Genomic DNA, 57,671 nt, shown 5'->3' with positions numbered 1-57,671 from the left:
AATAGTAAGAAAATGAATTTTAGATATAAACATTCCCTTTTAATCGGTTTAGCCATCGTTGCCCTGAGTGCTTGCGTAACTAAAAAATACGAGCGCCCTCAGTTAAAAAGCGAGGGTTTGTACCGGGATAATAACACAACGGATACAACTACAATGGCCGACCTGCAATGGCGAACATTGTTTTCGGATACGACCTTACAGTCGCTGATCCAACAAGGCATAAATGAAAATTTAGACTTGAAACAGGCCATTGAGCGGATCAAAATTGCCGAGGCTACCCTGATACAAAGTCGTGGGGCATTACTACCAAGCTTACAGGCCGATGTTAATGTAACTGATAATAAACAATCGCAAGCCTCTTTGAACTTTCCTCCCGGGATAAATATTAACTTGGAAACCCAAACCTATAAGGCACAGCTGAGCACCAGTTGGGAAGCCGATATCTGGGGAAAATTAACAAGTGCAAAACGTGGCGCATATGCAACTCTGCTACAAACCGATGCAGCAAAAAGAGCAGTCCAAACACAGTTAATTGCTACTATTGCCAATAACTATTATACTTTATTGGCACTTGATAAACAATTGGCTATTACGGAACAAACCATTAAGGTGAGAGCTAAGGATGTAGAAACCATGAAAGAACTGAAACAAGGCGCAGTGGTAAATGGTGCGGCGGTTGTGCAAAGTGAAGCCAATCTGTATGCTGCACAGGTAACTTTGCCTGATTTAAAAAGAAGCATTAAAGAGGCTGAAAATGCATTAAGCGTACTGGTAGGAAAAGCACCGGATGCGATTAACCGAACCACCTTAGATCAGCAGACTCCTTATGCCAATTTACAGACTGGTGTTTCAGCACAGTTATTAAAAAACCGTCCGGATGTAATCGCTGCAGAATTTGGTTTTAGATCAGCGTTTGAAAACACCAACGTTGCTAAGGCCTACTTTTACCCTGCTTTAACCATTACTGCAGCCGGTGGATTATCCAGTTTACAATTACAGGATTTTTTCAGCAAATCTATCTTTTATAATTTAGTGGGTGGTTTAACACAGCCAATTTTTGCCAGGGGAGCAAACAAAGCCCGCCTAAAAACCGCTGAAGCCAATCAACAGATTGCTTTTTACAACTTTCAACAAACACTGTTAACAGGTGGCCAGGAAGTTTCAAATGCCTTGTATGCTTACCAGACTGCTGCTGAGAAAGAAGAAACAAGAACAAAACAAATTGCCTCTTTAACAAAAGCAGTAGATTTTACCAAAGAGTTACTACGCTACAGCTCAGCGACAAATTATACTGATGTGTTAACTTCAGAGCAAAGTTTATTAACAGCTCAATTAAATGGGATTAACGATCGATTACAAAAACTGCAATCAGTGGTAAATCTGTACCGTGCATTGGGCGGTGGCTGGAAATAAAATAATCATTGAAAAGTACATTAAAGGCGTTCTGATTTACAGGATGCCTTTTTTTTGTGGTTAAATAAAGAGAAAATTTTCATTCTGAGTGATTATTTATTGTATAAAAATCACTAAGAATGACAGGTAAATTTTAAGTAGATAATGTCCATCGAGAAATCGTCATTCCCAAGTTGATTGGGAACCAAGAAGTGCTCATGAATGCCATTGAATAAAAAAACACTATGAATAATCTTAAAACGCTCGCATTAAGATTCCCGCATGGGCGGGAATGACGACCTTCCAAGTAAATTCCGTCAATGGTAGCTCAGCGAAGGATCTTAAAAAAATAAGATATCTCCTTTGCGGGATAAGAAAATTAAACGACTGCATTACAGTCCATTTTCAATGCAGCTTAAAATTCAGTATATTTTTATCCCCAAAATGGTTCGGTTTTTTTGATGTAAACGCAAAATATTGTAAGTTTAAATTTTTTTAAGCGCTTAGCTTAGAAAAATTTTTAAACCAATCAATGTTACGTGTAGATAGCGCTAAAGCCTGTAAAGTGGTGTACTCATTGTGCAAACATGAGTATTTGGGCTATTTAATTGAACCACATGTAGTTCAGCTAAATCCACAGGGAGATTTTTCCTTTACTTATCAACGAATTTTCACACATACCGCGGAAGAATTTAATGCCTGTTTAAGTGACATTGATTATAAGCTGATCAGGATTCTGGATGATATTGAGCAGGATTCGCTGATTAAAAAATATTATAAAAAATTAATCAGGCCTACTGAGTTCTTTACCAAAATTTTCGACGATAAGTTTTATGAAAACGTCCGTCCTAAAATTGAAAAGAAACTTGCCGAGGTTTTAGAAATCTTAAAGGTAAAAAATGAACTTTACATAATGGACAAAGATGGCTGGCCTGTAGAGCGTAAAATTGAACTTGCCAGCGAGCCTGCATCTATCCTTTTCCATTTCCGGAGGAACGAAACGGAAACCCGTTATTTTCCGACCATCAAATATCAGAACCTGCGCATTGAATTCATGTTTAAAGAAGCGCAGATTATCAGCAATAAACCTGCCTGGTTATTGCTAAACGATCTGTTATACTTTTTCGACCAGGATATTGAGGGCAAAAAATTACAGCCCTTTTTAAACAAACGCTTTATTGCGATACCCAAAACAACCGAAGCTACATATTTCGAAAAATTTGTTGCACCCCTGATCGAAAAACACCACGTATATGCGGAAGGTTTCGAAATCAGGACCGAACAATTTGAAGCTATACCAGTGATTAAGGTATTATATGTTGATGGTGGTCTATCTCAGATACAGCTATACTTCAAATATGGGGAATATACTTTCCCGGTAGAAAATGCACATAAAGTTACGGTACGTTTAGAGAAAACGGCTGATAACTATATTTTCCACCGCATTAAACGTTCTGCAGACTTGGAGAAAAAGCAGTTTAACCTACTTCTCTCATTAGGGCTAAAGAAAACAAGTTCTTTATTCAGTAATCTGGAAGTAGCTTCTGCTGAAGAAAACCCGAGTTATGCCGCAATAAACTGGGTAAATGAGCATATTGAAATCTTAGAGGCATCGGGTTTTGAAATTGAACAGGCTACCGGGCAGAAAAAATTTGTACTTGGTGCCAGTAAAATCGACCTGGAGGTTAAAGAGGGGAATGACTGGTTCGATATCCATGCCGTGGTTTGGTTCGGTAAATACCAGATCCCTTTCCTATCGTTAAAACAGCATATCTTACATAAAAAACGTGAGTTTTTACTGCCTGATGGAGAGGTAGCCATTATTCCTGATAAATGGTTTACACAATACGGCAGTTTGTTCAGTCTTGCAGAAGCCGGACAAACGCTTAAATTAAAGAAACACCATATTGGTTTAATCAACGACCTGGCAGAAGATAGTTTGGCAAATGTGACCCTCGAACGCAAGCTCCAAAGGTTATCAGACTTTGAAGATATTGCCGACACACAGATGCCGGTAAATTTTAAAGGTAGTTTGCGCGATTACCAGAAAGCCGGCTATAACTGGTTCAGCTTTTTACGCGAATACAACTTTGGTGGATGTTTGGCCGATGACATGGGATTGGGTAAAACCATCCAAACACTGGCCATGCTGCAAAAAGTGAAAGAAGAGGATCAATTGCTTGAAACGCAGACTTCCTCCCTCATTATCATGCCCACTTCCTTGATTTATAACTGGTTAACAGAGGCTAAAAAATTTACACCAAAGCTCAAAATACTGGCGCATACAGGCACCAATCGCAATAAAGATGTAGCCAATTTTGCAAATTACGACATTATCATTACTACCTATGGTGTAACCAGGGTAGATATCGACGAATTGAAAAATTTCTATTTCAATTATATTATTCTGGATGAAAGTCAGAATATCAAAAACCCGGCATCAAAATCGTTCAAGGCGGTTAGAAGCTTAAAATCGAAACACAAACTGATTCTGAGTGGTACTCCGGTAGAAAATTCGGTTAGTGATTTATGGTCTCAATTAACTTTTCTAAACCCTGGTTTATTGGGTACGCAGGCATTTTTTTACGAAGAATATGTGCAGGCAATAGAAAAGAAAAAAGACGAAGAAAAAGCGCGTAAGCTGCAATCTATTATCAAACCTTTTGTGCTGCGCAGAACAAAAGAACAGGTAGCGGCAGAATTACCACCTAAAACAGAACAGGTAATTTACTGCGACATGAGCGAAGACCAGGCCGCCTATTACGAAAAAACCAAATCGGCCTACCGTAACGATTTATTGCAAAGTATGGATGATGGAACCTTCGCGCAGAAACAGGTTCAGCTTTTACAGGGATTAACGGCTTTGCGCCAGTTAGCCAACCACCCTGTAATGATTGATGGTGAGTACATTTCCGATTCGGGCAAATTTGAAAATGTAATCCATACTTTGGATAATGTACTTAAAGGGGGGCATAAGGTTTTGGTTTTTTCACAATTCGTAAAACACCTGGATATTTTCAAAAAACATTTTGAAGCTGAGCATATCCCTTTTGCTTATTTAGATGGCTCAACCCGTAACCGTGGGGAGATCGTTTCTGAATTTCAGCAAAATTCGGACCTGAAGGTTTTCTTAATCTCCATTAAAGCTGGTGGTGTTGGCCTAAACCTAACCCAGGCTGATTATGTTTTCATCCTCGATCCATGGTGGAATCCGGCGGTAGAACAGCAGGCTATTGACAGAACGCACCGTATTGGCCAGGATAAAAAGGTTTTCATTTATAAATTTATTGCAAAAGACACGGTTGAAGAGAAAATCCTGGCTTTGCAGAACCGCAAAAAATCATTAGCCAATTCATTGATTACCACAGAAGAAAGTTTCTTTAAATCGCTGAGTAAAGAGGACATCAGGGATATTTTAAACTAATATAAAGTATTTACAGTCATTAGTGCATTGGTTAATATAGCCTATACGAGCAGTTTGAATTTTGGAAGTAAATTAGCCGCATGCGTCAGCCTTAACTGTAGCGAATCGGAAAGCTATGAAGTAAACCGAACCTTAAGAGAGCTCACTGAAGGTCATTTATTTCAGGGCCTTAATCACCAATAAGATGTTAAAACGAGTTCAGCAGGAAGATCCTAAAGGGTGATCCTACATTTAAAATTCTTTTCAAACTCATTCCCTCCTTACTTGTTATACAGTAGAACATAAATTCTACCATTATGACAAATCAAGATTTTAATACCGCAGTAAACAATGTAAAAGAGGCATGGAAATATCCGGAGTTATTTGAAAATGTTTCAAAATCAGAACGTTGGTTATCAGGCGCTGCAGGCACATATCTGCTTTTCAAGGGTATTACCAGCATTTTCTCACATCCTGTAATTGGCTTAACTGGCGCAGCTATTGGTGCCGGGCTACTTTACCGTGGTATTACAGGCTATTGCCCCATGCGCGATCTGGCAGAGCAACGCAAAGAAGATATCGCCCCTGATGAAGTAGTAATTACGGAAACCTATGTTGTTGACGATTTAGGGTAAAATTTTAAATACTAAATTTCTATTTCTTAATAAACTGGTTAACTTTAAAAAGTTAAACCACAATCATGAACAAATACACACTATTATTTATCCCGGCACTTTTTGCAGGGCAAGTTATGGCACAAGATAAGAAACCAGATCCTGCCAATGATCCGAAAACAACGGAGGTTTGGGAACCTGTTCCGAAAATTGTAACGCCGGGTAAATTGCCTCAGGATGCACCATCTGATGCTATTATTCTTTTTAATGGTAGAAATTTAGATGCATGGCACTCTGTTAAAGACCCATCTAAGCCAGCAGCATGGACAATTGATGATGGATTTTTTACTGTTAAAAAAGGGGCAGGAAATATCGAGACAAATAAAAAATTTACAGATTACCAACTGCATCTGGAATGGAAAATCCCTGAAAACATTTCTGGAGAAGGTCAGGCACGTGGAAATAGCGGCGTATTTTTAGCTTCAACCGGTGGTGGCGATGATGGTTACGAAATCCAGATTCTGGATGTTTACAATAATAAAACTTATGTGAACGGACAAACAGGAAGTGTTTATAAACAGGCAATTCCTTTAGCTAATGCCAACAAAAAACCTGGCGAATGGCAATATTATGATATCATCTGGAATGCGCCACGTTTTAACGAAGACGGAACCGTATTAAAACCGGCAAGTGTAACCTTGTTTTTAAATGGTGTACTTTTACAGAACGGATTTGTATTAAAAGGGGCAACCAGGTATATCGGTACTCCTGAGTATAAAAAACATGGTCCGGCTTCGATAAAATTACAAGATCACGGTGATCCGAGCCCTGCCATTAGCTACAGAAATATTTGGGTAAGGGAATTATAATTTCAACAGACCGAAATATGGTCCTCGTTTATAACCACGATCAACGAGAATTGCGATTGTATCACTTAAAGGAACTATAGTCACATTAAAAATGTGAATCTCATACATCCCCGTTGCAAACGGGGACGATACAAAGTAAGAGAATTATAATTTCAACAAAACAACGATAAAAAACCTGCAGGCCAAAAGTTTGCAGGTTTTGTTGTATAGATAATTTGGCTGACAACTATACATTGATACCCTTAACGTTAGCTGTTATAACTTTAAGAACTTTGAAGCATTTCCATGTACAACTCCCTGCTAATCATTTCAGCGCCTAAACTCATTAAATGATCATTTGGCAACTGGCAATCGATCAAATCGATATTCATTTTACTTAAAAAGATTAATGCTGCTTTTGAAGCATTACTTACATGGCTAAACATACTTTCGCCACAAAAAACACGGTTAATCTTTAAACCATACAAGCCTCCTACCAAATTCTCATCCTGCCAAACCTCTACGCTGTGTGCATATCCATGGTTGTGGAGCCTGATATAAGCATTTTGCATTTCATTGGTAATCCATGTGCCATCCTGCCCTTTTCTAGGCGATGTGGCGCAGTTTTGAATCACCTGTGCAAAAGCCTGGTTAAAAGTAATTTTAAAAACCGCCTGGTTTAAAATTTTTCTCATGCTTTTACTGATCTTGATTTTATCGGGGTAAATCACACAGCGTTCGTGCGGCGAATACCAGAGAATCGGTTCACCTTCACTAAACCATGGAAATATACCATTTGAGTAGGCAATCAGTAACCTTTCCATACTTAAGTCGCCCCCAATGGCCAATAAACCATCGTCCTCTGCCAAAGCCGGATCAGGGAAACCTGGGTGATCATTTAGTAACTGAAAAAGCATGGTCAAAAATAAGAAAGAAAACAAAGATTAAACCCTTGGGTTTTAAACAAGTCATATTGTAAAACGGTCCTTTATGAACACGAAAGATAATTTTTTAAAAGTAAAACATCTTTACAACCGGGCAGGCTTTGGCATTTCTTATGCTGACTTACAAACATTAAGCAGAAAAAAACTAGATAAAGTAGTAAACAATTTGCTTAAGGATTCCCAAAAAGACGATCCGATTCAATTAGTAAATGATTTTGAATCAAGACGCCAACTTTTGGTACAAGCCGGTTTATATTCGAAAAAAGATCTTTCAGAAGACGAAAAGAAAATGCGTCAGCAGATTATCCGTGAACAGAATGAAGTGAGCCGCGACCTGAATATTGCTTTCATTACCAAAATGATCAATACTGATGCTCCACTGAGGGAAAAGATGACGCTGTTTTGGCATGGACATTTTGCCTGCCGCAGCAACAATCCGTTTTTTGCGCAACAATTAAACAATATTCAACGGACAAATGCCTTAGGCAGCTTTAAAACCTTATTGGTTGAGGTATCTAAGTCACCTGCCATGCTGCAATACCTAAATAACCAACAAAATAAAAAGGGTAAGCCAAATGAGAATTTCGCCCGGGAGCTGATGGAGCTTTTTACCTTAGGAAGGGGGAATTATTCAGAACAGGACATTAAAGAATCTGCCCGTTCCTTTACCGGCTGGATGTACGATAAAGACGGTTCGTTTATTTTCAGGAAGAACCAGCACGATAATGGCACAAAAACGTTTTTCGGCAAAATCGGGAATTTTGAGGGCGAAAACATTATCGATATAATTCTCGAGAAACCAGAAACCTCAAAATTTATTGCCTGGAAAGTATATAAATTCTTCGTTAATGATCATCCAAATGAGGCACACGTTAACGAACTCGCCACACATTTTTACAACTCGAAATACGATATCGCGTCGATGATGAAAAAAATGTTTACTTCCGATTGGTTTTATAGTCCGGAAAATGTAGGCACAAAGATTAAATCGCCAGCCGAATTTTTAGTGGGTTTAAGCCGTGAGTTTTATGTTACGTATAACAAACCTCAGGTTTTAATACAGCTGCAAAGCAGTTTGGGCCAATATTTATTTAATCCACCCAATGTTGCGGGCTGGCCTGGCGGACAAAGCTGGATTGATAGTTCATCGTTAATGTTAAGGATGCGGATTCCTTCGCTAGTGCTAAATGATGGGGAAATTGATTTTAGTGGAAAAGCCGATCCTGAAGATGAAGCTGTAATTGCTTTGAGCCGCACGGCAACCACTAACGCAAATGCCAATGCAAAACCAAAATCATACGTCAATGCAAATGCAGATTGGCCTAAATTTTTAAGCACTTTACCAAAAGGATTAACGCCGTTAGAGCTTACCGAGTTTTTATTGCAACCCAAATTAAACTCCAAAATCACCACCATGGTGAGTGATAATAAAGGGTTGCGAAGTACAGCAGTAGAAATTACCAGCATGCCAGAGTACCAGCTGTGCTAGACTAAATGTTGGCTGATGGTTTGATGGCTGATAGCCGTTTCACTAAAAAGCCAGATCATCAAACAGAACAAGTGAACAAAAACACTAACGAGATGAACAGAAGAAATTTTTTAAGAAATACAGGGTTTGTTGCAGCAGGTTCGCTATTTGTTCCTGCTTTTATGAAACCGCTTGAGGCCATGGCATTTGATGAATTAAGCCTCTATAAAAATCTGGTTGTTGTACAGCTTTCTGGCGGAAATGACGGCCTTAATACAGTTATTCCTTTTGGAAATGATATTTACTATCAAAAGCGAAATAGTATTGCCATTAAACCCGAATCAATAATTAAACTGAATGATATGCAGGGGCTAAATCCCAACATGGCTGCCCTGCAAGAAATTTACGATCAGGGCTGGATGACGATAATCAATGACGTTGGCTATCCGAATCCCGACCGTTCGCACTTTAGATCGATGGATATCTGGCAAACCGGCAGTGATAGCAATCAATTTTTATCAACCGGCTGGATTGGCCGCTATTTAGATAGCAATTGCCAAACCTGCAAATTGCCTTATACCGCGATAGAAGTTGACGACTCACTTTCTTTGGCCATGAAAGGTCAGACTAAAAAAGGGATTGCGTTAAAAGATCCTGCAGCTTTGTTCCGCAATACCAATGATCCTTTTTTTAAGGCCATGTTGCAGAACGACAAGGAACATTTGGATGAAGATAACTTAGGTTATTTATATAAAACCATGATCGAAACCTCTTCTTCAGCCAGTTATATACAAAATACTTCCAAAGTTTATCAGTCTAAATTTACCTACCCTAATTCAGGCTTTGCCAATCAATTGAAAACGGTTTCAAAATTTATCTCTTCAGGATTAAAAACAAGGGTGTATTATGTGTCGTTAAGCGGTTTTGATACACATGTGAACCAGATTGGTCAGCAAGGCAATCTGCTTAAACAATATAGCGAGGGTATAGCTGCTTTCTTAAAAGATCTAAAATCGAACAATAAACTTGAGGATACCCTGGTAATTACATTCTCTGAATTTGGTCGTAGGGTAGAGCAAAATGCCAGTAACGGTACCGATCATGGAACCGCAAATAATATGTTCGTTTTTGGCGGCAGATTGAAGAAACAGGGGATTTTCAATGCAGCACCCAACCTGAGTGATTTAGACACCGGAGATTTAAAATACCAGTTGGATTTCAGACAGGTTTACGGTACTATTTTAGATAAATGGCTGGATGTAAATAATGCTGACATCCTGAATAAGAAATTTAATACCCTGGATTTTATATAAGGTATACAAAGAAGCCAGGTTTAATAGCAGGAGTGTTATAAACTTGACTTCTTTATGATTTACTTCCTTTTTAATACATATACCGGCCGGTTGCTATCCTCATCAATCTGCTCCGTATAAACACTAAACAGCTCATAACCATAGGCTTTCATTTTATTCACCGCATCTAAAGCTGAATTAAATTCGAGTTTTTTACCATCATCATCCCTGATGTACAGTTCACTTACATCGCCCGCTTTTTGTCCATATTCCAGCGCAATCCATTGTTTATCAGCTAAAAAAATTTTTATGGCGCGTATTTGGATATAATCTACATGGATGTCGGTCAATTTCATGCCGTTTACATTTTGGGCTTTGGCAGTACAAAGCCAGAAGCACGCGATCATTGCCGCTGCAAGAGTAATTTTTTTCATATGATGTTTCTTTTGTGTGTAATGCTAAATTACAAAGAATCCAATTAGAATACTTGCACGATCTGTAACAAAATACCCAATATTAAATCTTAACGTAAAAAGCATCATGAACTTTTTAGGCAATATTATCTGGGTTATTTTTGGTGGAATCTTTATTTTCTTCGAATATATTATTGGAGGATTAATCCTTTGCCTAACTATTGTGGGGATTCCTTTCGGTATTCAATGTTTTAAATTTGCCATTGTTGGCTTAGCGCCTTTTGGCGTTAAAATAACCGACACCTCATCAAATACCGGCTGCTTATCTACCATTATGAATTTAATCTGGATTTTCTGTGGTGGCTTCTGGATCGCCCTAACGCATTTGTTTTTCGGTGTCCTGCTTTGCATCACCATTGTGGGCATTCCGTTCGGTCGTCAGCATTTTAAACTAATGAATCTGGCCTTTACGCCTTTCGGAAAATCGATTTCCTGATATTATCATATATAAATCCGTCATACGACCGGAGCGGAGAAACCTGTAATATAAAGTTCTTCCATAGATTTCTCCATTCCGCTTCGCTTCAGTCGAAAGGACGGCAACTGTTCCTAAGATATTTTCAGCATGGTAATAAGTTAAGCTATACAAATTTAAGAAAAGACCAGATCATCTACACAATCAATCCTATTAATTTAGAATGCGCTATCGCTTCCGCACTATCATTAAATAAACAGGCTTCCACTCCTTTGTCTTTTGCTTTTTTGAGCAATTCTATGGTTTCCGCCTCTTTTTCAGGCCGGATATTTCGAATATAAACTGCTTCAATGTTTTGCGGGTATTTTTCTACTATCGAACTATAAATTTTCGGGTCCTGCTGCGAGTTATCGCCAAAGAACACAAACTTTTGATTAGGAAAGGTATCCAGAATCCTCATCACCCGTAATAATTTGCCTTCATGGCCGGTTTTGCCTGTTCTAATTAAATCTTTCCATCTTTTAATTGTATTTAAAAGAAAAGCACCATCAGGCAGTTTATTAAACCTGAAAGTTTCCACCAGATAATCGTAAAGGTTCCATTCGCTGCTGCTGACATAAAAAAAAGGGTTGGGTTGATTTGGCTCCGTATGTGAAAGGGCGAGTTGCTGATAGTGACTGGCTGTATCGGAAAAGGTTTTACGGGTATGCGGATTCTTGATAAACAACTCTCTCAGCCTTCTGCCAACAGTTGCCGAGTGAGAAACCATCACGGTATCATCCACATCGGAAATAAAAGCGTATTGAGTAATGTGTGGTACATATACCCTGCCCTCTCCGGTATTCAAAACAGATCCATCCTGGTCAACAGCCTCCACTTTAACATCGTGCCAGCCTGCCGGAACATCATGCCGGGCATCCCATTCAAACTTAAAAAAACCATCTCTTTCGGTTTTATGGTAAACCGTCTGATCCAAAAATTGCAACCGCACCTCAACGAAAGCATAAGGTTTCAGGATAAAGAGTTTTAAAAGATGGATAATGTTCACAAACAAATTGTTACTGTAAACCTGCCGTGTTTTTGCCTTGCGTTTAAAAACATGACCATAAACAACCAGATTGTGTGCATGGCCATAACCGTGATATACTTTAACACTAACAGATTTATTCATCTATGTTAAAACAGAGTTTATTTAAAGTTGTTTGTTGATTAAACCATTAGGTAACACATGAAATTATTATTCGTCATCAATCCAGGCTCAGGCAGCCATGATACTAATTTAAAGAAAGTAATTTCTACCCATTTCGATTCAAAAAACACGGAAATTGATCTTTTTGAATTGCCGGAAGACTGCTCTTTAGAAAAGATTAAAGAGAAGATTAAAAGTGCAAAAGCAGATCGTGTGGTAGCCGTTGGTGGCGATGGAACCTTAAAATTGGTTGCAGAATGTTTATTGCACACCGAAACACCGATCGGCATAGTTCCTGCGGGTTCGGCTAATGGGATGGCAAAAGAATTGGGTATACCTACTGATGTTGAACAGGCTTTAGACATTCTGGATGAAGGCCATCTGCAAAAAATCCACGTGGTTAAACTTAACGACGAGGTCTGCATTCATTTATCTGATTTGGGCTTTAATGCCTATCTGGTGAAGAAATTTGATACCCTGCCACAACGTGGTATGTTGGGCTATGCAAAAGCTACATGGCATGCCTTGTGGAACCATAAACGAATGGATGTACAGTTGAAACTTAAAGATAAAACCATTACTTCTAAAGCAGCTATGGTTGCCATTGCCAATGCCACCATGTACGGAACAGGGTTAAAGATTAATCCTGACGGAAAATTAGATGATGATCTTTTTGAAGTAGTTTTAGTTAAAGATTACTCCTACCTGGAAATTATAAAGATATGGATCACTAAATTACCCTTCAACCCGAAAAAAATAGAGGTGTTTCAAACTGCTGAAGTAAAAATTTCCTCGAAACATAAAGCGCATTTCCAGGTAGATGGAGAATACATTGGAAAGTTAAATACAGTCGAAGCAAAAATCCTTCCTGCCGCCATAACCGTGGTTTTACCTGAGGCATTAAAAAACTGATCGATGAAGTTTGATCGTAAAATATAACCTGAAAAATTCGGCGATAAAACAGATCCGGAATAAAATATCAAACCACCTCTCGCCCAGACTTAACATTTCAGGTAAAAAAGTGATAAAACCGATTGAAAATACCCAAACCACCAAACGGAAAGGAAATTGAATATAATAGGCTATAAATCCAAATTTCTTAAATAGGGTTAAACCGATTGCAGAAATAAATAATGATACAAACAAAGGCAAAAGTAAAATTACTTTGGCCTGCGAAAGGATCTGATCGGGAATTTCATTTAAATGCGTTCAAATCTGCCAAAATTGTCTGGCTAACAAAACGATACTGATGAGATCCAACAAAGCAAAAAATCGGCCGATGTTCTTCATTACTTACAATACTTTGCTAAATAATCATCTGCTATTTTGCTTCCCATGTATTTAACAAAAAGGAAATCTTCACAGGCGCCTTGTTTATCGCCCTGTTTTATCTTTTTTAAGGCCATTTGAACGCGGTCTTCGAGGTATTCATCATCTATACCCAGCTGATTTTTGATTGCTATAATCTGAACTTCTTGTCCGGGTTTGGCCTGATCAATGTTTTTATAGAAATTGATCACCGAATTAGTGAGTGCCTCTTCAGCCTGATAATTGCGAATGGCTTCTTGAACCGCTTCATTTGATTTCCCTTCGCAATTGTAGCCTTGCAGTTTAAAATTCACCGGAGCCACGATCGAAACGGTTGTATCATAACCCGCCGGAACCTGCCACTTACCGCTGCTCATTCTAATTAAGCGTAGCGCTTCTTGGTCTAAGTCAGATAATATGCCTTTGCTCACTTTCGAAAAATAAACCTTTCCCTGTGCATTAAGCTTAAAACTGATGTTCACTGTGCCCTGGATACAATTATCTTTAGAGAACTGTGGATAGATGGTATTTTGCGTTAAGAAGTTTGTAAAACCATTTTTACCGGATTTAAACTGAACCTGGGCTATGGCCAGAGAGCAAGAGAAAAACAAGCAGATGGTGAACAGTTTTTTCATTGTACTAATTTACTAAAAAAAGCTGAAAGCATTTTACCACAGAGAGACACCGAGTTTTTCACAGAGAAAATGAGCGTTTTAATTTAATGGTAAGGTCGTCATTCCCACGCCGGCGGGTAATCTTAAAGCGCATTCAAGTAGCGATCGTTGTGAGATTGCTTAGCGGCTGAAAAAGCCTTCTTATAATGACGGTCCCCCAGCACGTCATCGCAAACAATTCTCTCTGTGTGGTCTCCGTGCCTTCCCCTCTATTTTCTCTGTGGTTAAAACTAAGAAAAAGTTGCTCTCAAAATAAACTCCGGATCAGGGCAATTGGTTAGGTATTTTTTGTGCTCACTAAACTTACATACACCCGGATAGTCGCCTTCTAATCCGTGCATATCTTCGATAAGCTGAAAATGAAGGTGTGGCGGCCAGCAACCGTTTTCATCCTTATTACCGAATTCGGCAAATCTTGCACCTGCTTTTATTGGCATTCCTTCGCTTAGATTACTTAAAGAAGCTAAATTCAGGTGACCGTAAAGTGCATTAAATTTATACCCTGCAATATTATAAGTCAGAATGATGGTTGCACCGTAATCGCCAAAGTTGTTATTATTGGCAAAGCTATGAACGGTTGCATCGTAAAAATTGTAAACTGGTGTTCCTGCCATCCCCCAGATATCTACCCCTAAATGCAATCTGCGGGGTTCTTCTTCCGTATCAAAATGTGCGCTTCGCGAATAAATGGTACGATGCTCGTTGTATCCGCCAATTCCGTATCGCGCATCATTTTTAAGCAGCTTTTCATTTACCCAATCGGAAAACCTATTGGTATCTTTCAAAACCTCATCTGTTAATTCCGTATTGGATGCGGTAAAATCCAGAGGCAAAAGCCGATCGTTTTTTACATCGAAATCAACAACTTTTTGGATTAATGCAGCATTTGATTGAATAACCTGACCGAAAGTTCGCATCTGTAATTATTTAAAGATATACACGAAATTATAAATGTAATGCGATAATGCACCACCAATTACAAATAGATGCCAAAGTTCGTGGCTGTGCACCCACCTGGATAATTGCTTATCTTTTGCATAATAATAAGTGCCGCTTATATAAAAGATACCGCCCAAAAGCAACCAGAAAATCGCCCCTAAGGGCAAAGTCCCCAACATTTTCTGAAGCAAAGGAACGATTAAGCAGCCCATTAAGATATAGATGGATAACGATATGGCTGTACTTTTTAAACGGTTAAAAATTTTGAGCAGACAGCCTGCAATGGCAATAATCCATACAACAGCAAACAAGCTCCAACTTAGCCAGCCATCAAAAACCATTAAGGCTGTAGGACTGTAAGAGCCGGCAATCATAAGGTAAATGCAGCAATGGTCAAACTTTTGCCAGAAACGTATCCCGTAATCGGTAGCCGGATAACCATGATACATGGCACTAACACCAAAAAGAATAAAAGTTCCGATGCTGTAAATCCACGCAGCGGTATATTCAATTGGTGTATTGCATTTTTGGAGCAATAAGTACCCGGCCGGGATTGCTACCAAAGCCGGTATAAAGTGCGTGAAGAAATTAACGGGTTCCCTTAGTTTCCTCACAAAAATTATTCGCTGTCCTCGTCTTTTTGCCTCGGCTCTTTTGCAATCTTATCAAAAAGATGATCCATGCGTTCTACATACTCGTTGGTATCATCCACAAAGAAAGTAAGTTCTGGCACCACTCTTACCTGGTGGCGGATTCTGCTTCCCAGTTTATACCTGATTTCTCCGGCATGCGAATTCACCGTATTGATTGAAAGTGTAGTATTATTGGTATTTAAAAAGCTGAGGTAAACTTTAGCCACTGCCAAATCAGGCGAAACCCTTACGCGGGTAATGGTTACCAATGTATTAGGTAAAAATGCAGCACCTTCACGCTGAAAAACCTGTGCCAACTCCTCTTGTAATACTCCTGCAAATTTCTGCTGACGTTTACTTTCCATAATGTATCTATCTATCGTAATTGCAATCGAAACCTCGTAGGTTTTAAAAACCTGCGAGGTTTATTTTCCGCACCGCAATAACGGAGTTAATCTAATAAAGCAAATTGCTATCATACGGATACCTTGCTACATGTGCAGCCCTGATTTTATCGTACAATAACGTTTTAAATTCTTCTATATTCTCTTTCTGAGTGGCTGAAATAAACAGGACTGGTACTTTGCCATGACTCATCCAGCTGTTTTTAAATTCTTCCAGTGTTAATTTACCGTCGTCATCGTCTCCTTCTACTTCCGGCGAAACATAAGCATCAATTTTATTAAACACCAGGATCATATCCTTATCGATTGCACCAATATCTTTTAAGGTTTCATTAACGGTATTGATCTGATCTTCGAAATTTGGATGCGAAACGTCTACCACATGGATCAGCAAATCTGCTTCTCTAACTTCATCCAAAGTAGATTTAAAGCACTCTACCAAATGGTGAGGTAATTTGCGGATAAACCCAACGGTATCAGAAAGCAGGAATGGTAAATTTTCGATCACTACTTTGCGTACAGTGGTATCCAAAGTAGCAAACAGTTTATTTTCTGCGAATACTTCCGATTTCGACAACATATTCATGATGGTTGATTTACCCACGTTGGTATAACCTACCAAAGCTACCCGAATCAGCTGACCACGGTTTTTACGCTGTGTTTCATTCTGCCTGTCGATATTTCTTAAACGCTCTTTTAACAAAGAGATTTTATTTAAAATGATCCGCCTATCACTTTCAATCTGGGTTTCCCCCGGACCGCGCATCCCGATACCACCTTTCTGGCGTTCTAAGTGCGTCCACATCCCTGTTAAACGTGGTAAAACATACTGTAACTGGGCCAGTTCTACCTGAGTCTTGGCCTGAGCAGTTTGAGCCCTGTTGGCAAAAATATCAAGAATTAAATTACTCCGGTCTAATACCTTAACACCCAGTTCACGGTCTATATTCCGCAGTTGCGATGGGGATAATTCATCATCAAATACTACAGTATCAATTTCTTCTGATTTTACATACGCTTTTATCTCTTCCAGTTTTCCGGTTCCCACAAAGGTAGCACGATCAGGCTTAAGCATTTTTTGCGTAAAAACTTTCTCCACCTTCCCACCGGCTGTATCTACCAAAAAGGCCAGCTCGTCTAAATATTCTTTTGTTTGGGCTTCCTTCTCGCCAGGCGTAACCACACCGACTAAAATTGCCCTTTCCTGCACTACGGCAGTATCATAAAATTTTTGTTTTCCCATGTAATTGATACAAAGATACAAAATTTGCGAACGTGTATTTTTTTTGTTCAAACCCCGTAGGTTTTTAAAACCTGCGGGATTTATAAAAGGCTAAATCTGCGTCACAAATTCTTTGATAGAAGCTCCGGGATTATCGGTTTTCATAAAATTTTCGCCAATCAAAAATCCGTTAAACCCTGCGGCTTTCAATTCTTTTATGGTCTGCGGATCACTAATGGCGCTTTCCGAAATCTTTAAAAATTCATCCGGGATTTTATTTACTAAATCGAACGAAGTCTGGATATCGACTGTAAAATCAGCCAGGTTCCGGTTGTTTACTCCAATAGCATCTAAATGAGGCGAAATACTTCTTTCCAGCTCTTCGAGATTATGCACTTCTAAAAGCACATTTAAACCAAGATTATGCGCAAACTTTCCGAAATCATTGATCTGTTGCGGTGTTAATATCGAAGCAATTAACAGAATAATATCAGCACCCCAGGCTTTAGCTTCAAGGATCTGGTATTCGTCGATCATGAAGTCCTTTCTTAAAATCGGAATATTGTTTGCAGCACGTGCAGCCAGAAGATCATCGGTTTTACCACCAAAAAAATCTACATCTGTTAATACCGATAGTGCAGACGCCCCCGCAGCATTATATGCCTGCGTTACTTCTGCAACATCAGCCACGCCATTGATTAAACCTTTTGAAGGAGACCGGCGCTTAAATTCGGCAATAATACCCGTCCGATCTTCAGCTAATAAAAAGTCTTTAAAAGAATAAGGTTTCCGCTTAAAATGGGGCGAATTTTCTAATTCCGTTATGGAAACCAAGGCTTTCGCATCAGCAATTTCTTCTTTTTTTCGTATTACGATTTTATCTAGTATGTTCATCTATCAATCTGTTAAGGGGCATCATCAAATATGTAATTTTCATCCTGGGCTTATTGAAGAAGCTTTATTAACTTCTTCCGCGGCGTTTCAATAGGCTCAACGTGACAAAATTTTAAAAAAGGTTGATATACCTCATCTAAAATTTTATCATTTCAATCAATTGAGACCCTGATGCTAATTCAGCATGAAGACCGGATGAAAAAAGTGCTAGGACGAAGCGGTTAACCAATTCTCCATCATTTGTTTGCCATGTTCTGTAAGCACACTTTCAGGGTGAAACTGTACACCGCGCACATCCAGCGTTTCATGTCTTAACGCCATAATTTCATTCTTATGATCTCTGGCTGTAATTTTTAAACAGGAAGGAAAATTCTCCTGACTCACTACCCAGCTATGGTAACGTCCAACGTTAATGGTTTGCGGACATTCCCAGAACAAAGGCTCATCACCATCTACAACCGTAACCGGCGTAGCAATACCGTGCATTGGCCTGCCTAAGTTGTACAATGTGCCGCCAAATGCTTCTGCAATGGCTTGTTGCCCTAAACATACCCCAAAAATACTTTTTGTCGGCGCGTAAGTTCTGATTACATCCAGCAATAAACCCGCTTCTTCCGGAATGCCCGGACCTGGCGAAAGCAATATTTTATCATATTTCTCTACATCAGCCAAATCGAATTTATCATTTCTCCAAACTTCAGCTTCGTAACCAACTTCGTTAATTAAATGTACCAGGTTGTAGGTAAAACTGTCATAATTATCGATCACAAGAACCACCCCCTTGCCCCCTGAAGGGAGATTACTATTTATATTTTTTTCCATTGTATTCCTTACTATTGGATTTTACTCCAGACTAAAAACTCCAAACTAAATCTGCTCTGCCATTTGCACCGCTTTACGCAATGCGGCAATCTTATTGTTTACTTCCTGCATTTCGGTTTCAGGTACCGAATCGGCTACAATACCCGCTCCCGCACGGTAATGCAGTTCGTTGTTTTTGCTCATAAAAGTCCTGATCATGATGGCATGGTTAAAATCCTCATTAAAACCCATAAAGCCAATGGCTCCTGCATAAAAGTTCCTACCCAGCTTTTCATTTTCATCAATCAGCTGCATGGCTTTATACTTTGGTGCCCCGCTTAAAGTCCCTGCCGGATAAGTGTCGGCAACTACCTTAAAAGCGCTTACATTTTCCTGCAAATGACCGCTCACTTTACTCACCAGGTGGATGAGATGCGAATAGTACTGCACTTCTTTAAAAGATTTCACTTCAACGCGGTTACAATGCCTGCTTAGGTCGTTCCTGGCCAGATCAACCAGCATTACATGCTCGGCACTTTCTTTAGGGTCTTGTTCCAATTTTCTGGTCTGCTCTGCATCTTCAATGTCGTTTCCACTCCTTTTAAATGTTCCTGCGATTGGAAAAATATTCGCCGAATTGTTTTTAATCGTAATCTGTGCCTCTGGTGAGGAACCAAACAATTTAAAATTACCGTAATCGAAATAAAACAGATAAGGTGATGGATTGATCGAACGCAGACAACGGTATACATTAAATTCATCTCCGGTAAAAGCCTGTTTAAATGCTCTTGAAGGTACAATCTGAAAAACATCACCGCGATAAATATGCTTTTGCAGTTTTTCAACCAGATCCATAAAACCCTGATCAGTTAGATTTGAACTTTCCTCACCACGAAGCTGGAACTTGTATTCAGGATAATTTTTATTCTGGATCAGGTATTCCATTTTTTCCAATCCACCCTCTTCTTCTCCATCGAAAGTATTTTTGAAAAGCGTAATTTCATTCTTAAAGTGATCAATGGCAATGATGTAACGATACAAGTGGTATTGCATTTCCGGAATGTCTTCTCCTTCGGGTGTTTCGGAAGTGAACCTGATATCTTCAAAATGCTGCACGGCATTCCAGGTAAAATAGCCAAACAGGCCGCTTGAGATGAATTTAATTTCGGGCAGTTCAGTTTCCTTAAATTTATCCTTAAAATCAGCAATTTCATCGATCAGATTTTTGCTCTCGGTAATCTCAACCGTACCATCAGGAAAATAGGTTTCCAGCCTAGAACCTTTTAAAATGATCCCCGCAACCGGATCGGCGCAAACAAAACTCATGGAGTTTTCACGACTGTGGTAATCTGAACTCTCCAGTAAAATGCTGTTTGGATAAACATCGCGCAAGCGCAGGTAAATGCTTACCGGCGTGGTGGTATCGGCAAGTAGTTTTTTGTAGGTCGTATTTATTTTATACATGATTTTACTATGTTGCTATTGCTTCGTGCATCGCAATAACGTTTAAATTATTTTTAACAATAAAAAGCCCGGCGTGTGGTTCTACGCCGGGCTTTAATGGTTCTTTAATAAGGTTTAGGTTGATAAACTATATTTCTTTCATACGCAGCCAGCGCAATCCGTTTTCGAATTACTTTGCCAAAGCCAGGTATGTATATTGTTGATCATGAGCCACAAAAATATAAAGAATTTTGAAAAAGCAAAATATTTATGAAAATAAGTTTAGTCTAGAGTCAGAAGCCCGAAGTCGTGAGTCTCAATCCACTTGCCATCCTGAGCGTAGCGAAGGATCTTTTACCGTAAGATCTCTTTTCTAACCGCAAAGAGCGCGAAGGTAAAAGCAAAGCAGGCCAAATTTATTGTTGAACATATAAGGGATGTAAGGAAATATAAGATAGCAAGTTTCGTGCTGCGTAATCTGACAAAAACTCTATTTTTTGTCATACTGGGGGATAATTTATTGGATAAAAATCAATGTGAATGACGTATACATTTATTTTATTCGCCCAAAGGAAAAGTCTTGCCTTGGCTCGCCGCCGCCGAAGGGCTCTTTCTTTTTGATGTCAAAAAGAAACAAAAAACACCGGCTGAAAATTTTTCTTTCGAAGCCAGTGGGATGGCTTTGTCAGTGGGGCACGAAAAATTATTAGGCCGGATTTAAGCAGAACGGAGATATGGTGCTACGGCCTAGCTATACGGAAACACATAAACTCCACAAGCTGCTCATTAACAAATAATTGCGAAATAACATCAATGGAAGCACAGCGAAGGATTTTTATACTGAAAGACCCTTTGATGCAGTGTTTCTTCGGGTTTAAGTATTTACTGCAATCATCAATGATCATTAAGAAAGCACGCAGATCGAATAAAATTTACGCAGTTTATTTTCAACCATGCCTCCACTCAGTGAACTCCGTGCCTTCCCTCAGTGTACTTTGTGGTAAAAAAATAGTACGCTATAACCAAAAAATCTCGCTCTGTTAAAACGGGATTTTATAATAATAAAGGGATATTCGATTAAGAAACTCCAAAAAAAGATCTTCCCGGAACTGCCTTAACCATTAATAAAATAGCTACTACAATTAGAACTAATGCCAATCCAAAGAAAATAGCAATGGTTCGGTGCTTAGCTACGGCATCAGTTACTTTTTTCGACCTCGCATTACCTACTGTAATTAAAATGATTGCTATAAGCATCATTGAGGTGTGCTCAGCTTTAAAATAGCGGCCAATGGCATCGCTCATTGGCAATTTGGTTAGCGGACTCACAAAGAATAGTACCAAACCTATCAAAAATTGTATATGTGCACTAATTAGTGCAAATACATTCAGTTTGCGGTTACCCTCTGTGTATGTTTTATTTCCAAACCAGCCCGATAATGCATTTACTACCGCGATAACCAATAAAATCAATACGATGTAGCGCCATCCGGAGTGCGCAGATTTTAAGATATTGTACATTTTTCTAAAATATGTTTAATCAAAAGTAGGTATTAATTGTAAAAAATAGGATATTCTGTTAAATGAACGCTTATTTATATTAGTTTTAAACAATTAAAACCCAAACTTACTATGAAGAAAATTTTACTTGCCCTTGGGCTGGTATTTTCTGCTACCTGCCTGTTTGCACAGCAAACCTCCTTCCCTGTTAATGGCTCCTATGATACCAGACCCGGAATGTTTGCCTTCACCAATGCAACGATAGTGGTAAATGCCAACCAAACCTTAACAAATGCAACCCTTTTAATTAAAGGCCCAACCATTCAGGCTGTTGGAGCCGGCTTAGCCGTACCGAAAGGTTATGTTGTGATCGATTTAAAGGGAAAATTCATTTACCCATCAATGGTTGACGCCTTTAGCAACTATGGCCTTACTGAAGTTTCTGCGCAACAACGCGGTTTTGGTGGTCAGCGCCAATCTATCTTTGTATCGACAAAAAAAGGGGCTTATGGCTGGAATGAAGCGATCCGACCTGAAACTTATGTAAAAAGCATTTTTTCGACCGATAGTAAAAAGGCTGACGAATTGCGTAAAGTTGGTTTTGGAAGTGTAAATGTAATTAACCGAGATGGCATTGCACGCGGTATTTCTGCAGCGGTAACTTTAAATGAGGGTGCCGATAACAGTGTATTTTTAAAAGACCAAACCGCAGCAAACTATTCATTCAACAAAGGAAGTTCATCAAATGATTACCCTACATCGTTAATGGGCGCTATTGCCTTATTGCGCCAAACCTATTATGATGCAGTATGGTACAGCAAACAAAAAGATGAATACAACATCTCTTTGGAGGAATTTCGTAAGCAACAAAATATCCCACAGATTTTTGAAGTAGATGGATGGCAGAACATCCTGCGTGCAGATAAAATAGGTAAAGAATTTGGCCAGAAATACATCATTAAATCTACTGGCGATGAATACCAGCGCATTAATGAAATTAAAGCTACCGGCGCAAGTTTAATTATCCCTCTAACTTTCCCTAAAGCTTACGATGTGGAAGATCCGGCAGAAGCCAGAAATGTAACTTTATCACAAATGAAAGGCTGGGAACTGGCGCCAACCAATCCTGCGGCTCTGGAGAAAGCGGGAATTAAATTTGCTTTAACATCATTTGGCTTGGAAAACAGCCGCGATTTCTGGGCGAATCTCCGCACCGCGATAGAAAATGGCCTTACTGAAAAACAAGCTTTACAATCAATCACAGAAATACCTGCCTCGCTTTTAGGAATAAGCGATAAAGTAGGTTCTTTAGAAAAAGGAAAAGTAGCCAACTTTTTGATTTCATCCGATAACTTGTTCAAAAACGGAAATATTATTTTCGAAAACTGGGTACAGGGCAAACGTTTTATCGTAAATAAGATGGATGTGAGCGATTTGCGCGGCACTTATAATTTAAATGTTGATGGTGTTGGTGCTTTAACCTTAAAAATTACTGGCGCAGGTGGTGGCTCTGCCGGAGCAATTGAAAGGGTTGGTGTAGATAGCATCAAAACGACCGCTACTTTCACCAGGAATGGCGATTGGGTAACCGTCAATTTCAACTTAAAGAAAAATCCTAAAGGCGATATCCGTTTAAGCGGTTACATCACTTCAGCCAACCCGGTTACGATTAAAGGCGAATCGGCATTGGCAGATGGCACTACAGGTAAATTTACCGCAACTTATAAAGAAGCAGCGAAAGAAACACCTAAAAAAGAGGATCCTAAGGCTACTTTGGCCATGGGACCTGTAATTTATCCTTTCTCTGCTTTTGGAAATACTGAATTGCCTAAACAGGAAACCGTACTGATTAAAAACGGTACCGTCTGGACGAACGAAAAAGACGGCATCCTTCAAAATGCGGATGTACTCTTAGAAAATGGAAAGATTAAAGCTGTGGGCAAAAACCTTTCTGCAAGCGGTGCTAAAGTAATTGATGCTACCGGTAAACACGTTACCGCAGGTATTATTGACGAGCATTCACATATTGCAGGCTCCGGGGGGATAAATGAAGGTGCACAATCAGTTTCTGCAGAGGTACGTGTTGCCGACATCATCAACTCTGAAGATGTAAACATTTACCGCCAGTTGGCCGGAGGGGTAACTACTTCTCAAATCCTGCACGGATCAGCCAATCCCATCGGTGGCCAATCGCAATTAATTAAATTACGTTGGGGTAAATCGCCTGAGGAACTGAAATTCGCAGGTGCAGATGGTTTTATCAAATTTGCCCTGGGCGAAAATGTGAAACAAAGTAATTTTGGCACAGGTGCCCGTTTCCCGGTTACGCGCATGGGTGTTGAGCAAACCTTTGTTGATGAATTTATCCGCGCAAAAGAATATGCCAAAGCACGCTCGGTAAAAGGTAACAACGTACGCCGCGATTTGGAACTGGATGCTATTGTAGAAATTTTAAACAACAAGCGGTTTATTACCTGCCACTCTTATGTACAGAGCGAAATTAACATGCTCATTCATGTGGCAGACAGTTTAGGATTTAAGATCAATACTTTTACACATATTTTAGAAGGTTACAAAGTGGCCGATAAAATGAAGGCGCATGGCATTGCCGGCTCAACTTTCTCTGACTGGTGGGCTTATAAAAATGAAGTGGCCGAAGCTATTCCATACAACGGGAAAATTATGCATAATGTGGGCGTTACCACAGCTTTTAACTCTGATGATGCTGAAATGGCCCGTCACTTAAACCAGGAAGCCGGTAAATCAGTATTATATGGGAATGTGCCTGAAGAAGAAGCCTTTAAGTTTGTAACCCTAAACCCGGCAAAAATGCTGCACATCGATGATCAGGTGGGCAGCTTAAAAGCGGGCAAAGATGCTGATGTGGTCATCTGGACGGCCAATCCGCTTTCTATTTATGCCAGGGCAGAAAAAACTTTTGTAGATGGTATTGCTTACTGGGATATTGACAAAGATGCACAGGTAATTAAAGCCATGCAGACTGAAAAAGCCCGATTGATCCAGAAAATGTTAGAAAGTAAAAGCAAAGGCAGCCGTACACAACGCCCATTGGGTGATGCACCTCGCCTGTACAATTGCGAAACTTTAGAAAACTATTCAGCAGAACTAACAGAAAAAGAACATGTACACTAACATGAAAACATATTTAATAAGCCTGGCTCTATCGGCAACAAGCCTGATGTGTTTTGCGCAGGCCAACATATCGCCAGCCAAAAAACAAAGTAAAACCATTGCCATTACCGGTGCAACCGTACATGTGGGTAATGGAACAGTGATCGAAAATGGTACCATCCTTTTTGGGAACGGAAAAATTATTTCGGTAACTGCCAATGGACAAGTACCGCAGGACGGTGTAATACGTATTGAAGCCACAGGAAAACATATTTATCCAGGTTTTATTGCTGCCACGACCAATTTAGGGTTAACAGAAATTGAAGCGGTAAAAGCAACGTTGGATTTTCAGGAGATTGGTGATTTTAATTCGCACATCCGCTCTATTGTCGCTTATAATACCGATTCGAAAGTTCCGGCAACTTTACGCAGCAATGGCATTTTAATGGCACAGCCAACACCACAGGGTGGAACGGTTTCAGGCAGCTCATCAGTGGTTCAGCTTGATGCCTGGAACTGGGAAGATGCAGCGCTTAAAACTGACGACGCCATGCACATGACCTGGCCCGTTACACCGCGTTTTAGAGGCGGTTTTGGTGGTTTCGGCCGTCCGCAACAGTCGCCAGAAATTTTAGCAGAAAGAACACAGGCTGCCATTGCGCAGTTAACGTCGTTTTTTTCAGAAGCAAAAGCATACTCCGAAATGGGCAAACCAGAAGTCATTAATACCCGTTTCGAGGCGATGAAAAAAGTATTTGCCGGGAACGAGAAATTATTTATCACTGCCGAAAGTCAGAAAGACATCGTTGCAGCAGTTAATTTCGCCAAAAAGTTCGGCATTAGCCCGGTGATTACGGGTGCAGATGAAGCTTACCTGATTATTGATTTCTTAAAAGATAACAACATTACGCTGGTGGTTAAACAACCACATGCCTTGCCGAACAACAATGATGATGATGTAAACATGCCTTACAAAAATGCGGCAATACTGGCCAATGCGGGCTTAAATGTCGTATTGAGTATTGATGGTTACTGGCAACAGCGTAACCTGCCTTTTATGGCGGGTACCGTTACGGCCTGGGGTTTAGACAAAGAAAAAGCTTTATCAACCATTACCTTAAATGCAGCTAAAGCCATGGGTATTGATAAAACCACCGGCAGTATCGAAACTGGCAAAGACGCTACATTCTTTATCTCCGCTGGCGATGCATTGGATATGCGTACCAACAAAGTTGAACAGGCATTTATTCAGGGCAGGGATATTAACCTCGATAATCTGCACAAACAATTGGATAAGAAGTTCAGTGAAAAATATAATGCTGAAAAGAAATAGATTTGGAGGTTAACTGGTCAATTGTTTCAAGTGGTTAATTGACTCTTAAAGCTTAGAACGAGAACGGCTGATATTCATTTATCGGCCGTTTTTGTTGGAACATTTCGATACTACCCTACCCATAGAAAACTCCATTCTCGGCAATAAATTACTTTCCATAAAGAAACACCATTAACATTAGCTTAACAATAAGCCAAAAAACTCCATAATCCTAAACCATTTCATAACCTAGAATCCAAACCGGCTTAATACTACAGCAACACCTTTGCATCATAAATCAGAAGATTAATTATGATGAAAAATTTACTTATTGCAGTGATGCTGTTTTTATGTTACGCCAGTAATTCGGCTATGGCACAAACTACCCAAGCATCAATTTCCGGAATTGTAACGGATAATCAAAAGAAGCCCATTCCAGGTGTTTCTGTTCAAATTAGAAACAACTCTACTGGTTTTACCACCAGAACATCAACAAATGCTCAGGGAGAATACACATTTAAAGAGCTTCCTTTAGGTGGCCCATACACCATTAAAGCAACATACATTGGCTTTGCAGAACAAAACAGAACAGGTTATGTGCTTAATCAGGGCGATGCCGTAATTGTAGCGGTTAATATGCAGGAAGATGCGCAAACGCTTGATGGCATCACCGTTAATGGATCGGCATTAAGAAACAAAGTGCAACAATTTGGTGCTTCAACAGAAATTTCATCCAAAACAATGAACTTGTTGCCGGTAAACGGCCGTAACTTTTCAAGCTTAACAGATTTGTCACCTTTATCAGGACCAGGTGGAATTTCAGGTCAGTTAGGCTCATCAACCAACTTCACCATTGATGGTATGACGGCGAAAAACCCAACTTCAGCAGGTAGTACAACCAGCCGTAGTGGTGCGCCTTACTCTATCTCCATTGAAAGTGTACGTGAGTTTAAAGTAGTAACAAATCAATACGATGTCAGTTTAGGCCGTTCGGGTGGTGGTACCATCAGTGCCGTAACTAAATCTGGTACCAATGAAATTACAGGTAGTGCTTTTGCTTATAACCGTGCTGATTTCCTTGCGAGTAAGTATGACATCAGAGGAAACAGAAGAACCAATGATTTTTCAACTTATCAATATGGTTTTAGCCTGGGTGGCCCGATCATTAAAGATAAATTACATTATTTTGCATCCTGGGATCATCAAAGAGACTCTCGCCCATTGATTATTGCTGATATCAATTCTGATGCAGATGTAGCGCGTTTCAACATTACAAACGCCACATTAAATAATTTTTTAGCTGTTGCAAGGTCAAAATATGGCGTAGCCAATACACCACAATTTGGTTCTTTCCCTAAAAAGAGGGGGACTGATGCAGGTTTCCTTCGTTTAGACTGGCAGATTGATGATAAAAATTTATTAACCGTTAGAGATAACTATACTAACGACAGAAATCCGTTGGGATTAGCTGACAATACGGCCATCAACTTTTACGAAAGTTATGGTAACGATAAAAACGTGGATAATAGTTTACTGGCTACTTTACGCTCCACAATTAGCAGTAAGGTTACCAATGAATTAAAATTGCAGCATTTGTACACCTACCAGGCCAGTACACAAAATGATGAATTAGGTTTTGCTATACCAAGAGCGATAGTTTCTAACTTAGAATCTACATTGCCAACCGGAAGTAAATTGACTACTGCAGTTCAAATTGGTGGGCATCGTTTTGGCCAGGAAGGTTTTACCAATAACGTTTTCCAATTGGTAGATAATTTATATTATAATACCGACAAAATTAAATATACATTTGGTGTAGATATCATGTATACCCATGCAAAATCATTGTATGGAAGTGAAGTAAATGGTCGTTTTACGTTTAACAGATCAGGCACTGGAGCAACCGATCCAACCGCTCTTCAAAACTTCGATAATTTAAAACCAATCAGTTATTACAGGGAAGTACCTTTAGTTGCCGATCCAAGTGTGGTTGGTAAATTATGGAATACCGCGATTTACGGCCAAATGCAAACTAAATTGGGTAAAGGGTTGGATTTTACAGGTGGTTTACGCCTAGATTATAGCAAATATCCAACATCACCATTAAACCAACAGCTGTTTGATGCTATAGGCGTTAGAACAGACCATGAATTGAAGCAATTGTTAATTCAACCACGTATCCAGTTCAACTGGGATATTAATGAAAACCATAGCGACTACTTGCGTCTGGGAGCCGGAATTTTTGGATCAGATGTAAACAACTATGTTACCATTAACAACTTAACTTTTGATGGTAAACACCTGGCAACAGTTGATGTTACCGGTTCAGGCGTACCAACTCCAGACTTTATCGGTTACAGAAACGGAACTGCTACGGCACCAACGCTGCCTGGATTACAAATCCCTACCATAAATACCTATGCTGATGATGCCAAAGTACCCGTAGTTTATAAAGCAAACTTATCCTACAACAAATTGATTAATGACAGAATAAGAATAGGTATTACCGGTTATGCAACGTTGGCACGTCACAACTATATGTATGTAGATAGAAATATGGTTGCCAATCCTTTCTTTACCTTATCAAATGAAGGAAACAGAGGTGTATTTGTACCTGCAAATACAATTAATACGGGGAATGGAAATACAGACTGGAAAACAGGCCGTTTAACTAATATGTTCGGTAGAGTGTTAGAATTGAACAGTCAAGGTAAGGTAAATCAGTTTGCAATAGTCGTAGATGGTACCTGGAGATACTTCAAAGACGGAGAAATTTCGGCCAGTTTTACCTGGAATGATACCAAAGACAACACCTCGTATAATGGTAACGTAGCCAACTCAGCAACTTTATCTTTGCCTGTAGTGGATGATCCACGCGATTTAAGCAGAATGACTTATTCAAATGGTCAATTTAGAAACAAAGTAGTCGTTTTCGGAACATTACCATCATTTAAAGGTATTAAAGCTGGTATTCGTTATTCGGGCATTGGTGGTACCAGATATAGCTTACTATCTGGCGGAAATACCAATGGCGATTTCGTGGCCACCAATGATTTAGCCTACATCTTCAACAGATCAAACACCAATGTACCAGCCGCACTTAGAACAGCTTTACAAACCTTATTGGATAATGGTGCCGCAAGCCAGAGCTTGAAAGATTATATCACCAAGTACGAAGGCACATTTGCGGAGCGTAATGGTGGTATCAATGGTTTCTATGGTACAATTGATTTAAGGTTGGCGTATCAGATTAAATTTGGCCGCGGTCAAAAACAAAGTATTGAAATTTCTGGCGATTTGTTTAACGTAGCCAATTTGTTTAAGAAAACCTGGGGTACTACAGAAACACTAGGTACGCAGGCTTTATACGCTGTTACAGGTTTTGATGCTGCAACTTCTAATTATAATTACCGCTTAAACAATACTGGTATAGTAACACCAACCGGAAACCCTTGGCAGGCTCAAATCGGTTTACGTTATGGATTTTAATAATCATTAGCTAACTTTCTTAGCTTAAAGTCATAAAAAAGGGGAATGGATTTTTATCCGTTCCCTTTTTTTATGTTTGTACTTAAAACAACAAAACTTTAATGGGATTATTATTAGACTACCTGAAACACCACAAGTGGATTGTGGTTCTGGCGTTATTGCTTGCAGGTTTCAATATTGGCTTTTCACTTTTAGATCCATATATCACCGGTCGTATTTTAGACCGCTTTATCAATAAAAAAGATACACTCACCTACGCTCAATACCTTTGGGGTTCGCTGGGTTTAATTGGCCTTGCTATTGGTGCAGCCATGGTTTCCCGTATTGCTAAAAATTTTCAGGATTACTTCACCAGTGTGATTGTGCAAAAAGTTGGGGCAAAAATGTATGCTGATGGTTTGCAGCATTCACTTAAATTACCTTATCAGGTTTTTGAAGATCAGCGCAGCGGCGAAACTTTGGGTATCTTACAAAAAGTACGCTTAGATTCTGAGAAATTTATTACCTCCTTTATCAGTATCCTTTTTGTAAGTTTAATCGGAATGATCTTCGTTATCGTGTATTCGGTTTCGGTAAGCTACAAAGTTACGCTGGTTTATTTTTCAGCCATTCCCATCATCAGCTTTGTAAGCTGGTTTTTAAGCCGTAAAATCAAAACCATACAACGCTCTATAGTTGGCGAAACAACTGCGCTGGCAGGCTCTACAACAGAATCGTTAAGAAATATCGAACTGGTTAAAAGTTTAGGTCTGGCTGATCAGGAAATTGAAAGACTAAACAAAACCACCTATAAAATTCTTGGTTTGGAGCTTAAAAAAGTGAAATATGTACGGAGTATGAGTTTTGTTCAGGGTACTACCGTAAACCTGGTGCGTAGTACAATGGTGCTGGTGCTGCTCTTACTTATTTTCGACAATACCATTTCGGCCGGACAATACTTTTCATTCCTTTTTTACTCCTTCTTCCTGTTTGGTCCGCTCCAGGAGCTTGGCAACGTGATTTTAACCTGGCGTGAGGCTGAGGTTTCGTTAGGCAACTTTAAAAAGATCTTGAGCACACCAATTGATAAAAAACCTGAAAACCCGACTTCGATCGAAAAAATTAAAGATCTAACCTTTAGTAATGTTGGCTTCAAACACCTGACGGCCAATAGAAATGCTTTAGAAAATATTTCCTTTAAAACCCATCACGGCCAAACCATTGCATTTGTTGGCCCTTCTGGTTCCGGAAAAAGTACACTGGTGAAACTATTGGTGGGTTTATATCCGGCAAAAGAGGGTGAGATTTTATATAATGGGATTCCAAGTAGTGATATCGATCTTGATGCCTTACGTGAGAAAATTGGTTTCGTAACGCAAGACACGCAGTTATTCTCGGGTACGATTAGAGAAAACCTCTTATTTGTAAATCCTACGGCAACAGATGAGGAATGTTATAAAGTATTAAACCAGGCAGCCTGCCAAACCTTACTGGCCCGTGCCGACAAAGGTTTAGATTCGTTAATTGGCGAAGGTGGTGTAAAGGTCTCAGGAGGTGAAAAACAGCGTTTATCTATAGCCAGGGCCTTATTACGCCAGCCGGATATCCTCGTTTTTGATGAAGCCACATCGTCATTAGATTCGATTACCGAGGAAGAAATTACCAGAACCATCCGTTCGGTTTCTAATTTAACCGATCACATTACCATTTTAATTGCGCACCGTTTATCAACCATCAAACATGCTGATAAAATTTACGTGTTAGAAAAGGGGCATATTATTGAGCAGGGCAATCACGAAGAATTAATCGCACAAAATGGCTTGTACCAGGCCATGTGGCGCCAACAAATTGGCGAGCGGATTGTTGAAGCTTAAGTAAATAAAATATTTCAGATGTTATTAGCAGAAATCAATAGCAACCAGGTAGCGCTGTTCGTGATTATACCTGCCGTTTTATGGCTGGCCCTAATCCTGATTGCCCTTTATCATATCTCCAGAAACAGCTCAATGGGCTTTAGCGTAAAGGTATTATGGTTCATCATTATCTTGCTGGCGCCTTTTCTGGGTTCTATTATTTACCTTATGTGGGGTAAGAATAAGAAGTTTTAAATGATTTAAATAAAGACAGGGACTTTGTATCCACAGACTTCAGTTTTTAAATAGTATATTTAATTTGTCAACTTTAATAGCCGAAACGCTAAAAAGTTGACAAATCTCACTACCATCCAACGTTGATTTGGCGTCAGGCCTGTCAACCTTTAATAGTAGCAAAAACCCAATTGCATTAAACCTGACTGTACGGAAATACTTTTTGTTGCAGTAAATCAAAATGCCGTACCACCACTAACAAAAAGATTGGAGGAAAGGCAGGACTACCGAAAATTTTTGCACACTATTGCTTTCCTGTCTATAAGGAAAACTACGTGTATTAACCGGTCTTAGCCGTTTGCTCATTGATATCCTGTAAACTGAGTTTGGTTAACGATCTTGTTTTTAGCCAGGTAATGCCAGCAATGGCGATTGTCATGCTTCCTCCAAATACAACCGCAGGAACCAGGTTCATCAGTTTAGCCGTTAAACCCGACTCAAACTCTCCAATCTCATTTGACGAACCAATAAACATACTGTTTACAGCCGAAACCCTGCCCCGCATCTCATCTGGAGTAAGTAACTGCATAATGGTTTGCCTGATGATAACACTTACACTATCAAACGATCCCTCAAGAAAAAGGAAGAATAAGGTGAGGTAGAAGTTTTTAGATAAACCATAGCAAATAATGCTAAGGCCAAAACCAGTTACTGCAATTAACAAATTACGCCAGGGTTTGCCCATTGGCGAAAAGCGGGTCATGGCCAGCATGGTAATTACAGCCCCTGAAGATGCCGCACCGCGCATCATGCCCAATCCGAAAGATCCCAAATGAAAAACATCTTTAGCAAACATGGGCAATAAGGCTACAGCACCACCAAAAAACACCGAAAACAGATCTAAGCTCATGGCCCAAACCATCATTTTCGTTTTAAAAACAAATTGGATTCCTTCTTTTAAACTATGAAATATATTCTGCGTAGGCACATAAGTGGCTGGATGCTTTTTGAAGGTAAATATGCAGATCAACGATATCGTAACCAGGGCCACAATGACACTATAGGCTGCTGTAATTCCCCATAACCAGTTTATCAAACCACCAAGCAATGGACCAATAATGGTAGCCAGTTGCCAGCTGCTGCTGTTCCACGTACTGGAGTTCGGGTACAGTTCTTTTGGTACAATTTTGGCCATTAAAGAAAATGTTGCCGGACCAAAAAAGCCTCTGGCCAAGCCAATGCAGAAAACCAAGCCATACATGATCATCACGATAAGGTCTTCCCGGAGGTGAAGATATTTACTGGTAATAATCAGCATTAAGACGGAGGCTAGCCAAACACCTGAAAATATCTTGATTAACAACCCACGTTTTTCACTTTTATCGGCAATGTAGCCACCATATAGTGCAATACCAATAGCTGGTATAGCTTCGCATAATCCAACCAGACCGAGTTTTAGCGGATCATGTGTTAAATCGTAAATATGATAACCGATAACCACAGCCTGCATTTGGTAAGCAAGCGTAAAAAAGAACCGCATGCCCAGGAATGATCTAAATTCTTTATATCGTAGCGCTGCGAATGGGTCTGATTTTACAATAACGGGGTTAGGGCCTGAATCTGCCATGGAAAAAAATTATTTGCAAAACTAAGCTTTGAAAAATCAATACACGAATAGAAAAATGCTCAACTTTAATTATTTAAATCAAAAATTAAGATAAATGATTAACAACCCAAAGCTTTAAGCAAAAAAAAACCCGATAGATAATTATCCATCGGGTTATATAACATTGCGAGTTTAATAGCCAGGATTTTGTTCGAGTAAATTATTTTTATTCACTTCATCTCGGCTAAATGGCCTGAAGTATAGCTTATTGTCCCAGCTTCTGTTTTCCTGCGCATTTTCCTCAACCGGAGTATAAGTATAATCGTATACGGTTGGATCATAATGATAAGGCGATGTCATACTTTTACCAGACTTAAACTTACCGGTTACTTTAATATAAGTAACTTTTCTTCCTAAAGTTTCACTGGCAATTAACCACCTGCGGGCATCATGATAACGTTGTTCTTCATAAGCCATTTCTATGCGGCGTTCATGGCGGTAAACTTCCCTAAGTCCAGCTTGATCTATAGCCGTTACCGCAGGCATACCTGCCCTGAAACGGATTTTGTTTAACCAGGTTGTAGCATTACTGAGTTCTCCTAATTCAATGCTTGCTTCAATATAATTAAATACCGCTTCGGTATACCTGAAGAAAGGCCATGGCACATTCTGCGACATAGAAGCATCTACAATGGTTGGATCCGGATCGATAAATTTATGGTAATAATAACCTGTCCAGCTTCCATTCCAGTTTTCGATAGAACTAGCTCTTGTATCCAATCCTCTAAAATCGAATCTGTTTCCTTTATCATCTAACAAATCATAAATACCGGTTTGAATCTGGCTTGCCGGATCTACATTTCCCGAAGCCTTATCGCGTGGTTTCCAACCTGCACCATCGTATAAAATAGTAGCATAAAAACGAGGATCTCTATTCTGGTAAGGATTAGCTTTTTGTGCGGCATTGGCCCAGCTAAACTTACTGCCATCATTCATCTCATAATCGTCAACCAATAAACCTATTGGCGTGTTACCTGCCCAGTTATGATACCCATTAGGACCATTTTGCTGTGCATGTTTATTATTATTCTGGATAATAAAATAACGGGCAAAAATGAGTTCTGATGCGGCACTTGCATCTATACCAGGAGCTTTACTCCCTCCCCCCATGGCAATGCTTTTGTAATTTAACTGACCATCTGTAGCGGGTGCAGAAAGATTTAATTTATAACCTGTACCCAAATCCATAACCGCTTTGGCTGCAGTTTGCGCCAATCTGTAGCGATCAGCCTGGTTACCGCTGGCATAGCTTAAAAAATCTAACTTTTGAGCAGCAATATTGGTAACTTTAGCAGTAAGCTTTGCCCTATCGTGTAAGTCACTAGCCGCATAAATTAATACTCTTGACTTTAATGCCAGTGCAGCAAGTGCTGTAGTACGTCCTTTATCAAGTGTTTTTCCGGTTAACAACCTATTGGCTTCATCGCAATCTTTAACGATAAAATTTACACACTCTTCATATGTGTTACGCTTGATTTTAAAATCATCAGTTAATGCATATGTTTTGGTTATGATAGGCACAGCCCCATAGTAACGCAGTAATTGCTGATAGAAATATGCACGTAAAAAATATGCTTCACCTAATAATTGATCTTTTAACAATTGGCTGCTAAGGCCATTATCTCCGCCCACAATCCGCTCAATAGTGGTATTACAGGCTCTGATGCGGTTGTACATTTGTTTATACGCCCAGGTATCGTCTACCCAACCTAGTGTAGACGGATTGATAGTTGCATTATTGATTAAATCTATACCACGGGTAGGATGTGTAAACAAGGCTTCATCTGAAACAGAAGCAAGCATCTGCTCCGAAAAACCACCACTTCCTAAGCCATTGTAAATATCATTAACAAAAGCCTGTGCAAGTACTGGATCTTTCCACACGAGTTCAGAAGATATCTTATCAGGGGGATTAACATTCATGAAATCCTTCTTACAAGAAACTGCAAGGAAGGTAATCGAAACTAATATATAGAGCTTTATATTTTTATTTAATGCTTTCATATTCTTGATTATAATTGATAAATAGCTATACGTTAAAAGGCGGCTTTAACACCAAAATTGATTACCCTGGCCTGTGGATAATACTGACCGCTTGAATTGGTTGACTCCGGATCCCAAACTTTGATTTTATCAAGAGTAGCCAGATTCAATCCATTCGTATACACTCTTACGCTGTTTAAGCCTACTTTTTCAACCCAGCTATTCGGCAAGGTATAACCCAACTCCACGTTTTTAAGCCTAACATAATTATTGCTCCGCAACCAATAGGTATTGTTCAATGCGTTGTTACCATCGGTATAGTAAGTAGCTCCTCTGTTTGACAAACGCGGGTTTACCGAACTTGGATTCTCAATGCTCCAACGGTTTTTGTAAGACCATTCTAAGAAATTACCAATATCGCCAGATTCTGTAATCCCTACGATCTGCATCCCGCCGGTTGCACCCTGAATCAGCACTGACAAGTCAAATCCTTTGTATTGTAAGTTTAAATTAAAGCCCCCGGTAAAGGTTGGCGTACCATTCTTATCCAGACGTATTTTATCATCTGCGTTGATTTTTCCATCACCGTTGATATCTTTAAACTTCATATCTCCAGGACGTAAATTGCTGGTTAATGCACTATAGTTAATTGTATTGGCATTAATTTCTGCCTGATCCTTAAAAACCCCGTCATAATCATACACCAACCATGAATTAGTTACCCTACCAGTTGAACGTTGCCATTCCGGAGCGCCGGGGGTTTCATCCCAGAAAATGATCTTGTTTTTTGCATAACCGCCGTTTACGCTTACGCCAAAGTTTAAATCCCCGAAAGTATCGTTGTAACTCAATTTAAACTCGAAACCTTTATTATTTACTTTTCCCAGATTAACCGGAGGTAAGCGATCTACTATACCCGAACTTTCAGGCACTGAACTACTTCTGCTAATTAAGATGTTCGTTCTCTTGTTATAAAAGTAATCCAACTCAAGTGATAGTCTGTTCTTTAGAAAAGATGCATCTAAACCAATGTTGGTATTATTGGCTACTTCCCATCCAAAATCTAAATTTGGCACATTACCCTCTACAAGTGTTTTAGTAACCAGGTCATTAAGCGTATATGTTCCAAAATTCATTAAACTCAGGTATTGATATTCTTGCAAAGTATTTCCAAAATAAGCCTCAGCTCCCATCTGGCCATATGATGCCCTTAATTTTAAATTATCAACGAACCTGACATTTTCCTTGAAAAAAGATTCTTCTGATAAACGCCAGCCTACTGATACACCTGGGAAGAAACCAAAACGCCTGGCTGTTGGAAAGATGTATGAACCATCTACCCGCCATAAAAATTCCGCTAGGTACTTTTCTTTATAGTTATAACCAGCCCTTCCGAAATAACTTAATCGCGCTCTGTTGAATAAATTATTTGGGTCACCAGGATTATTCCCTAAAGATTGTTCTTTCTCATCTCCCGCGAGCAACTGTTCAATAGCCGATGAAAGAAAATATCTCCTAAATGCTGTAAATCCATCATTTGTTACCTTTTCACGGGTTACACCAGCCATTAAGCCAATATTATGATCACCGATTTTCTTGTCGTAATTGATCATGCCGGTTAAGTTGATGGCCAATTGACCGCCAGCTGTTTCTCTTAGTCTTGGATCAGTATATTGCGATCTCACTGTACCAGTCAACACCGGCGTTACGCCATCAGCTTCAAAAGTTTTTTTGTCCCAATCATAAAGTGTCCATGGCAATTGCCAGTTTTTCTGTCTGCCAGAATATTTATCTATTGCCGCAGTTCCCGTTACTTTTAGTCCTTCAACACCAGGAATTTTAATTTCGACTTTACCAGTAGTTTGAAAATAATCTCTGATATCCTTATTGTAACCCGTTAAATCGGTAGTAGATACCACCGGGTTATAACCATATTCGATATCTCTTCCAGGTTTACCATTTGGCCATATCGCAATCTCATTCGGGCGCCCTCTCATTAAAAACCTGAAAATATCGCCTGCACCCACGGTTGGGAAATTACGGTCTTCTTCTCTGGCTGTTACCCCTAAAGTTGTGGTAATGTATTTACTCAACTTTGCTTCAAGATTAAAACGCATATCATATTGTTTGTATCCCGTTGCAGAGTTTTTATAATAGCCATCCTGATCAAGATAACCCAGAGAAACGAGGTATTTTACATTTTCACTACCGCCATTGATCTGAACATTATGCCTTTGCTGAGGCGACCAGTTTTGAAAAGTGGTTTTAAACCAATCGGTATTAGGATATCTTAAAGGATCTGATCCATCAGCAAATTTCCTGATCTCATCTGCTTTATAAGCAGCATTAATTGTTTTTCCTCCAGTAGAAGTATATGAACCCGTAGATTTAAAACTGTTCCATGCGGCCGCCCATTCGTTAGGGTCAATGTCAGAACCGAAGATGTTAAGCTCATTCAGAATTTCGGCATATTGTACTGAATTGGTCATTTTTGGTATCCTGGTAGGCTGTTGCAAGCCATAACTAAAATCGTAAGAAAACTGGGGCTTTCCAGATTTACCCAGCTTGGTTGTAATTAAAATTACGCCATTGGCCGCTTGCGAGCCATAAATAGCAGCAGATGCGTCTTTCAACACTGATACGCTTTCAATATCATTTGGATTTAAGCGCTCAATACCGCCCGCACGGTTGGGTATCCCATCAATTACGATCAATGCATTATTGTTCCCAAGTGAGTTTGTGCCACGAATCCTGATGGTCGACCCGTCGTAACCTGGCTCACCACTGCCTTGCAATGCGGTAACACCAGGCAATCGCCCAGCTAATGAGTTGGTTAAATTTACCGATGAAGATTTAGCAAGTTCTGTACCTTTAACCGAAGCAACGGCACCAGATACAACAGCCTTCTTTTGTGTACCATAACCTACTACAACTACTTCAGAAAGATTTTGGTTATTCTCTGATAACTTTACATTAATATTGGTTTGGCCCTTTACCTGAACTTCCTGATCTGCATAACCGATATAGGTAAATACCAAGGTTGCATTTTCAGGAACTTTGATACTGAAATTCCCAGCGCCATCGGTTACCGTGGTTGCTGTGCCGCCTTTCAACTTCACGCTTACACCTGGAACCGGCCCGTTTGCATCTGTAACTTTTCCCTTCACAATAATATCGTCGAGGGGGATTTTGTAAAAATCAAAAGGTTCCTTTTCATGCAATGATGCTTTGGCAGACATGCTGGCAAGTGGAGAAAAAACAAGACAACCACCGCAAACAAGAAACATGCTACCTCTGGCAAAAGTCCTCAATAGATTTTTTTTCATAGTTTTTCAATTAATTTTGGTTAGATATTGATTGTAATACAATTTAATATTCATGAGTAATCATGAACTGTTCACTTTTGCATTATTAAATCTTCATTATAGTGAGATCCATCTACATTAATCTCCAAATGAAAAAAATATTGACTTAAGTAAAGCTGATCAAATAATCACATAAATCGTGTATAAATCCCATTATCTGACATGAACGAATTACTTTATAAAACTACTGGATAATACACTATAATCATTCAGGGTTGACGACTAAACAGTTCATAATTGGTTACACACGCAAGGTAATGATATTAGCAATTAAAAAAAGGGGGTAAAATAATAATTATAAGGGGCTTACTCGTAAAAAAAATATTACATAAATTTGTCAGGTAAAACAAATAATACAATATTAGATATTATTGCAAAGAAGTAAGAATACTAAGTCAATGATTAAGCTAACTTATTTTATCAAAAGAAATCCCTCTTTCCAGTTTTTGCAGATGTACCTTTAAAGTCGCATGTTGAGGCATCCCTAACTTTGGATCTTCTGAAAAAAGTTCGATTACTGTATTGCGTGCTTCAGATAAAATCACCTGGTCTTTTGCCAGATCGGCAAGCTTTAAGTCCAGCACACCACTTTGCTGCGTTCCCGTAATATCACCGGGGCCACGAAGCTGCAGATCGATTTCAGATATTTCAAATCCATTATTGGTTCTAACCATCGTTTCTAAACGGATTTTACCTTCCTTACTAAGTTTATTACCACTCATTAAGATACAGAAGGACTGTTCTGCACCACGGCCTACCCTACCGCGTAATTGGTGGAGTTGAGATAGACCAAACCGTTCGGCGTTTTCAATTACCATTACTGAAGCATTAGGCACATTAACACCTACTTCAATTACGGTAGTTGCTACCATAATCTGACTTTTACCATCAATAAACTGCTGCATCTCAAATTGTTTATCTGCATTTGGCATTTGTCCATGCACAATACTCATCTGGTAAGCAGGGCGGGGAAACTGGTAACTTAACTGCTCAATTCCAGCTTCGAGATTTAAAAGATCTAATTTTTCGCTTTCTTTAATCAAAGGGTAAACAATATAAACCTGCCTGCCTTTGGCTATTTCTTGCTTCATAAAACCAAACATCCTTAGCCGTTGGCTTTCAAAAAGGTGTTTTGTTTCAATGGGTTTTCTTCCGGCCGGTAATTCATCGATAATTGAAACGTCAAGATCACCGTACAAGGTCATTGCCAGCGTGCGTGGAATCGGAGTAGCAGTCATAACCAGGATATGCGGAGGGACAATATTTTTGCGCCAAAGCCTGGCACGTTGTTCTACACCAAAACGGTGCTGTTCATCAATCACAACCAGGCCTAAATTTTTAAACTGGACCTTGTCTTCAATTAATGCATGTGTTCCGATCAGGATATCGATCTCTCCATTCTCCAACCGCTCATGCAAAATGGTACGCTCTTTCTTTTTGGTATTCCCGGTAAGAATAGCAACACGTACCAAATCATCGGTTACCAGCTCAGTAATAGAAGCGTAATGCTGACGAGCTAAAATCTCTGTAGGCGCCATCATACAAGCTTGATAGCCATTATCATTAGCCAAAAGCATACTCATTAATGCAACCGCAGTTTTTCCACTTCCTACATCTCCCTGTACAAGCCGGTTCATCTGAACACCACGCTGTGTATCAATCCTGATTTCTTTAATTACACGTTTTTGAGCATTGGTTAACTCAAAGGGTAAAAATTCCTTATAAAAGCGGTTTACCTTATCACCAACTTTATCGAAAGTGGCGCCTTTAAATTTTAACTGGCGTAAATGTTTATTGTGTAAGAGCTGTAACTGGATAAAGAACAGCTCCTCAAACTTAAGACGTCTTTCCGCGGCATTTAAATCCTTTTGATTTTTGGGGAAATGAATATTTAGCAAGGCCAATCTTTTATCGGGGAGCTGGTACTTATCTATAATATATTGCGGTAAATTTTCCGGAACCTGCGGGATAATCTGATCAAGCAGGCCTGCAATTAAACGCTGTAAACCTTTTGAATCAAGATTAAATTTTTTAAGCTTTTCTGTTGAATTATAAACCGGTTGTAGGGTCAAATTACCCCTTCCTACCTGTTTACGTTGATATAACTCCATCTCCGGGTGTGAGATACTGAAAGTCCCATTAAAAAAGTTTGGTTTCCCAAATGCTACATATGCGGCACCAACTGCGATGTTTTCATCAACCCATTTTAAACTTTGAAACCAAACCAGTTCCATCATCCCGGTTTCATCTTTAAAAACCGCGACAATGCGTTTTGCTCTTTTATCGCCGATCACCTTTTTGCTAATTACCCGGCCAATGATCTGGATATACTGCGAATCTGGATTGATCTGATTGATCTTGAAATATTTAGTACGGTCGATATACCTGAATGGATAATGTGCAAGCATATCCTGATAGGTGAACAGGCCAAGATCTTTTTTCAAAACATCAGCACGGCTTGGCCCAACGCCTTTCAAAAACTCAACAGGTGTATCTAATACCGAATTAAACAAAATATTTTACCGTTTCTTGTAAACAACAATTTTTAGCAATTGTGCGTTAAAAATAACGATCGATAGCAGCAAAAGCAAATAAGCAGAAAATGGTTTACATCCATTTTCTTTTGAAATTGAAAAACGCGGCTGCAAAAACAACATTTAAATTGATGTAGATTAAAATAAGGAGGCAACATTAATTTAAATTTATTACACGTGTTAACGATTTTAGAAATTCAGATGATTTCGCAATCTTTCTCTACTGAATAAACTAATGGCCAAATTAATATGGAAGCGAATATTCTGTGATAGATTTGTGGTAGGAAGTCCTTTATGGCAAAGGTATAGACATTGTTCCCCAGATGATTTAAAGAACAATGCCTGATATCAAATATATACTTTTTTTACTGTCAACTAGCCTACAACGGCAATTACCGAGATTTCCACATTCACATTTTTAGGTAATACTGAAACCTGAACTGTTTCGCGGGCAGGAAAATCAGCAGTAAAGTATTGGCCATAAACCTCATTAACCTGAGCAAAAGTACCCATATCACTTAAAAAAATAGTAGATTTTACCACATGATCAAAAGTTAAGCCTGCCTCAAGCAACACCGCCTTAAGATTGCGCATTACCTGATGTGTTTCTTCTTCAATATTGCCAATATTCAATTCACCACTTTCAGGATTAATGGCAACCTGACCTGATACGAATAAAAAGTTCCCGGCTTGTACAGCTTGGCTATATGGTCCAATTGGAGCTGGAGCATTAGTTGTTTTAATAATTTGTTTCATAAACTTAGAGTTATTTGGCAAGCCACTGAATAAGCTTGTAGATGATACCTGCAAGAAAAATCAAGATGGCCAATGCATTGATAAAATGCATAATCCTCAAATTAATATTATTTGGCCGGTTTGGATCTTTTTTTCTAAATAAGTACATGTACAAACTTAGCTAAAAAGCTTAATACACGAAACTAAAAGGCATAAAAAAAGTCCCGATTTAAATCGGGACTTTCTTAAATTTTTATATTGAAATACTAGTTTCTAGCAGTTTCAACACGACGGTTCTGGATACGACCTTCTTCAGTATCGTTAGAAGCAATTGGGTTAGCTTCACCATAACCTTTAGTAGCAACTTGACTAGCGTTAACGCCAGAGTTTACTAAGTATGTTTTAACAGAATTAGCTCTGTCTTTAGATAATTTCATGTTATATGCAGCAGTACCTTCGCTTGAAGCGTAACCGTTTACAGTTACTTTACCACCGTTTTCACGTAACACTGAAGATAATTTATCTAAAGTAGGGTAAGATTCAGTTTTTAAAACTGAAGAGTTGAAATCGAAACCGATTCTTTCGAAACCAGTTACGTTAGAAGATACTGTATCTGTAGTTGCTTTTGGAAGAGGACAACCTGAACCATCAACAGCAGTACCGGCAGGAGTTCCTGGGCATTTATCGAACTGATCAGCAACACCGTCACCATCAGTATCTTTTTTCAAATCTTCAACAGATTTCTCAACAGCAGAAACACGGTTTTTCAATGCTTCAACTTCTTGACGTAAAGTTGGATCTTTTAACTCATCGTACATAGTAGCTAATGGGTTAGTCCACTCTAAACTTGGTTTAGCAGAAGAACCTAAAGAGAATTCTAAACCAGCATAACCGTAAGAGAATTTATCTTTAGTAGTACCTTTAGCATAAACTCCGTCTAAGTTATCAGCATCAACAAAGTTCATGGTATAACCTAAGTTAAAGTTAACACGCTCAGAAACTTTGAATTTAACACCAGCACCAACTGGAATATAGAAACCTTTTACATAATCTTTAGCATCATGTCTGTCATCAGCAGGACCTACAGCATTACCTTTCCAGTCAATTACCTGACCAGTACCAGTAGTGATTTTTGGTGCATAAGCTAACATACCGGCACCAGCTGTTACGAAGAAACCTACAGCATTTTCACGACGTAAGAAATCAATTGAACCTACGTTTACAACACCGCGTAAATCTACAGCATATTGTAATTGAGTTTCGAAATCTCTAACAGCTGGATTAGTGATACCTTCGTTGTTACCTGAAAGTTTACCACGTGTTCCGTTTAATTCTAAACCGAAAGAGTGACCTAATTGCTTACGGATGTTTAAACCGTAACCTAAATTAGCATCCCATTTGTTAAAATCATTAGTACCACCGATAGCAACAACTGGCATTAAAACACCACCGTGTACACCGATAGACCAAGTTCTGTACTGGCCTCTACCACCAAATACTTTGACAGCAGAAGAGGTTGCAGGAGCGTCCTGAGCGACAGCAAGAGAAGCAACTCCTGTTAATGCCACTAAAGAAAGCGCAACACTTTTCTTTAAAGTAGAATAGTTCATAATCTTTTTTCTTTTTTAAGGGTTAAACAATTTAATTGATTAATTTTTCAGTAATGGCAAAATTAATCAAAATTTTAAATTTTCAAACTTTTATACAAACTCCGTTCCAAACTTCAACAGTCATTAATCATTTTATTACATTTGGCCTTTGCCCACATAAAATACTTTCTCATGAAATACCCTACTATCGATCAATCATTATTTATCTTAAATCGAAAAAATTTCTGCAACACATTAAAAAACAATTCAATAGCGATATTTAACTCAAGTGATGAGTTTCCTAGAAGTGGTGATCAGAATTTCGTTTTTAAGCAAAATCCTGATTTATTTTATTTATCAGGGATTGATCAGGAACAAACAATTTTACTGTTATATCCCGATTGTCCTAATCCTTTGTACAGGGAAGTCCTGTTTTTAAGACAGACAAACGACTACATCAAAGTTTGGGAAGGATATAAGTATACCAAAGAACAGGCAAAAGCTGCCTCAGGTATCCAGTCTGTATATTGGCTGGAAGATTTTGACAACATCTTACACAGCATTATTAATTATGCGGACAATATTTATTTAAATACCAATGAGAACGACAGGTATGCCCACGAAGTTCCTTATCGGGATATCCGTTTTATCGAAAAGATGAGGTCAAAATACCCATTGCATCATTATGAACGCTCGGCACCGATGATGCGAAATTTACGTGCAGTTAAATCTGATGTTGAGATTGAGCTGATTAAAAAGGCGTCGGCAATAACCCGTGATGCATTTATCAGGGTATTAAAGTTTACAAAACCTGGTGTTAAAGAATATGAAATTGAAGCGGAGATCATACACGAATTTATCCGTCAGGGTGGAACAGGACACGCCTACACACCCATAATTGCTTCCGGCCATAATGCCAACATCCTGCATTACAATGACAATAATCAGGTTTGTAAAGACGGGGACGTAATACTTTTCGATTTTGGAGCAGAATATGCCAATTATAATGCAGATATGAGCAGGGCCATCCCTGTTAACGGCAGGTTTAAAAAAAGACAAAAGGATGTATATAATGCGGTATTGCATGTAATGAAAGAGTCGATCAAATTAATTGGCGAAGGAACAATATGGAATTCTTACCACGAACAGGTTGGTGAAATCATGACAGAACAATTGGTTAACCTTGGCTTAATCTCGTTGGAAGATGTAAAAAACCAAAACGCCAGCTATCCTGCCTATAAAAAATATTTTATGCATGGTAATTCACATCACCTGGGTATCGATGTGCATGACTTTGCGGGAAGATACACCCCTTTTACCAATGGCAATATCCTTACGGTTGAACCGGGCATTTATATACCAGAAGAGGGTTTAGGCATTCGTTTAGAAAATAATGTTCTCATCACTGCAAACGGAAATATAGATTTAATGGCTGATATACCATTGGAAGCAGAAGAGATTGAAGATATTATGAACAGTTAGTCAGTTGCGGTTGGCAGTTAACAATTGGCATATTACGTTTACGATTAATCATTATTACCAAACTCATCAGCAAAACGATAAATATTAAAATCACCTTGTTTTAAGGCTACCTGAACCTTTTCAAGTAGCCTTTTCTTATCAATATACCGCATTTTTTGATGTTGTATAAGCTTCCATGCTTTTTCCGCAAACAAAAAAGATTTTCGGCTTTCATCGAAAACTTCAGCATTGATGATCCATTTGCACAATTCTTCTATACCTATCTCTTTATCAGCAATGGTTTTTAGGATTGGAATAGCCTTTATGCCCTGATGAACGATTTTTTTCAGGTTATTGGCAAAAGTATCCGCGCCATCCCGATCAGCTTTATTGATTACGAAACAACCGGCAATTTCCATCAAACCCGATTTGATATGCTGAACTTCATCTCCTGATTCGGGTACCAATACAACGATAGTTTTATCTGCCAATCCGGCAATTTCTACTTCCGATTGCCCCACCCCAACAGTTTCAACAATAATCAGATCAAAATCAGCCGCTTTTAAAACATCAACCATTTCTATGGTTTTTACCGAAATACCGCCCAAAGCGCCACGCGTGGCCAACGAACGGATAAAAACATTTGGATTGTTAAACTGACCAGCCATCCGGATTCGATCGCCCAATAGAGAACCAAAATTAAAGGGTGACGTCGGATCTACCGCCAATATGGCAATGCGTTTCCCTTCAGCAACAAAATGGTTCGTTAATGCATTTACCAGCGTACTTTTTCCTGCGCCTGGCGGCCCCGTAATACCTAAAACAAGAACATCTGTTTTACTATCTAAACTTCTTAAAATCGAATCGGCCGGTTCAATATCGTTTTCAACAAGCGTGAGGGCTCTTGCCAAAACCTTATAGTTTCCCGCCTTTACTTCGCTTAAAATGGATAGATGCGTATTCATCAATAAAACTATCTTTGTACAAATAAACAAAAATTATTAGCTACGAGGCGCCCCAATAATGAAAGTTACCGGTTTTACGTTTTTAAGAAATGCTATCGCTAATGATTATCCCGCAAAAGAAGCGATACTTTCAGTGCTGCCATTGTGTGATGATTTTATTGTAGCGTTAGGAAATTCTACAGACGAGACTTCTGAAATGGTGAGAAGCATTGACCCTAAAATCAGAACAATCGATACCGTTTGGGATGAAAGTATACGTGAAGGCGGGCGTGTCTTTGCCGATGAAACCAATAAGGCTTTAGCTGAAATCAGTGCAGATACCGATTGGATGATTTATATCCAGGGCGATGAAGCTATACATGAAGATTACCTTCCATTGATCAAAAAAGAAATGGAAGCTGAACTGACCAACAGCCAGGTTGAGGCCTTACTTTTAAAATATAAACACTTCTATGCTTCTTATGATTATCTGGCCCAATCCAGACGTTGGTACAGAAGAGAAGTTAGGATCATTAAAAACCTGCCTGGAGTACATTCATACCGGGACGCCCAGGGTTTTAGAATCAATAACAGAAAACTTAAGGTTAAACTGATCGATGCATACATTTACCATTACGGCTGGGTGAAACCGCCAAAAGGACTTCAAGGCAAAGTCCGGAATTTTAATCAGTTTTACCAAACAGATGAGTGGATTGAAGAAAACTATCCGGTGCAGGAAACTTACGATATGCACAATGCCGATCGTTTGGTTCATTTCAAAGGCAGCCATCCAAAAGTAATGCAGGCCAGAATCGCTGCCGCAAACTGGAAATTCGACAAAGATCTAACGAAGGAAAAGCCTAAAATGAATTTCCGCAGAAGAATTTTACAGAAAATTGAGGATATGACCGGATTGCGCTTATTCGAATACCGTAACTATAAAATCGTGAAATAAGCATCAAATTAATCTGCTTATATTTGCATCATCAAATTAATTATTAATGAAAAAGCCCAATGTTTTAGTAACCTTTGATTCGATGAAAGATGCCAATTGTGGTTATTTTTCATTTGGAAAAGGATTGGGCGATGCATTGATCAAAGAAAACAACGGTAAATTTAAGCTCAAGTTCTATCTTTTTAAACACACTCAATATCTCTTTAATGGCCTGGTTGACATTGTTTATCTATCCAGGTTAGACCGGTTGTTCTTTAAGAAAAAAAATGACTTCGATGTTGTTCATCTCTCCGATCAAACCTGCAGATTAAGACCTGGCAAGGTTAATGCAAAAAAGATAATGACGGTACATGACATGAACAAAGTTCATTTGAAGTTTAGCAAACCACACAGAATCAAGGTATATTTAAAAAAACTGGGTAAACTTATCTCACAGTGCGATAAAGTGGTATGTATTTCGCAGTTTGTTGCAAATGATGTTATTCATTACTTTCCTGAAGCGAAAGAAAAAGTTAGTGTGATTTATAATGGTGCAGATAAATTGATTCCGGATGAAAAACATCGCCCGGATTTTATACCTCCGAAACCTTTTTTATTTACCATCGGATTATTATCGGTACAGAAGGGATTCCATTTGCTGCCGGCTTTATTAAAAGGGAACAACTATCATCTTGTCATTTCAGGCAAAGAAACTCCACACAAACAAACGATTTTAGCAGAAGCAGAAAAATATGATTGTTTAGAGCGGGTGCATATTACGGGACCAATTTCAGATGAAGATAAAACGTGGTATTACCAAAATTGTGATGCTTTTTTATTTCCTTCCATTGCTGAAGGCTTCGGCTTACCTATAATTGAGGCCATGAATTTTGGGAAACCTGTATTTCTATCCAAATTTACTTCACTTCCTGAAGTTGGCGGCGATGTTGCCTATTATTTTGACAATTTCGAACCAGAACACATGCAGGAAGTATTCAGAAGCGGAATGATGGATTTCAATCAAAATAACCGGGCTCAGGAAGCTGTAGCCCAGGCTGAAAAATTTTCATGGCAAATAGCAGCCAATCAATATTTGCATTTGTACCAGGAATGCATGCTAAACAGCGATTCGAATTAATTTCCTTAAAGTCCCCGATTGCTATCCATTCTTACTCAAAGAACTGTAATTTTATTCGCCAATTATCATCATCATAATGATGTACACTAAAAACCGTACATTTGCCTGAATTTTATTGTTTTTTTAAGGTTTGGTTTCTGGCCTAAATTCCGTTTTACACATTATTTAATGAAAACTTATTTTCGTTTATTATCATTTGCAAAACCCATAGAAAAGTTCGCTATACCATATGTGATTGCAACTCTGCTTTCGATTCTATTTGGGACTTTTAACTTAGCATTGTTATCTCCCCTATTCGAGACACTATTAAATGCAAATAAGGAAGCTTGCCAAACACCAAGTTTAACAGATAAAGCGGCCTCCTCATTTAGTTTACTGGGAAAGTTAAGAGACTTTGTTAACTATTCAATTAAGGTGAATACTATAGAAAGCACATTGATGTACATTTGCATCATCATCGTTATCTCTGTTTTGCTTTCCAATCTGTTCAGATATTTTTCTCAGCGCTTCATGGAAGATTTGAGAGTGCATACCTTGCTCAACTTCAGGAAGCGCGTTTTTAACAATGTGATGAACCTTCATATTGGGTATTTTAACAATGAAAGAAAGGGTGACATTATTTCGAAAGTAGCCTCTGACGTCCAAGTTGTACAATTTACAGTTACCAATACGCTTCAGGTTGTTTTTAAAGAACCCGTAACGTTAATTGTATATGTTATTCTTTTGTTTAATATATCAGCAAAGCTTACCTTATTCTCTTTATTGGTAATTCCGGTTTCAGGCTTTATCATCAGTAAAATTGTAAAAAGGTTAAAGCAACAGGCAAAGGAATCGCATGAATCATTTGCTAAAATGATTGGCTTTTTAGATGAAGCCCTGAGCGGAATTAAAATTATTAAAGCCTTTAACGCAACCGAACGAATTAAAAATAAATTTAACCAGGAAAATATATACTATTCCAACTTAACACGCAAAATGGTTAGGCGCCAACAACTGGGCTCACCAGTTTCTGAATTTCTAGGTGTTTTAATGATTTCCGTTATCGTTTGGTATGGGGGATCATTGATTTTGCATAATGATAAAAATGCACTGGCCGCATCAGATTTTATTGCTTACATTGCTATTTTTTCTCAGGTAATGCGCCCTGCAAAAGCATTAACAGATTCATTCAGCGGAATACATTCAGGAATTGCAGCCGGTGAAAGGGTTTTAGAGCTAATTGATACTAAACCATTATTGTTAGATCGATCGAGTGCAAGAGCACTTGATGGGTTTAATCATACAATCAGTATTCAAAATATATCCTTTAACTATGGAGAAAAACAAATATTAAACTCAATAAGCTTCGATATAGAAAAAGGCAAAACAGTAGCCTTGGTTGGCCCTTCAGGTGGAGGAAAAAGTACCTTGATGGATTTACTGCCACGTTTTCATGATCCAAAATCAGGAAGTATCAAAATTGACGGCCACGATTACAAAGACCTTACCGTAGAAAGCATCCGCTCACAAATGGGAATCGTGAACCAGGAATCGTTTTTGTTTAACGATAGCATTTTTAATAATATCGCTTTTGCCAAACCTGATGCTACAGAAGAAGAAGTAATTGCAGCTGCAAAAATTGCCAATGCGCACGATTTTATATTGAATACAGAAAATGGGTACCAAACCAGCGTTGGCGATAGGGGCAACAAGTTATCGGGCGGACAAAAACAGCGGGTGTGCATTGCCAGGGCAGTTTTAGCTAACCCGCCAATTATGCTTTTGGATGAGGCTACTTCAGCATTGGATACAGAATCTGAAAAATTGGTGCAGGATGCTTTAAATAATTTAATGAAAAACCGTACCTCAATTGTAATAGCGCACCGCTTAAGTACCATACAACATGCTGATGAGATTGTGGTGATTGATAAGGGTGAGGTTGTAGAAAGCGGAAGCCACATGGAATTGATGAATAAAAATGGTTTATATAGGCGATTAATCGATATGCAAGCCTTTAACGACTAAGGATCGGATGAAGAAAGTATTATTTTTTATGCCCGATAATCCGTTAAAAAAAAATGCGGGAAACAGAACCAGGGCTTTAAGCATGTTAAGCTATTTTAAATCAAGAAATTTTGAAATTGATTTTGTAAGCGAATATTACACCGGGCGCTGGGATGAAACGGATATTAAAGCCTTTGAGCAATCGGGCTTAGCCGACAATACTTATGTAATAAAAAAAAAGCCTTCTAAAAAAAATATCCTTTATTACCTGCTTTTTTACAAACTCCCAAATTTCTTCTATCAAAATAAGGCCTGGTTTTTTCCACTCCAGTTTCCCGAAATGGTTACGTTAAGATTTAAGCGGGCCTTTAATAAAGTCCTAAAAAAAAACAACTACGATTATATATTCATCAACTATGCCAGTTGGGCTACATTGATGGCGTATAACCATCACACTAAAAAGGCGATAAAAGTAATTGATACCCATGATTTTATAACGGCTCAACTTCAAAGGAAAGTTAATATCGGCCAATCTTTTAAAGAGGAGATCAGAAGGATTTCGTTATTTGATATTGCACTGGCTATTTCTGTTGAAGAGCAGTATATTTTTAGCCAATTCTGTAAAAACAAAGTTGCTTTAGCACCAATGATGCTGGATAGGCCAGAAACCATCCATTCAGTTGAGAAAAAAACATTTGATCTGATTTATGTGGCCAGCGATAACATACACAATCAAAAAGCTGCCAATTGGTTTTTTAAAGAGGTATATCCATTGTTGCCCACCAATGTGCAAATATGTGTTATTGGTCAGATTAACGAGCACCTTTCGATAAAGGCACCCAATATTACATCGGTACACTTTGTTGAAGAGCTATCAGGCTACTACCTTAATGCTAAAGTGGCGCTATGCCCCATGCTGACAGGTACCGGCACTAAAATAAAAGTGATAGAAGCGCTTTCTTATGGAATACCCGTGGTTTGTAATACAAGAGGAATTGATGGATTGATCGACAAAAACAACAATGGTTGTTTGGTGAGTGATGATGCAGTTGAATTTAAGAACAATATCATGGAGCTACTGACAGATGCATCTGTATATCAAAAACAAGCAGAAAATGCGTTAGCTACCTTTAATCTTAATTACGAGAAAGAAAGCTGCTATAAAAAACTTGATAAAATATTCTTGAAATGACATTATTTTTCACAGTAGTCACTACAAATTATCTACCATTTGCAGTATCATTGTTAGATTCTGCTAAGCTTTTTCATCCGGAATTTGAGTTTTACATTTGCCTTGCAGATTACCTAACAAAGGAAGAAATTGCGTCAGATGACCTAATGCAAAAATATCCAATTGTCCAACTCCATGAACTGGCAGCAGAGGAATTTGACTTCATTACTCAAAACTATAACCCCATGCAGTTAGCGAACTGCTCAAAAGTGTTATTTGCAAAATATTTTCTCGATCAGGAACATATTGATCAGGTTATTTTTTGCGATTCAGACACTTACTTTTTTGGAAGATTGCCATCCAGTACCATTAATGAAGGCGAAATTGTTATCAGTCCGCACTTTGCACATCCGCCAAGCATTGATATGAAGCGGCAGGAACTGGAAGTATTAAATGCTGGCTTATATAACGGAGGTTTTTTTAAATTGAAAAAATCTCATGAAACTAACCAGTACATTTCATGGTTACGGGAACGATCTGTTAAAGAATGTATATACGATTTTAAAAGAGGCTTTTATGGTGAACAATTGTGGTTGAATCTTGTTCCCTTATATTTCAAAAATGTATTTGTAGAAAATAATCCAGGTATAAATGTAGCCTATTGGAATCTTCACGAACGAAATATATCAGCTTATGATGGAAAATTTTTCGTCAACAATACGATACCGCTTTGTTTCTTTCATTATAGCGGATGGGATTATAACAATCCATCAGAAATTTCCAAATGGGCTTTATTTACATCAGAAATGCGACCAGATCTTAAGCCCTTACTACTAAAATATCATGCCGCACTTCATGAAAATGGGTACAAAATTTATATCGATAGAAGCAACTATTATACAGGCAAAAATAACATTCAAAAAAAATCGATTTTTAAAAGATTAAAAGCAAGTTTTTTTAGCCTGAATTCTAAATCATTAGGCAAATAATCCAGAATGGCCGTATAACATTAGCTTATTTTTAATACCGAAATAAACAACTAATTTGCTAAGCCTCTATACTATATTCGGCTTTCAATTAAGCAATATTTATAAAAGCTGTATGTTTGTGGATAGAATAGTGTACCGGAATTAAGAAATTTAAACTGACCCAGTAGAAGTTTACAATTTTAAATTGAGGTAACAAAGTAAAAATGACATGAAGAGTACGCCACTACATAGTCCACTTGTTTCCATTGCTGTTTGTACATATAATGGAGCGCAATACATCGGTCAGCAAATTGAAAGTATTATAAACCAAACATATAAGAATATTGAAATCATTATTATTGATGATTGTTCAACTGATGGCACATTTGAATTATTGAGCTCAATAACAAAAGATGCTGTTAATGTTCGGTTAGAGCAAAACCAGGAGAATCTTGGTTTTACAAAAAATTTTGAAAAGGCCATTAGCTATTGCAAGGGTGAATTTATTGCTATCAGTGACCAGGACGACATCTGGAGTTTAAACAAAATTGAAATATTACTCAAAAACATTGGCAGTCATGGCTTAATATTTCATGATTCTTTGCTTGTAGATGAATACGGAGAACACATAAATAATTTAAAGCTCTCCGATATGAATAAGGTGTATAAAGGTGACTCTAACCTGTATTTTTTATTAAATAACTGTATCCCTGGGCATGCCTGCATGTTTAAAAAAGATATAATCTCTTATGCGATGCCTTTTGATAAAAGATTTTTTCATGATTGGTGGATTGCATTCGTTGCGGCCAGTGTAAGCTCCATTACCTATATACCGGATACTTTAGTGAAATATAGACAGCATAGTAATAATGTAACGGATATATTGTTTAAAAAGAATAAAAGTGAAAAGTCGGGTAATATTTATGCCAACTACAACATTGAATGGGTAGCACATCTATCAAAATTTAAGCACCTAAAAAATGTTGAAGAAATTAATTACGTTTATAAGGTCCTTTCAGATTATAGAAAGGGTATTAAAGGCCTGCAATTCCTAAAATTCTTATTAAATTACCATACAAAAATCTTTAATCTGAAAAAAAAATCTTACTTAAGTAATCTGAATTTAGCCAGAAAATTATATTTTATTGAACCTAATTAAATAAAATCATATTAATGAAGTTTAGTTTTGTTATCCTTACCTGGAATAGATATAAATTCCTTGAAAAATGTATTGCCGCTCTACTGAGCAGTATAAGTGGTAAATATCTTTATGAAGTAATCATCATGGACAATGGTTCTACCGATTGTACTCCTGAAATATTGGAACAATATAAGAAGAACGAAAATGTCAGGATAATTACAAGAAATAAAAATTATGGACTAAAGGCTTATAAAAGGTTGTTTTTTCATGCTCGTGGAGAATATGTTGTTATTGTTGATGACGATGTTTTAGAATTTCCCGAAAGCGTTGATACATTGTTTCTTGATTATATGGAAAATTTCAAAAACTATGGTTTTATTGCATTAAATGTTATTCAAAATGAATTTACTGATGGCGCCAAGCCATCAATAGACATGTATACAGAAGAAACGAAAGGTGATATGGTAATAGAAGCTGGACCAACCGGTGGTTGGTGTGCTTGCTTCAGAAAAAGAGATTATAATAAAATATTATTTAGGTTTTTATTTACCAAAGTAAACATGAAAGTTGGCGAAGATGGCTTACTATCAGCATTATTTTGGAAGCATTTACGTCTCAAACATGGTTTAATAAAAAACGCCTATTGCTTTCACGCTTGCGGGCCATATTATGCAAAAGAATACGGCCATCTTGATCGGGAAATTGAAAAATATAAGATATCAGGACTAGATGAACATGTGGAGAGATATAAAAAATTTGAGTAAAATTCTAGCGCCCCACAATCCATTTCACTTTTGTTTTAAGAATTAGTTTTGTCAGCCAAAAACTTGCGGAGTAGACTAAAATAAACTTTAATAGTGTAATAAATCCGTTTGTCCATACCGAATATTGCTCATATTCTAACCTTAGCGGCTGAAGAACAAGTTGTAACAGCCTCCCTATCACAACAGAGTGAACAAGATAAATTCCAAATGTCGTATTTCTAGGATCAAATTTCTTTTGTAGAAATGGGATATTTCCGATTTTTAATAATAAGAGAAATGCACCCAGCGAATAAAAGATATTAGTAATTTTTAGTGTATTATAAGGGTCATCGTTACCAAGCTTTATTAAATACATTGCTTCCAGATTAGATGCAATTAGTAGTAAAACTACCATTAAAACAAATACATACACTGGTATTTTCTTAATTTTCACCTGAAATTTATTGTAATATTTATTAAGATATACACCTAACCAGAGATAAAAAATAAAGCCAAACAATGCTGTAGAATGTTGTGTGATAAACCAATGGTAATATAAATTAATGCTATATACGATAGATATTAATCCAAGTATCAAACCAAACCAAATCTTATACAGATATTTTTTAAAGAGTAGAAGTATGGCAATACAAATTAAAAAATTTAAAATAAACCAATAACTTGTGAAAAAAATAGTATCAATAAATTCACGCCCTATCAGTGAAAATGTTTCAGTAATAATTCGTTCGTCACTACCTTTTTTGTAAGCAACAAATCGATCGATTAAATTTAAAAAAATAAAAATTAACACCCATATAATCCAAGGCTTGATTGTATTATTAAATCGGTTTTTAAGGTACTCTAATGGCGTATATTCCTGAAATTTATGATTTATTAAGAAACCACTGATAAGAAAAAAAGCTATAGTAGCAAATTTTAAAAGTTGCATGATGGAAACCTCAACAAACGTGTCGATGTTACTAGTATAGTTTAACTCCCAGAAAACTGAGCAATGTTCAAATACAATTCCAATCATGGATATACATCGGATAGTATCAATAAAATCAAAACTCTTTTTTACAGGCGCTTCGTCTTGCGTTAATTCAGTATTCATTAAATTGTTATGTATTGAATCAACAAATATCAGTTAAAAAAAAGAGTTCCGAATTGATTCGGAACTCTTTTAACATTTATATATATAAAATATTACAATGGAAAATTGTTTTAATTCTAAAAAAACTAGTTAGCAAAGACATGAAATGGTTGTCCGTTGTAATACCAACCTGGGAATGATGCATTTCTATTAGTGGTATAAAGATGTCCTCCCGATGAGCTATAAAATTCATAAACCGGTACTGTACCTGTGGTTGGAGTCTTATATACATAGCAAAGAATGCCATCATAATTATACCCGCCAAATCCTGGATATCTGTTTGTTGTCAATACACGATTATCAATACTCGGATTATAGAATTGATATAGAGGAACCGCACCTGCATATTGCGTGGCGTAAACTTTAAAAGGTTCTGCATTATGATGATAATTACCCCAATACTGCTCCATATTTGGGCCTAAATGATAGGCATGTCGATTAGTTACTGAATTATAATACTCATAAAAGATTGTGGGCAATAAAGAAGCTTGGTTAACTGAGAGATATTGTATGATGTAATTCTTTACTGCTAAAGCTTTTGCCTGGTCCGGAATAAAATCGTAGATAGGCAATAAGCCATTGCTTGGAATATCTATCAGTACCGAATTTTCTAATGTACAGCTATTTTGCCAAGCTGAAATATTTATTTTTGGAGTTGGGTTCGGATTAGAGGCATTACCAATAACGACATCACCTATTAAGCTTCTAGTTGGATCTCCACCACTAGTTACATAATGTAATTTTTGGGCAGAATTTTCTAAAGTATAGTTAGTATCATAAGTATATCCTGTATTTAGATTGAAAATCTTTTTTACATGAATATCTACTCCGGCCGAACTTGCTGTAATTCTATCGGACTTTGAAGTCTCTGATTGATAGATAACATCCAATTTTCCTCCCAGTATAATATCAGCTAAGATATGGGTACCATACATGTTCACAATAGCCTCTGGTGTTTGGTTTTGGACAAAAGAAAGGAACTCTGGATCTAAGTAAGACAGAAGTACATCCCTTTGTGCATTTAATTTAACCCTCTTTTGCTGAACTATAAAATCGTAGCTACTATAAATATTTTTAGACGAAAAGCTATCAGTATTATTATAACTTCCAGTTATCGTAGCTCTAAACAGTGACAATCCGAGAAAGTCAGCACCGAAGGTATTACTAAAACGTGTGGTTAATTTTTTCAAATAGGATACAGCATCACTCCCAGCTTCCAATCTTCCATCATTACTAGTTGAACCATCATATACTATTCTGGTAGACTGATCAGCATGTAGCCTATCTACATCAATAACTGGCAGAGTAGCTGCACTTGCATTCGCAAACTCTCCAAGTACATTGTATCCATAACCTAATAAATCATTTTTACCATCTCTTCCAAAACCTGCAATTGCTTTATGGTTGTTGATTAACCTTTTTTCCTCTACAAGTTCATTTTTCTTGCAACTGCTAAATACCGTTGTAACGACGAAAAGCATAGAAATGGCCTTTAATTTGTAATTGTTTTTCATGTAAATATTTGTTTTTTTTACAAAGCTACCGACAAGAAAAATCAATTATGATAAGGCCAGATTATCATATTGCCAATTAATAATTTTCTATAATAGAGTTAAATAGTTTGGTATGTGGATTACTTCACCAATATTAAAAGATTCAGTGATTTTATTTCATCCTATTTTAGTAGGAAAGATTCTGAAATGAATTCAGGGTGACGGCAGATTAATCAAAAAGACAATATAAGCTCCCAAGAGGCAATATTAATAATCGAACTTAGGTTTGTAATACTTATGACTTTTGGTGCCGCTCGCTATAAACTAATGATACTATCAGTTTCAATCGATTCCGAATCTATTCAAAGAAAGTAATGATAAAAAAAGAGGGTGTCCAAAAAGTATGGACACCCTCTTGTTGTTTTCCCATTAATTGATTAAATTAATGGTGCTAATGAAAACAAGATCAAATTTACATTTTAAAGCCTTAACCTCCCAGCAGGTTGTGCTTTTTCCTTCAAATATAGGGGATCGGATTCCCTCAGGGCACCCTGTTCGCATTGTTAACCAGGTTGTTGATTCACTCAATATCGATGATATTCTTTCGGGATATAAAGGTGGTGGCACCAGTAGCTTCCATCCAAGGATGCTCATCAAGGTTCTTTTTTATAGTTATTTCTGCAATATCTACTCCTGTCGTAAAATGTCTCAGGCCTTGCAGGAGAATATTCATTTCATGTGGCTTTCAGGCAATAGTACACCTGATTTCCGCACCATTAATGATTTCCGTGGCAAACGGCTAAAGGATAAGATCCA

45 protein-coding genes (1 of these 45 running past the window's edge) are annotated in these 57,671 nt (G+C 38.2%); 23 read left to right on the top strand and 22 right to left on the bottom strand.

Translation table 11 applies throughout. From position 1 onward, the window contains the following. The 5 genes from ACIQXP_RS12860 to ACIQXP_RS12840 all read left to right on the top strand — a co-directional run. Nucleotides 1-2, top strand: partial view of an efflux RND transporter permease subunit gene (locus ACIQXP_RS12860; protein ID WP_387505579.1) — a 2-nt sliver only. It extends 3,181 nt beyond the left edge of the window; just 2 of its 3,183 coding nucleotides fall inside the window; its start codon lies beyond the left edge, outside the window; the stop codon is cut by the window's left edge — 2 of its three bases fall inside, at nucleotides 1-2. A 10-nt stretch (nucleotides 3-12) separates the two neighbouring features. Next, nucleotides 13-1,413 (top strand): efflux transporter outer membrane subunit, encoded by a 1,401-nt coding sequence (locus ACIQXP_RS12855; RefSeq protein WP_387505577.1) that lies wholly within the window; start codon nucleotides 13-15, stop codon nucleotides 1,411-1,413. 511 nt (nucleotides 1,414-1,924) lie between these two features. Next, nucleotides 1,925-4,816, top strand: a complete 2,892-nt coding sequence (locus ACIQXP_RS12850) for a DEAD/DEAH box helicase (RefSeq protein ID WP_387505576.1) — start codon at nucleotides 1,925-1,927, stop codon at nucleotides 4,814-4,816. A gap of 296 nt (nucleotides 4,817-5,112) precedes the next feature. Next, nucleotides 5,113-5,430: a YgaP family membrane protein gene (locus ACIQXP_RS12845; protein WP_090984618.1), complete on the top strand. Its 318-nt coding sequence runs from the start codon at nucleotides 5,113-5,115 to the stop codon at nucleotides 5,428-5,430. A gap of 65 nt (nucleotides 5,431-5,495) precedes the next feature. Further along, entirely contained in the window at nucleotides 5,496-6,278 is a 783-nt protein-coding gene (locus tag ACIQXP_RS12840; protein ID WP_387505574.1) for a 3-keto-disaccharide hydrolase, read from the top strand. 263 nt (nucleotides 6,279-6,541) lie between these two features. Here the strand turns inward: ACIQXP_RS12840 and aat are convergent, their stop codons facing one another. Further along, on the bottom strand, nucleotides 6,542-7,174 hold the full coding sequence (gene aat / locus ACIQXP_RS12835) for a leucyl/phenylalanyl-tRNA--protein transferase (RefSeq protein WP_293742785.1): 633 nt from the start codon (nucleotides 7,172-7,174) through the stop codon (nucleotides 6,542-6,544). Between the two features lie 73 nt (nucleotides 7,175-7,247). Between aat and ACIQXP_RS12830 the strand changes: the two genes are divergently transcribed. Together ACIQXP_RS12830 and ACIQXP_RS12825 are read left to right on the top strand one after the other, a co-directional pair. Next, nucleotides 7,248-8,690 carry a DUF1800 domain-containing protein gene (locus ACIQXP_RS12830; RefSeq protein WP_293742784.1) on the top strand — a complete coding sequence of 481 codons (1,443 nt, stop codon included), beginning with the start codon at nucleotides 7,248-7,250 and terminating at the stop codon, nucleotides 8,688-8,690. 92 nt (nucleotides 8,691-8,782) lie between these two features. After that, nucleotides 8,783-9,982: a DUF1501 domain-containing protein gene (locus ACIQXP_RS12825; RefSeq protein WP_387505572.1), complete on the top strand. Its 1,200-nt coding sequence runs from the start codon at nucleotides 8,783-8,785 to the stop codon at nucleotides 9,980-9,982. 59 nt (nucleotides 9,983-10,041) lie between these two features. Here the strand turns inward: ACIQXP_RS12825 and ACIQXP_RS12820 are convergent, their stop codons facing one another. After that, complete coding sequence (locus ACIQXP_RS12820; protein ID WP_387505570.1) at nucleotides 10,042-10,395, bottom strand: hypothetical protein; 354 nt, start codon at nucleotides 10,393-10,395, stop codon at nucleotides 10,042-10,044. Nucleotides 10,396-10,501: 106 nt separating this feature from the next. Between ACIQXP_RS12820 and ACIQXP_RS12815 the strand changes: the two genes are divergently transcribed. Further along, nucleotides 10,502-10,870 carry a YccF domain-containing protein gene (locus ACIQXP_RS12815; RefSeq protein ID WP_387505569.1) on the top strand — a complete coding sequence of 123 codons (369 nt, stop codon included), beginning with the start codon at nucleotides 10,502-10,504 and terminating at the stop codon, nucleotides 10,868-10,870. A gap of 175 nt (nucleotides 10,871-11,045) precedes the next feature. Here the strand turns inward: ACIQXP_RS12815 and ACIQXP_RS12810 are convergent, their stop codons facing one another. Then, nucleotides 11,046-12,020 (bottom strand): App1 family protein, encoded by a 975-nt coding sequence (locus ACIQXP_RS12810; RefSeq protein WP_387505568.1) that lies wholly within the window; start codon nucleotides 12,018-12,020, stop codon nucleotides 11,046-11,048. A gap of 57 nt (nucleotides 12,021-12,077) precedes the next feature. On the opposite strand from ACIQXP_RS12810, the gene ACIQXP_RS12805 reads away from it, so the two are divergent. Continuing rightward, a complete protein-coding gene (locus ACIQXP_RS12805) occupies nucleotides 12,078-12,950 on the top strand; it encodes a diacylglycerol/lipid kinase family protein (RefSeq protein ID WP_387505566.1) in 873 nt (290 codons plus the stop codon). Between the two features lie 377 nt (nucleotides 12,951-13,327). On the opposite strand, the gene ACIQXP_RS12800 is transcribed toward ACIQXP_RS12805, so the two are convergent. From ACIQXP_RS12800 to ACIQXP_RS12760, 9 genes are all read right to left on the bottom strand, one after another. After that, entirely contained in the window at nucleotides 13,328-13,981 is a 654-nt protein-coding gene (locus ACIQXP_RS12800) for a TonB family protein (RefSeq protein WP_293742777.1), read from the bottom strand. Nucleotides 13,982-14,250: 269 nt separating this feature from the next. Then, complete coding sequence (locus ACIQXP_RS12795) at nucleotides 14,251-14,937, bottom strand: peptidoglycan DD-metalloendopeptidase family protein (RefSeq protein ID WP_387505565.1); 687 nt, start codon at nucleotides 14,935-14,937, stop codon at nucleotides 14,251-14,253. A 6-nt stretch (nucleotides 14,938-14,943) separates the two neighbouring features. Then, on the bottom strand, nucleotides 14,944-15,573 hold the full coding sequence (trhA, locus tag ACIQXP_RS12790) for a PAQR family membrane homeostasis protein TrhA (RefSeq protein ID WP_387505564.1): 630 nt from the start codon (nucleotides 15,571-15,573) through the stop codon (nucleotides 14,944-14,946). Between the two features lie 5 nt (nucleotides 15,574-15,578). Further along, on the bottom strand, nucleotides 15,579-15,956 hold the full coding sequence (rbfA, locus tag ACIQXP_RS12785; protein ID WP_090984644.1) for a 30S ribosome-binding factor RbfA: 378 nt from the start codon (nucleotides 15,954-15,956) through the stop codon (nucleotides 15,579-15,581). A 91-nt stretch (nucleotides 15,957-16,047) separates the two neighbouring features. Continuing rightward, on the bottom strand, nucleotides 16,048-17,238 hold the full coding sequence (hflX, locus tag ACIQXP_RS12780) for a GTPase HflX (RefSeq protein ID WP_090984648.1): 1,191 nt from the start codon (nucleotides 17,236-17,238) through the stop codon (nucleotides 16,048-16,050). Nucleotides 17,239-17,328: 90 nt separating this feature from the next. Further along, nucleotides 17,329-18,111, bottom strand: coding sequence for an indole-3-glycerol phosphate synthase TrpC (gene trpC, locus ACIQXP_RS12775; RefSeq protein WP_387505562.1), 783 nt, complete (start codon nucleotides 18,109-18,111; stop codon nucleotides 17,329-17,331). Nucleotides 18,112-18,318: 207 nt separating this feature from the next. Further along, nucleotides 18,319-18,933 carry an anthranilate synthase component II gene (locus ACIQXP_RS12770; RefSeq protein WP_387505561.1) on the bottom strand — a complete coding sequence of 205 codons (615 nt, stop codon included), beginning with the start codon at nucleotides 18,931-18,933 and terminating at the stop codon, nucleotides 18,319-18,321. A 45-nt stretch (nucleotides 18,934-18,978) separates the two neighbouring features. Then, on the bottom strand, nucleotides 18,979-20,376 hold the full coding sequence (locus tag ACIQXP_RS12765; protein ID WP_387505560.1) for an anthranilate synthase component I family protein: 1,398 nt from the start codon (nucleotides 20,374-20,376) through the stop codon (nucleotides 18,979-18,981). A 1,056-nt stretch (nucleotides 20,377-21,432) separates the two neighbouring features. Then, nucleotides 21,433-21,876 (bottom strand): cytochrome B, encoded by a 444-nt coding sequence (locus ACIQXP_RS12760; RefSeq protein WP_387505559.1) that lies wholly within the window; start codon nucleotides 21,874-21,876, stop codon nucleotides 21,433-21,435. Nucleotides 21,877-21,987: 111 nt separating this feature from the next. On the opposite strand from ACIQXP_RS12760, the gene ACIQXP_RS12755 reads away from it, so the two are divergent. From ACIQXP_RS12755 to ACIQXP_RS12735, 5 genes are all read left to right on the top strand, one after another. Next, nucleotides 21,988-25,008, top strand: a complete 3,021-nt coding sequence (locus ACIQXP_RS12755) for an amidohydrolase family protein (RefSeq protein WP_387505557.1) — start codon at nucleotides 21,988-21,990, stop codon at nucleotides 25,006-25,008. Between the two features lies 1 nt (nucleotide 25,009). Beyond that, nucleotides 25,010-26,320, top strand: a complete 1,311-nt coding sequence (locus ACIQXP_RS12750; protein ID WP_293742769.1) for an amidohydrolase family protein — start codon at nucleotides 25,010-25,012, stop codon at nucleotides 26,318-26,320. 291 nt (nucleotides 26,321-26,611) lie between these two features. Beyond that, nucleotides 26,612-29,788 carry a TonB-dependent receptor gene (locus ACIQXP_RS12745; RefSeq protein ID WP_387505556.1) on the top strand — a complete coding sequence of 1,059 codons (3,177 nt, stop codon included), beginning with the start codon at nucleotides 26,612-26,614 and terminating at the stop codon, nucleotides 29,786-29,788. Between the two features lie 101 nt (nucleotides 29,789-29,889). Then, nucleotides 29,890-31,641 carry an ABC transporter ATP-binding protein gene (locus tag ACIQXP_RS12740; RefSeq protein WP_387505555.1) on the top strand — a complete coding sequence of 584 codons (1,752 nt, stop codon included), beginning with the start codon at nucleotides 29,890-29,892 and terminating at the stop codon, nucleotides 31,639-31,641. Nucleotides 31,642-31,659: 18 nt separating this feature from the next. Further along, on the top strand, nucleotides 31,660-31,875 hold the full coding sequence (locus ACIQXP_RS12735) for a PLDc N-terminal domain-containing protein (protein WP_134204276.1): 216 nt from the start codon (nucleotides 31,660-31,662) through the stop codon (nucleotides 31,873-31,875). Nucleotides 31,876-32,194: 319 nt separating this feature from the next. On the opposite strand, the gene ACIQXP_RS12730 is transcribed toward ACIQXP_RS12735, so the two are convergent. The 7 genes from ACIQXP_RS12730 to ACIQXP_RS12700 form a co-directional block, all read right to left on the bottom strand. Continuing rightward, nucleotides 32,195-33,481 carry an MFS transporter gene (locus ACIQXP_RS12730; RefSeq protein ID WP_387505553.1) on the bottom strand — a complete coding sequence of 429 codons (1,287 nt, stop codon included), beginning with the start codon at nucleotides 33,479-33,481 and terminating at the stop codon, nucleotides 32,195-32,197. Between the two features lie 171 nt (nucleotides 33,482-33,652). After that, nucleotides 33,653-35,443, bottom strand: coding sequence for a RagB/SusD family nutrient uptake outer membrane protein (locus tag ACIQXP_RS12725; RefSeq protein ID WP_387505552.1), 1,791 nt, complete (start codon nucleotides 35,441-35,443; stop codon nucleotides 33,653-33,655). A gap of 113 nt (nucleotides 35,444-35,556) precedes the next feature. After that, entirely contained in the window at nucleotides 35,557-38,829 is a 3,273-nt protein-coding gene (locus tag ACIQXP_RS12720) for a SusC/RagA family TonB-linked outer membrane protein (protein ID WP_387505550.1), read from the bottom strand. Between the two features lie 446 nt (nucleotides 38,830-39,275). Beyond that, nucleotides 39,276-41,381 carry an ATP-dependent DNA helicase RecG gene (gene recG / locus ACIQXP_RS12715; protein WP_387505548.1) on the bottom strand — a complete coding sequence of 702 codons (2,106 nt, stop codon included), beginning with the start codon at nucleotides 41,379-41,381 and terminating at the stop codon, nucleotides 39,276-39,278. A 396-nt stretch (nucleotides 41,382-41,777) separates the two neighbouring features. Next, on the bottom strand, nucleotides 41,778-42,158 hold the full coding sequence (locus ACIQXP_RS12710; protein ID WP_387505547.1) for a RidA family protein: 381 nt from the start codon (nucleotides 42,156-42,158) through the stop codon (nucleotides 41,778-41,780). Nucleotides 42,159-42,168: 10 nt separating this feature from the next. After that, a complete protein-coding gene (locus tag ACIQXP_RS12705) occupies nucleotides 42,169-42,306 on the bottom strand; it encodes a DUF6728 family protein (protein WP_387505545.1) in 138 nt (45 codons plus the stop codon). A 97-nt stretch (nucleotides 42,307-42,403) separates the two neighbouring features. After that, nucleotides 42,404-43,747: an OmpA family protein gene (locus tag ACIQXP_RS12700; protein WP_387505543.1), complete on the bottom strand. Its 1,344-nt coding sequence runs from the start codon at nucleotides 43,745-43,747 to the stop codon at nucleotides 42,404-42,406. A 171-nt stretch (nucleotides 43,748-43,918) separates the two neighbouring features. On the opposite strand from ACIQXP_RS12700, the gene ACIQXP_RS12695 reads away from it, so the two are divergent. Further along, on the top strand, nucleotides 43,919-45,208 hold the full coding sequence (locus ACIQXP_RS12695) for an aminopeptidase P family protein (protein WP_293742760.1): 1,290 nt from the start codon (nucleotides 43,919-43,921) through the stop codon (nucleotides 45,206-45,208). 44 nt (nucleotides 45,209-45,252) lie between these two features. Here ACIQXP_RS12695 and meaB read toward each other — a convergent pair whose 3' ends face one another. After that, entirely contained in the window at nucleotides 45,253-46,152 is a 900-nt protein-coding gene (gene meaB / locus ACIQXP_RS12690; protein ID WP_387505541.1) for a methylmalonyl Co-A mutase-associated GTPase MeaB, read from the bottom strand. Between the two features lie 58 nt (nucleotides 46,153-46,210). Between meaB and ACIQXP_RS12685 the strand changes: the two genes are divergently transcribed. The 7 genes from ACIQXP_RS12685 to ACIQXP_RS12655 all read left to right on the top strand — a co-directional run bounded on the left by ACIQXP_RS12685 (nucleotide 46,211) and on the right by ACIQXP_RS12655 (nucleotide 54,230). Further along, nucleotides 46,211-47,086 (top strand): glycosyltransferase family 2 protein, encoded by an 876-nt coding sequence (locus tag ACIQXP_RS12685; RefSeq protein ID WP_293742758.1) that lies wholly within the window; start codon nucleotides 46,211-46,213, stop codon nucleotides 47,084-47,086. Between the two features lie 46 nt (nucleotides 47,087-47,132). Continuing rightward, nucleotides 47,133-48,203: a glycosyltransferase family 4 protein gene (locus ACIQXP_RS12680; RefSeq protein WP_387505539.1), complete on the top strand. Its 1,071-nt coding sequence runs from the start codon at nucleotides 47,133-47,135 to the stop codon at nucleotides 48,201-48,203. Nucleotides 48,204-48,371: 168 nt separating this feature from the next. Beyond that, nucleotides 48,372-50,207 (top strand): ABC transporter ATP-binding protein, encoded by a 1,836-nt coding sequence (locus ACIQXP_RS12675; RefSeq protein WP_293742756.1) that lies wholly within the window; start codon nucleotides 48,372-48,374, stop codon nucleotides 50,205-50,207. A 7-nt stretch (nucleotides 50,208-50,214) separates the two neighbouring features. Next, the gene (locus ACIQXP_RS12670) at nucleotides 50,215-51,378 is read left to right on the top strand and encodes a glycosyltransferase family 4 protein (RefSeq protein ID WP_387505537.1); all 1,164 of its coding nucleotides are present in this window, start codon (nucleotides 50,215-50,217) and stop codon (nucleotides 51,376-51,378) included. Then, a complete protein-coding gene (locus tag ACIQXP_RS12665; protein WP_387505535.1) occupies nucleotides 51,375-52,346 on the top strand; it encodes a glycosyltransferase family protein in 972 nt (323 codons plus the stop codon). The genes ACIQXP_RS12670 and ACIQXP_RS12665 overlap by 4 nt, the downstream gene beginning before the upstream one ends. Nucleotides 52,347-52,554: 208 nt before the next feature. Further along, the gene (locus tag ACIQXP_RS12660) at nucleotides 52,555-53,484 is read left to right on the top strand and encodes a glycosyltransferase family 2 protein (protein ID WP_387505534.1); all 930 of its coding nucleotides are present in this window, start codon (nucleotides 52,555-52,557) and stop codon (nucleotides 53,482-53,484) included. Between the two features lie 14 nt (nucleotides 53,485-53,498). Next, complete coding sequence (locus ACIQXP_RS12655; protein WP_387505533.1) at nucleotides 53,499-54,230, top strand: glycosyltransferase family 2 protein; 732 nt, start codon at nucleotides 53,499-53,501, stop codon at nucleotides 54,228-54,230. A 4-nt stretch (nucleotides 54,231-54,234) separates the two neighbouring features. Here ACIQXP_RS12655 and ACIQXP_RS12650 read toward each other — a convergent pair whose 3' ends face one another. Together ACIQXP_RS12650 and ACIQXP_RS12645 are read right to left on the bottom strand one after the other, a co-directional pair. Continuing rightward, on the bottom strand, nucleotides 54,235-55,323 hold the full coding sequence (locus tag ACIQXP_RS12650; RefSeq protein ID WP_387505531.1) for an acyltransferase family protein: 1,089 nt from the start codon (nucleotides 55,321-55,323) through the stop codon (nucleotides 54,235-54,237). A gap of 125 nt (nucleotides 55,324-55,448) precedes the next feature. Continuing rightward, a complete protein-coding gene (locus ACIQXP_RS12645; RefSeq protein WP_387505530.1) occupies nucleotides 55,449-56,876 on the bottom strand; it encodes an MAC/perforin domain-containing protein in 1,428 nt (475 codons plus the stop codon). Nucleotides 56,877-57,309: 433 nt separating this feature from the next. On the opposite strand from ACIQXP_RS12645, the gene ACIQXP_RS12640 reads away from it, so the two are divergent. Then, on the top strand, nucleotides 57,310-57,671 hold a 362-nt coding region (locus ACIQXP_RS12640; protein ID WP_402759932.1), incomplete at its 3' end, for a transposase.

The sequence above is a fragment of the Pedobacter suwonensis genome, from assembly GCF_044762335.1.
GTDB lineage: Bacteria > Bacteroidota > Bacteroidia > Sphingobacteriales > Sphingobacteriaceae > Pedobacter.
The sequence above is the reverse complement of the archived record's forward strand: the minus strand, read 5'-3'. Positions and strand labels throughout refer to the sequence as shown.

Excerpts from the sequence above, each read along its gene's own strand:
- ACIQXP_RS12855 (WP_387505577.1), top strand. The coding sequence starts at position 13 with ATGAATTTTAGATATAAACATTCCCTTTTAATCGGTTTAGCCATCGTT.
- ACIQXP_RS12850 (WP_387505576.1), top strand. The coding sequence starts at position 1,925 with ATGTTACGTGTAGATAGCGCTAAAGCCTGTAAAGTGGTGTACTCATTG.
- ACIQXP_RS12845 (WP_090984618.1), top strand. The coding sequence starts at position 5,113 with ATGACAAATCAAGATTTTAATACCGCAGTAAACAATGTAAAAGAGGCA.
- ACIQXP_RS12840 (WP_387505574.1), top strand. The coding sequence starts at position 5,496 with ATGAACAAATACACACTATTATTTATCCCGGCACTTTTTGCAGGGCAA.
- aat (WP_293742785.1), bottom strand. The coding sequence starts at position 7,174 with ATGCTTTTTCAGTTACTAAATGATCACCCAGGTTTCCCTGATCCGGCT.
- ACIQXP_RS12830 (WP_293742784.1), top strand. The coding sequence starts at position 7,248 with ATGAACACGAAAGATAATTTTTTAAAAGTAAAACATCTTTACAACCGG.
- ACIQXP_RS12825 (WP_387505572.1), top strand. The coding sequence starts at position 8,783 with ATGAACAGAAGAAATTTTTTAAGAAATACAGGGTTTGTTGCAGCAGGT.
- ACIQXP_RS12820 (WP_387505570.1), bottom strand. The coding sequence starts at position 10,395 with ATGAAAAAAATTACTCTTGCAGCGGCAATGATCGCGTGCTTCTGGCTT.
- ACIQXP_RS12815 (WP_387505569.1), top strand. The coding sequence starts at position 10,502 with ATGAACTTTTTAGGCAATATTATCTGGGTTATTTTTGGTGGAATCTTT.
- ACIQXP_RS12810 (WP_387505568.1), bottom strand. The coding sequence starts at position 12,020 with ATGAATAAATCTGTTAGTGTTAAAGTATATCACGGTTATGGCCATGCA.
- ACIQXP_RS12805 (WP_387505566.1), top strand. The coding sequence starts at position 12,078 with ATGAAATTATTATTCGTCATCAATCCAGGCTCAGGCAGCCATGATACT.
- ACIQXP_RS12800 (WP_293742777.1), bottom strand. The coding sequence starts at position 13,981 with ATGAAAAAACTGTTCACCATCTGCTTGTTTTTCTCTTGCTCTCTGGCC.
- ACIQXP_RS12795 (WP_387505565.1), bottom strand. The coding sequence starts at position 14,937 with ATGCGAACTTTCGGTCAGGTTATTCAATCAAATGCTGCATTAATCCAA.
- rbfA (WP_090984644.1), bottom strand. The coding sequence starts at position 15,956 with ATGGAAAGTAAACGTCAGCAGAAATTTGCAGGAGTATTACAAGAGGAG.
- hflX (WP_090984648.1), bottom strand. The coding sequence starts at position 17,238 with ATGGGAAAACAAAAATTTTATGATACTGCCGTAGTGCAGGAAAGGGCA.
- trpC (WP_387505562.1), bottom strand. The coding sequence starts at position 18,111 with ATGAACATACTAGATAAAATCGTAATACGAAAAAAAGAAGAAATTGCT.
- ACIQXP_RS12770 (WP_387505561.1), bottom strand. The coding sequence starts at position 18,933 with ATGGAAAAAAATATAAATAGTAATCTCCCTTCAGGGGGCAAGGGGGTG.
- ACIQXP_RS12765 (WP_387505560.1), bottom strand. The coding sequence starts at position 20,376 with ATGTATAAAATAAATACGACCTACAAAAAACTACTTGCCGATACCACC.
- ACIQXP_RS12760 (WP_387505559.1), bottom strand. The coding sequence starts at position 21,876 with ATGTACAATATCTTAAAATCTGCGCACTCCGGATGGCGCTACATCGTA.
- ACIQXP_RS12755 (WP_387505557.1), top strand. The coding sequence starts at position 21,988 with ATGAAGAAAATTTTACTTGCCCTTGGGCTGGTATTTTCTGCTACCTGC.
- ACIQXP_RS12750 (WP_293742769.1), top strand. The coding sequence starts at position 25,010 with ATGAAAACATATTTAATAAGCCTGGCTCTATCGGCAACAAGCCTGATG.
- ACIQXP_RS12745 (WP_387505556.1), top strand. The coding sequence starts at position 26,612 with ATGATGAAAAATTTACTTATTGCAGTGATGCTGTTTTTATGTTACGCC.
- ACIQXP_RS12740 (WP_387505555.1), top strand. The coding sequence starts at position 29,890 with ATGGGATTATTATTAGACTACCTGAAACACCACAAGTGGATTGTGGTT.
- ACIQXP_RS12735 (WP_134204276.1), top strand. The coding sequence starts at position 31,660 with ATGTTATTAGCAGAAATCAATAGCAACCAGGTAGCGCTGTTCGTGATT.
- ACIQXP_RS12730 (WP_387505553.1), bottom strand. The coding sequence starts at position 33,481 with ATGGCAGATTCAGGCCCTAACCCCGTTATTGTAAAATCAGACCCATTC.
- ACIQXP_RS12725 (WP_387505552.1), bottom strand. The coding sequence starts at position 35,443 with ATGAATGTTAATCCCCCTGATAAGATATCTTCTGAACTCGTGTGGAAA.
- ACIQXP_RS12720 (WP_387505550.1), bottom strand. The coding sequence starts at position 38,829 with ATGAAAAAAAATCTATTGAGGACTTTTGCCAGAGGTAGCATGTTTCTT.
- ACIQXP_RS12710 (WP_387505547.1), bottom strand. The coding sequence starts at position 42,158 with ATGAAACAAATTATTAAAACAACTAATGCTCCAGCTCCAATTGGACCA.
- ACIQXP_RS12705 (WP_387505545.1), bottom strand. The coding sequence starts at position 42,306 with ATGTACTTATTTAGAAAAAAAGATCCAAACCGGCCAAATAATATTAAT.
- ACIQXP_RS12700 (WP_387505543.1), bottom strand. The coding sequence starts at position 43,747 with ATGAACTATTCTACTTTAAAGAAAAGTGTTGCGCTTTCTTTAGTGGCA.
- ACIQXP_RS12695 (WP_293742760.1), top strand. The coding sequence starts at position 43,919 with ATGAAATACCCTACTATCGATCAATCATTATTTATCTTAAATCGAAAA.
- meaB (WP_387505541.1), bottom strand. The coding sequence starts at position 46,152 with ATGAATACGCATCTATCCATTTTAAGCGAAGTAAAGGCGGGAAACTAT.
- ACIQXP_RS12685 (WP_293742758.1), top strand. The coding sequence starts at position 46,211 with ATGAAAGTTACCGGTTTTACGTTTTTAAGAAATGCTATCGCTAATGAT.
- ACIQXP_RS12680 (WP_387505539.1), top strand. The coding sequence starts at position 47,133 with ATGAAAAAGCCCAATGTTTTAGTAACCTTTGATTCGATGAAAGATGCC.
- ACIQXP_RS12675 (WP_293742756.1), top strand. The coding sequence starts at position 48,372 with ATGAAAACTTATTTTCGTTTATTATCATTTGCAAAACCCATAGAAAAG.
- ACIQXP_RS12670 (WP_387505537.1), top strand. The coding sequence starts at position 50,215 with ATGAAGAAAGTATTATTTTTTATGCCCGATAATCCGTTAAAAAAAAAT.
- ACIQXP_RS12665 (WP_387505535.1), top strand. The coding sequence starts at position 51,375 with ATGACATTATTTTTCACAGTAGTCACTACAAATTATCTACCATTTGCA.
- ACIQXP_RS12660 (WP_387505534.1), top strand. The coding sequence starts at position 52,555 with ATGAAGAGTACGCCACTACATAGTCCACTTGTTTCCATTGCTGTTTGT.
- ACIQXP_RS12655 (WP_387505533.1), top strand. The coding sequence starts at position 53,499 with ATGAAGTTTAGTTTTGTTATCCTTACCTGGAATAGATATAAATTCCTT.
- ACIQXP_RS12650 (WP_387505531.1), bottom strand. The coding sequence starts at position 55,323 with ATGAATACTGAATTAACGCAAGACGAAGCGCCTGTAAAAAAGAGTTTT.
- ACIQXP_RS12645 (WP_387505530.1), bottom strand. The coding sequence starts at position 56,876 with ATGAAAAACAATTACAAATTAAAGGCCATTTCTATGCTTTTCGTCGTT.